This window comes from Mammaliicoccus sp. I-M35 (genome assembly GCF_022386455.1).
GTDB classification, from domain to species: Bacteria; Bacillota; Bacilli; order Staphylococcales; family Staphylococcaceae; genus Mammaliicoccus; species Mammaliicoccus sciuri_A.
Map to the genome: position 1 here is coordinate 1 of NZ_JAJNIL010000017.1, position 41,891 is coordinate 41,891.

General features: G+C 32.5%; 41 protein-coding genes. 31 read left to right on the forward strand and 10 right to left on the reverse strand.

Going from position 1 to position 41,891, the window contains the following annotated elements; all coding sequences use genetic code 11:
* The 5 genes from LQ679_RS13965 to LQ679_RS13985 form a co-directional block, all read left to right on the forward strand.
* The coding region (locus LQ679_RS13965) for an LPXTG cell wall anchor domain-containing protein (protein ID WP_239763410.1) at nt 1-789 on the forward strand (789 nt) is incomplete at its 5' end.
* Nucleotides 790-933: 144 nt separating this feature from the next.
* Complete coding sequence (locus LQ679_RS13970) at nt 934-2,547, forward strand: poly(glycerol-phosphate) alpha-glucosyltransferase (RefSeq protein WP_239763423.1); 1,614 nt, start codon at nt 934-936, stop codon at nt 2,545-2,547.
* Between the two features lie 86 nt (nt 2,548-2,633).
* Nucleotides 2,634-3,029: an acyl-CoA thioesterase gene (locus LQ679_RS13975; protein WP_239763424.1), complete on the forward strand. Its 396-nt coding sequence runs from the start codon at nt 2,634-2,636 to the stop codon at nt 3,027-3,029.
* Nucleotides 3,030-3,044: 15 nt separating this feature from the next.
* Nucleotides 3,045-3,851: a glutamate racemase gene (locus LQ679_RS13980; RefSeq protein ID WP_239763426.1), complete on the forward strand. Its 807-nt coding sequence runs from the start codon at nt 3,045-3,047 to the stop codon at nt 3,849-3,851.
* A gap of 68 nt (nt 3,852-3,919) precedes the next feature.
* On the forward strand, nt 3,920-4,546 hold the full coding sequence (locus tag LQ679_RS13985; protein ID WP_239763428.1) for a LysE family translocator: 627 nt from the start codon (nt 3,920-3,922) through the stop codon (nt 4,544-4,546).
* A 995-nt stretch (nt 4,547-5,541) separates the two neighbouring features.
* Here LQ679_RS13985 and LQ679_RS13990 read toward each other — a convergent pair.
* Nucleotides 5,542-6,684, reverse strand: a complete 1,143-nt coding sequence (locus LQ679_RS13990; protein ID WP_037589358.1) for an aminotransferase class I/II-fold pyridoxal phosphate-dependent enzyme — start codon at nt 6,682-6,684, stop codon at nt 5,542-5,544.
* On the reverse strand, nt 6,677-7,582 hold the full coding sequence (locus LQ679_RS13995) for a PLP-dependent cysteine synthase family protein (RefSeq protein ID WP_126477825.1): 906 nt from the start codon (nt 7,580-7,582) through the stop codon (nt 6,677-6,679). The genes LQ679_RS13990 and LQ679_RS13995 overlap by 8 nt, the downstream gene beginning before the upstream one ends.
* A gap of 218 nt (nt 7,583-7,800) precedes the next feature.
* Here LQ679_RS13995 and LQ679_RS14000 point away from each other — a divergent pair, with 218 nt between their 5' ends.
* The 5 genes from LQ679_RS14000 (at nt 7,801) to LQ679_RS14020 (ending at nt 11,686) form a co-directional block, all read left to right on the forward strand.
* Entirely contained in the window at nt 7,801-8,232 is a 432-nt protein-coding gene (locus LQ679_RS14000) for a MarR family winged helix-turn-helix transcriptional regulator (RefSeq protein WP_058611422.1), read from the forward strand.
* A gap of 72 nt (nt 8,233-8,304) precedes the next feature.
* A complete protein-coding gene (gene mhqE / locus LQ679_RS14005; RefSeq protein ID WP_037559987.1) occupies nt 8,305-9,267 on the forward strand; it encodes a ring-cleaving dioxygenase MhqE in 963 nt (320 codons plus the stop codon).
* Nucleotides 9,268-9,287: 20 nt separating this feature from the next.
* The gene (locus tag LQ679_RS14010; RefSeq protein ID WP_239763430.1) at nt 9,288-9,893 is read left to right on the forward strand and encodes a flavin reductase family protein; all 606 of its coding nucleotides are present in this window, start codon (nt 9,288-9,290) and stop codon (nt 9,891-9,893) included.
* 20 nt (nt 9,894-9,913) lie between these two features.
* A complete protein-coding gene (mhqD, locus tag LQ679_RS14015; protein WP_126477827.1) occupies nt 9,914-10,504 on the forward strand; it encodes a methylhydroquinone degradation carboxylesterase MhqD in 591 nt (196 codons plus the stop codon).
* Between the two features lie 714 nt (nt 10,505-11,218).
* A complete protein-coding gene (locus LQ679_RS14020; RefSeq protein ID WP_126477828.1) occupies nt 11,219-11,686 on the forward strand; it encodes a YehR family lipoprotein in 468 nt (155 codons plus the stop codon).
* Between the two features lie 57 nt (nt 11,687-11,743).
* Here the strand turns inward: LQ679_RS14020 and LQ679_RS14025 are convergent, their stop codons facing one another.
* Entirely contained in the window at nt 11,744-13,039 is a 1,296-nt protein-coding gene (locus LQ679_RS14025; RefSeq protein ID WP_239763432.1) for a YhgE/Pip domain-containing protein, read from the reverse strand.
* Nucleotides 13,040-13,198: 159 nt separating this feature from the next.
* Between LQ679_RS14025 and LQ679_RS14030 the strand changes: the two genes are divergently transcribed.
* The gene (locus LQ679_RS14030; RefSeq protein WP_126477830.1) at nt 13,199-13,813 is read left to right on the forward strand and encodes a TetR/AcrR family transcriptional regulator; all 615 of its coding nucleotides are present in this window, start codon (nt 13,199-13,201) and stop codon (nt 13,811-13,813) included.
* Between the two features lie 228 nt (nt 13,814-14,041).
* Here the strand turns inward: LQ679_RS14030 and LQ679_RS14035 are convergent, their stop codons facing one another.
* Together LQ679_RS14035 and merA are read right to left on the reverse strand one after the other, a co-directional pair.
* Nucleotides 14,042-14,608, reverse strand: coding sequence for an ATP-dependent Clp protease proteolytic subunit (locus LQ679_RS14035; RefSeq protein WP_107572830.1), 567 nt, complete (start codon nt 14,606-14,608; stop codon nt 14,042-14,044).
* Between the two features lie 83 nt (nt 14,609-14,691).
* Nucleotides 14,692-16,014 carry a hypothiocyanous acid reductase MerA gene (gene merA / locus LQ679_RS14040; protein ID WP_239763450.1) on the reverse strand — a complete coding sequence of 441 codons (1,323 nt, stop codon included), beginning with the start codon at nt 16,012-16,014 and terminating at the stop codon, nt 14,692-14,694.
* A 197-nt stretch (nt 16,015-16,211) separates the two neighbouring features.
* Between merA and LQ679_RS14045 the strand changes: the two genes are divergently transcribed.
* The 7 genes from LQ679_RS14045 to LQ679_RS14075 all read left to right on the forward strand — a co-directional run bounded on the left by LQ679_RS14045 (nt 16,212) and on the right by LQ679_RS14075 (nt 22,976).
* Nucleotides 16,212-17,009: an SDR family oxidoreductase gene (locus LQ679_RS14045; protein WP_037589348.1), complete on the forward strand. Its 798-nt coding sequence runs from the start codon at nt 16,212-16,214 to the stop codon at nt 17,007-17,009.
* A 27-nt stretch (nt 17,010-17,036) separates the two neighbouring features.
* Entirely contained in the window at nt 17,037-18,920 is a 1,884-nt protein-coding gene (locus LQ679_RS14050) for a BglG family transcription antiterminator (RefSeq protein WP_204189461.1), read from the forward strand.
* A gap of 2 nt (nt 18,921-18,922) precedes the next feature.
* Complete coding sequence (locus LQ679_RS14055) at nt 18,923-19,393, forward strand: transcriptional regulator GutM (protein WP_037589346.1); 471 nt, start codon at nt 18,923-18,925, stop codon at nt 19,391-19,393.
* Nucleotides 19,381-19,932, forward strand: a complete 552-nt coding sequence (gene srlA / locus LQ679_RS14060; protein ID WP_025905738.1) for a PTS glucitol/sorbitol transporter subunit IIC — start codon at nt 19,381-19,383, stop codon at nt 19,930-19,932. The genes LQ679_RS14055 and srlA overlap by 13 nt, the downstream gene beginning before the upstream one ends.
* A gap of 11 nt (nt 19,933-19,943) precedes the next feature.
* The gene (gene srlE, locus LQ679_RS14065) at nt 19,944-20,954 is read left to right on the forward strand and encodes a PTS glucitol/sorbitol transporter subunit IIB (protein WP_037589345.1); all 1,011 of its coding nucleotides are present in this window, start codon (nt 19,944-19,946) and stop codon (nt 20,952-20,954) included.
* A gap of 18 nt (nt 20,955-20,972) precedes the next feature.
* Nucleotides 20,973-21,323 (forward strand): PTS glucitol/sorbitol transporter subunit IIA, encoded by a 351-nt coding sequence (locus LQ679_RS14070; protein ID WP_037589344.1) that lies wholly within the window; start codon nt 20,973-20,975, stop codon nt 21,321-21,323.
* A 234-nt stretch (nt 21,324-21,557) separates the two neighbouring features.
* Nucleotides 21,558-22,976 (forward strand): MFS transporter, encoded by a 1,419-nt coding sequence (locus LQ679_RS14075; RefSeq protein WP_037589343.1) that lies wholly within the window; start codon nt 21,558-21,560, stop codon nt 22,974-22,976.
* Nucleotides 22,977-23,055: 79 nt separating this feature from the next.
* Here LQ679_RS14075 and LQ679_RS14080 read toward each other — a convergent pair whose 3' ends face one another.
* The gene (locus LQ679_RS14080) at nt 23,056-23,841 is read right to left on the reverse strand and encodes an arylamine N-acetyltransferase family protein (protein WP_239763434.1); all 786 of its coding nucleotides are present in this window, start codon (nt 23,839-23,841) and stop codon (nt 23,056-23,058) included.
* Nucleotides 23,842-23,951: 110 nt separating this feature from the next.
* Between LQ679_RS14080 and LQ679_RS14085 the strand changes: the two genes are divergently transcribed.
* Together LQ679_RS14085 and LQ679_RS14090 are read left to right on the forward strand one after the other, a co-directional pair.
* Nucleotides 23,952-24,767 carry a metallophosphoesterase gene (locus LQ679_RS14085; RefSeq protein WP_049319910.1) on the forward strand — a complete coding sequence of 272 codons (816 nt, stop codon included), beginning with the start codon at nt 23,952-23,954 and terminating at the stop codon, nt 24,765-24,767.
* 43 nt (nt 24,768-24,810) lie between these two features.
* Nucleotides 24,811-25,245: a DUF3995 domain-containing protein gene (locus tag LQ679_RS14090; RefSeq protein WP_159315919.1), complete on the forward strand. Its 435-nt coding sequence runs from the start codon at nt 24,811-24,813 to the stop codon at nt 25,243-25,245.
* 212 nt (nt 25,246-25,457) lie between these two features.
* On the opposite strand, the gene LQ679_RS14095 is transcribed toward LQ679_RS14090, so the two are convergent.
* Together LQ679_RS14095 and LQ679_RS14100 are read right to left on the reverse strand one after the other, a co-directional pair.
* Nucleotides 25,458-26,486 carry a siderophore ABC transporter substrate-binding protein gene (locus LQ679_RS14095; RefSeq protein WP_239763436.1) on the reverse strand — a complete coding sequence of 343 codons (1,029 nt, stop codon included), beginning with the start codon at nt 26,484-26,486 and terminating at the stop codon, nt 25,458-25,460.
* Between the two features lie 13 nt (nt 26,487-26,499).
* The gene (locus tag LQ679_RS14100) at nt 26,500-27,204 is read right to left on the reverse strand and encodes a DUF5694 domain-containing protein (protein WP_159315917.1); all 705 of its coding nucleotides are present in this window, start codon (nt 27,202-27,204) and stop codon (nt 26,500-26,502) included.
* A gap of 143 nt (nt 27,205-27,347) precedes the next feature.
* Here LQ679_RS14100 and LQ679_RS14105 point away from each other — a divergent pair, with 143 nt between their 5' ends.
* Together LQ679_RS14105 and LQ679_RS14110 are read left to right on the forward strand one after the other, a co-directional pair.
* A complete protein-coding gene (locus LQ679_RS14105; protein ID WP_227531897.1) occupies nt 27,348-28,397 on the forward strand; it encodes an ABC transporter permease in 1,050 nt (349 codons plus the stop codon).
* A gap of 11 nt (nt 28,398-28,408) precedes the next feature.
* Nucleotides 28,409-29,074 carry an ABC transporter ATP-binding protein gene (locus tag LQ679_RS14110; protein WP_239763438.1) on the forward strand — a complete coding sequence of 222 codons (666 nt, stop codon included), beginning with the start codon at nt 28,409-28,411 and terminating at the stop codon, nt 29,072-29,074.
* A gap of 629 nt (nt 29,075-29,703) precedes the next feature.
* Here LQ679_RS14110 and LQ679_RS14115 read toward each other — a convergent pair.
* Nucleotides 29,704-30,645 (reverse strand): nucleoside hydrolase, encoded by a 942-nt coding sequence (locus LQ679_RS14115; protein ID WP_239763444.1) that lies wholly within the window; start codon nt 30,643-30,645, stop codon nt 29,704-29,706.
* A gap of 175 nt (nt 30,646-30,820) precedes the next feature.
* Here LQ679_RS14115 and adcA point away from each other — a divergent pair, with 175 nt between their 5' ends.
* Both adcA and LQ679_RS14125 read left to right on the forward strand, forming a co-directional pair.
* A complete protein-coding gene (gene adcA / locus LQ679_RS14120; protein WP_159315847.1) occupies nt 30,821-32,413 on the forward strand; it encodes a zinc ABC transporter substrate-binding lipoprotein AdcA in 1,593 nt (530 codons plus the stop codon).
* A gap of 87 nt (nt 32,414-32,500) precedes the next feature.
* The gene (locus LQ679_RS14125) at nt 32,501-33,232 is read left to right on the forward strand and encodes a class I SAM-dependent DNA methyltransferase (protein ID WP_239763446.1); all 732 of its coding nucleotides are present in this window, start codon (nt 32,501-32,503) and stop codon (nt 33,230-33,232) included.
* Nucleotides 33,233-33,336: 104 nt separating this feature from the next.
* Here the strand turns inward: LQ679_RS14125 and LQ679_RS14130 are convergent, their stop codons facing one another.
* Complete coding sequence (locus LQ679_RS14130) at nt 33,337-34,260, reverse strand: ABC transporter substrate-binding protein (protein ID WP_159315845.1); 924 nt, start codon at nt 34,258-34,260, stop codon at nt 33,337-33,339.
* A 157-nt stretch (nt 34,261-34,417) separates the two neighbouring features.
* On the opposite strand from LQ679_RS14130, the gene LQ679_RS14135 reads away from it, so the two are divergent.
* The 7 genes from LQ679_RS14135 (at nt 34,418) to celB (ending at nt 41,660) form a co-directional block, all read left to right on the forward strand.
* On the forward strand, nt 34,418-35,332 hold the full coding sequence (locus tag LQ679_RS14135) for a DUF7916 family protein (RefSeq protein WP_204255822.1): 915 nt from the start codon (nt 34,418-34,420) through the stop codon (nt 35,330-35,332).
* 306 nt (nt 35,333-35,638) lie between these two features.
* The gene (locus LQ679_RS14140) at nt 35,639-37,069 is read left to right on the forward strand and encodes a 6-phospho-beta-glucosidase (protein ID WP_204189427.1); all 1,431 of its coding nucleotides are present in this window, start codon (nt 35,639-35,641) and stop codon (nt 37,067-37,069) included.
* 18 nt (nt 37,070-37,087) lie between these two features.
* The gene (locus tag LQ679_RS14145; RefSeq protein WP_103361768.1) at nt 37,088-37,405 is read left to right on the forward strand and encodes a PTS cellobiose transporter subunit IIB; all 318 of its coding nucleotides are present in this window, start codon (nt 37,088-37,090) and stop codon (nt 37,403-37,405) included.
* A 35-nt stretch (nt 37,406-37,440) separates the two neighbouring features.
* Nucleotides 37,441-39,429, forward strand: coding sequence for a BglG family transcription antiterminator (locus tag LQ679_RS14150; RefSeq protein ID WP_239763448.1), 1,989 nt, complete (start codon nt 37,441-37,443; stop codon nt 39,427-39,429).
* Nucleotides 39,430-39,442: 13 nt separating this feature from the next.
* The gene (locus LQ679_RS14155) at nt 39,443-39,766 is read left to right on the forward strand and encodes a PTS cellobiose transporter subunit IIA (protein ID WP_037589328.1); all 324 of its coding nucleotides are present in this window, start codon (nt 39,443-39,445) and stop codon (nt 39,764-39,766) included.
* A gap of 13 nt (nt 39,767-39,779) precedes the next feature.
* The gene (locus LQ679_RS14160) at nt 39,780-40,283 is read left to right on the forward strand and encodes a hypothetical protein (protein WP_103361770.1); all 504 of its coding nucleotides are present in this window, start codon (nt 39,780-39,782) and stop codon (nt 40,281-40,283) included.
* A 21-nt stretch (nt 40,284-40,304) separates the two neighbouring features.
* Nucleotides 40,305-41,660, forward strand: a complete 1,356-nt coding sequence (gene celB, locus LQ679_RS14165; protein WP_037589326.1) for a PTS cellobiose transporter subunit IIC — start codon at nt 40,305-40,307, stop codon at nt 41,658-41,660.
* Nucleotides 41,661-41,891: the final 231 nt, after the last annotated feature.

The window sequence follows — 41,891 nt, forward strand, 5'->3', positions numbered from 1 at the left end:
CCCGCACCCCGCGCCCCCCACGCGGTACCCGACACCGCTCCACCCGCCGAGGCAGATGCTGACTCAGATGCAGATGCTGACTCAGATGCAGACTCTGACTCAGACGCAGACAGTGACTCAGACGCAGACTCAGATGCAGACAGTGACTCAGACGCGGATGCTGATTCAGATGCAGATAGCGACTCAGATGCAGATAGCGACTCAGATGCAGATGCTGATTCAGACGCAGATTCAGACTCAGACGCGGACGCTGATTCAGATTCAGATTCTGATTCAGATGCAGATTCAGACTCAGATGCGGACAGCGATTCAGACGCAGATTCAGACGCAGATGCAGATTCTGATTCAGATGCAGACGCAGACGCTGACTCAGACGCAGACAGTGACTCAGACGCGGATGCTGACTCAGACGCAGACAGTGACTCAGACGCGGATAGCGATTCAGACTCAGATGCGGATGCTGACTCAGATGCGGATGCTGACTCAGATGCGGATGCAGATTCAGACTCAGACAGCGATTCAGATTCAGATAGCGATTCAGATGCGGACGCAGATTCAGACTCAGATATGGGAATGGGATCAACTGATTCAAGCAATAATGATGGAAACAAAGATACTAAAGCAACAAATATGAATAATAACAACAATAAAGATAATCATCATAAATATTTACCAGATACTGGTGAAATGACTTCAATTAACGGTGCTTTATTCGGTGGATTATTTGCTGGTGCAGGTTCATTATTATTACTTGGTCGTCGTAAAAGAGACAACAAAGATAGTAAGTAAAAACAACTAGAATAAAATAATGCTAGATTTTGGCCGGGACATTTATATGTCCTGGCCTCTATAATTTTTCAAAAAATGGTATAATATGTATAATTAGAGTGAATTTTTGTGTTATATAAATTAATAAAGAAAGGAATGTTATACATGGTTATAACTAATCAATTCAAAGATTTATTAAATAGTCATTCAAATGTAGAAAGAATATTTGTTAGTGTTGGTCATCCTTCTCAAAAAGCTTTAGTTAAAATGTTTAAATCACATAATGCTGACCGAAATATTAAAAAATATATAGAAGCATTTCGAAAAAATACTGGTAAAAAAGCTGAATGGGTTAAAATAGATTTCGTTACTTCAATAGAAGAAATAAAGTATGAACAATTGAAGCATGATTTAATCAATACACGTAGAAATTATGTTGAATATGGTTTTGCTTTAGATGAGAACTGGGACTTAGCGTTCTTACCAGAAGAAATTAATGCCAATGCATTTATTAGACCTAAAAAAGGTACTAAAGAATTTATCATGTCTGAGAAAAATATTAATAACTACATAAATAAATATAAAAAATTAAGAAAATACTTCACACATAGCAATTATGAAAATGAATCTGTTTATAAGTTCTACACAAAAAGTTACTTCTTTGAAGAAAATCAACTTATTGAATTAGAAGAAAAGGGATATCGTAAAGGTTTGAGAAGAATTGATAATCTTAATGAAGAAATAGATCGATTAATTAAAACAAGTACTCACTTTTTGAAAGATCAAATTCAAGATAACGGAAAGTATATTTACGGTTATTTTCCACATTTTGATAATGAAATAGGCTTCTATAACAACTTACGTCATTCATCTTCGACATATGCATTAATAGAAGGTCTGAGTTATTTAAATGAAGATGTCACAATTGTAGAAAAGGCGATTGATTATTTAATTAAACATTATTTATATGAAGTTGATGGCGCAGGATATATATTTGATGATACAGAAGGTATGAATGAAATAAAATTAGGTCAAAACGCTGCATTTATTTTTGCGATTTGTGAGTATTTAAAACATGTACCTGATAATGTTCGATATTTAGAAGCTGCTCAGAAAGTTGCTAAAGGGATATTGTCGATGATTGATGATCAACAACAAACGATACACGTATTAAATTATCCTGATTTAACGATAAAAGAACAATTCAGAATTGTATATTATGATGGTGAAGCTGCTTTAGCGTTATTAAGACTTTACCAAATTGATCATAATGAAGAATGGTTGAATACTGTCAAAATGTTATTTGAAATGTTTATAGAGAAAAAATATTGGAAATACCATGATCACTGGTTAGGATATTGTACAAATGAATTAGTACAAATTGACCCACAAGAGAAATATTATAAATTTGGCATTCAGAACGTATCGAGTTATTTAGATTATATGCAACAAAGGGAAACGACATTCCCAACATTTTTAGAAATGTTAATGGCGACTTATCACTTAGTCGAAAAAGCTAAGAAGACTGGCTATGCTGATCTTGTTGAAACTTATTTAGATGAAGAAAAATTCATTAAGACAATACATATAAGAGCTGATTATGAAAGAACAGGCTACTTTTATCCTGAAATTGCAATGTACTTTAAAAATCCAGCACGTATTGTGAATTCATTCTTTATTAAACATCATGGCTATAGAGTAAGAATAGATGATATTGAACACTATTTATCAGGCTATGTTCAATACCAAAAAGTATTTAAAGATTCTAGTATTGCTTAAGGTTGATTTAATGAATGACTTTAAGTGATAATATGTATAAAGTTATTTTGAAATAATAAAAAATGATGTACGAAGGAGTCTTTTTAATGCAAGAGAGAAAATTAGTCGCTGAAAAAGAAATCGAAGTTAATGTTTATGATATTGATGCTATGGGCATTGTGAGTAATATTGTGTATGTAAGATGGTTTGAAGATTTAAGAACTGCTTTTATTAACCAATATATGACTTACTCAGAAATGATGAAACTTAATATATCACCAATATTGATGAGAACTGAGGCAGACTACAAAGTACCATTGACGATTCATGATAAACCAGTTGGTAGATGTTGGTTAGTTAAAGTGAGTAGAATGAAGTGGGAACTTGAATTCGAAATTGCTACAGAAGACAAAGTGCATTGTACGGGATATCAAAAAGGTGGATTTTATAACGTGGTAGATGAGAAAATAGCACAAACACCGAAAGTATTTTTAGAAATTTAAGTTAGGGTGGCATATATGACAAATAATCAAGACACGTTATTGAAACCTATTGCTGTTTTTGATGCGGGAATTGGTAGTTATTCAATTGTAGAATTGTTAAAAAAGACATACCCAAATCAAGACATAATATATCTGGCAGATCGCAATCAGTTTCCTTATGGTCAAAAATCTATCCATGAATTAGAAACTGTAATTAAGGAAACCATTCATTATTTAGGGAAGTGGAATCCTCGTTTGATTATCGTGGCATCTAATGTACCAACGATTACTATTTTGGATAACATGAAAGATAACTTTGATACTGAAATCGTAGGTGTTTATCCACCGGTGAAAGAAGCATTAGAGAAATCTTCTAGTAAACAAATAGGTATTTTAGGTGTTCAATCCCTAATTGAAAGTGATGCATTAAATGAATTTATAAACAATGAAGTTTCTTCAAGTCACGTATATCAATTTAATGCTTCTTCATTAGTTGAATTAGTTGAAGACGGTTCATTTATATCCGATAAATATCGTACTTTAATGACTGTGAAGAATTTTATGGATGATATTATAGACCAACATGAAGAAATCGATATATTTACATTATCTTCTACACATTTACCGTGGTTGTATAGTTATTTTAAAGAGTTATATCCGCATATCATGTTTATTGATCCTGCTCAAACTGTTATTGAACAAGCAGAATCATACACTTCCAACGGTCATGGGACGATTAAGACATTAGTAACTGAAAATGAGGACTATACTATAGAAGGTTTTGAATCTATACTTGAAAAGTTAAATATAAACTTAGACATTGAAAAGGTCGAGATAAATTAAAATTTTCATTTTACAACTTTAGATTATATGTTAGTATATCTTAACGATTAATTTAAAGGGGGTAAATGATGTTTGATATCGTATCTTTTCAACTGTTTTTAATCACAGTGCTTATCATCTGTATCACACCTGGTATTGATATGATGTTTATACTAAATAGAAGTATTTCACAAGGTAGAGATGCAGGTATATATTCAGCATTAGGTGTATCGGTTGGTGCAGTTGTTCATACTGTACTATCAGGATTAGGGTTGTCCATTATTTTACAAACTTCCGTGGTCTTATTCACAATTATTAAAATTGTCGGAGCAGTATATTTAATTTATTTAGGTATACAAATGTTTATAAGTAAACAATCGTCAATTTCAATAAAGAAGACTGTGTATCAATCTCGTAGAAAACTATTTGTACAAGGCGTGATCACGAACGTTACCAATCCAAAGGTAGCACTATTCTTTATTTCTTTTATTCCACAGTTTATTTCAGTGGATAATCAGTACGGTCCAATACCATTTTTAATATTGGGCAGTATTTTCGCAGTAATGGGTGCGATCACATCATTTATCATTGCGATCTTTTCAAGTAGTTTAACAACAAAATTAAGAGATAATATCGTAGCAGAAAAAATTATCAATAAAATAAGTGGCGCAGTATTTGTCATATTAGGAATAAGTCTATTCGGTACAAAATCATAAAGAAGTGAAAATGGCGCGGAACATTGAATAATGTCCCGGCCATTTTTTATATTGAGGAATAATAGAGTGAAGGGCGTTGTATTTATCAAGACTGAGCAAACAAGATAAATAGAGGCGTTGTATTTATCAAGATTGATCAAACAAGATAAATAGAAACGTTGTATTTATCAAGATAAATAGAGGCGTTGAATTTATCAAGACTGACCAAACAAGATAAATAGGAGCGTTGTATTTATCAAGACAGGCAAAACAAGATAAATAGGAGCGTTGTATTTATCAAGACTGGTAAAACAAGATAAATAGGAGCGTTGTATTTATCAAGACTGAGCAAACAAGATAAATAGGAGCGTTGAATTTATCAAGACTGACCAAACAAGATAAATAGAGGCGTTGTATTTATCAAGATTGACCAAACAAGATAAATAGGAGCGTTGAATTTATCAAGAGTGACTAAACAAGATAAATAGAGGCGTTGTATTTATCAAGACAGGCAAAACAAGATAAATAAGAACCTCGCACATTGCAAGTGGAGCGTGACTAGCAACATTGGAGCCGTGAATATTGCAAGTGGGACGTGACTAGCAACATTGGAGCCGTGAATATTGCAAGACGACCCAAACAAGCAACATAGCTCGCCCGTATGTTGCAAGACGACCCAAACAAGCAACATAGAGCAGCCGTATGTTGCAAGACGACCCAAACAAGCAACATAGCTCGCCCGTATGTTGCAAGACGACCCAAACAAGCAACATAGCTCGCTCGTATATTGCAAGACAGCCCAAACAAGCAACATAGAGCGACCGTATGTTGCAAGACGACTCAAACAAGCAACATAGCTCGCTCGTATGTTGCAAGACGACCCAAACAAGCAACATACGCATCTCACACACCTCACAAACCGCCATCCCACACTAAATACACCCATCCACCACACCTCAAATATGAAAAAAGGCTGAGGAAGCGGTCAAATTCCGCTGTCTCAGCCTTTCTTTTTATTATATTTGGTTTAATGCTTGGTTTAAGTCTTCTACTAAGTCTTCTGTATCTTCTATACCGATAGATAAACGTATCATGCCGTCTGCGATACCTTCTTTATGACGAATTTCTGCTGGTATTGATGCATGTGTCATAAGACTTGGTACTGAAATTAAGCTTTCTACCGCGCCTAAACTTTCTGCTAATGTGAATAATTTTGTATGTTTAATGACTTCTTTTGCTTTTTCTACATCAGCGACTTCAAATGAAATGATACCTGGGTATCCTGAAGCTTGTTCGAAGTGAATATCGCGATTCACATGGTCTTCGTTTAATGGATGAATTGTTTTAACAACATTTTCATGTTTGTTTAGTAATGCTACGACTTCTTTAACGTTTCTATTGATTTGTTCTACTCTTAAACCTAATGTTTTGATACCACGTGTTAGTAAATAACTATCTTGAGGTCCTAAAATACCACCAGTTGAATTTTGGATGAAGCCAATTCTTTCTCCAAGACTTTCGTTAGCTGTTACAACTAAACCTGATACAACATCACTATGTCCACCTAAGTATTTAGTAGCTGAGTGAAGTACAATATCAGCACCTAGGTCTAATGGATTTTGGTAATAAGGTGTCATAAATGTATTATCTACAACAGTTAACATGTCATGTTTTTTAGCAATGTCACTTGCTGCTTTAATATCTGTTACTTGAAGTAACGGATTTGATGGTGTTTCAATAAATAACATTTTAGTTGTATCTTTAATAGAAGATTCGATATTGCTTACATCAGTTGTATTGATAAAATCAAATTCAATACCGAAGCGAGAGAATACTTTTGTTAATGCACGGTAAGTACCACCGTATACATCTGAATTAATTAAAATATGGTCACCTTTGTCTAATAACATGATGACTGCTGAGATTGCTGCCATACCTGAACCGAACGCATAACCATTTGTACCGTGTTCTAAATCCGCGATTAATGTTTCTAATGCTGTACGAGTAGGGTTAGCTGTTCTAGAGTATTCATAACCTTGTCTTAAATTTCCGATTCCGTCTTGTTCATAAGTACTTGTTTGATAAATTGGTGTTGTTACCGCACCTGTATATGCATCTGTTGTTTTACCGCCATGGATGAGTAATGTTTTTTTATTCATAATCTTTTCCTCCATAATTAAATATATTTTTAGACATATATCTATCACTGCCATCAGGGAAAATGACAACAATATGTCCTTGTTCGATTTGTTTTGAAACGTCTATTGCTGCTTGTAATGCTGCGCCTGATGAACTACCAGCAAGAATACCTTCATTTAATGCAAGACCTGATACATTTGTAAATGCATCTTGATCCGAAATGACTTTAATATCGTCGATTAAATCTCGCTTTAGAAATGGTGGCCACTTTTCAACGCCAATACCTTCAGTATCGTGAGCATGCGCTTCGCCACCAGCAAGAATGCTTCCTTCAGGTTCTACAATGATATTACGTACTTGATGTTCTTTCATGACTGAAGCTATTCCTGTAAAAGTTCCGCCAGAACCAGCACCAGCAATCAAATGTGTGATGTCTGGACATTGTTCAAGAATTTCTGTCGCTAAAGTATGAACATATGCTTGTGGATTCTCATCATTTTCAAATTGATTGATGTAATAAGCGCCGTATTCTTCAGAGTAGGTCTGTGCTTGTTGACGCGCACCTAACATACCTTCTGAACGTGGTGTTCTTCTTACTTCAGCCCCTAAAGCTTTCATGATGTTCATTTTTTCTTCCGAGAATCCTTCAGGTGCAAAGATAACGCAGTTCATATTGTAATGGTTCGCTACGATAGCAAGTCCAATACCTGTGTTTCCGGCAGTGGCTTCAACTATTGTATCTCCAGAACGAATATTACCTTCAGCTAGTGCATGTTCTATTAGATGCTTGCCTAGTCGATCTTTAATGCTGCCACCTAAGTTATAACTTTCTAATTTCGCAAATATTTTCACGTTGTCTGTACTGTAATGTTCCAATAAGACAAGTGGCGTATTCCCGATTAAATCAAATGCTTTCATCCCATTACCCCAATATAAAATTAATAAATACCTTAGTTTTTCAATAAGAATTATAGGTTAAACATTATTAAAAATCAACTAAATTAAATTTGTTAGAATATTGAAAATATAATAAAAACAAAGTTAGTATATTTTTTATACTCAAAACTGTTGACATTTATTAGTGAGGGCGTTACAATTATCTCGAAATCGAAATAATATTTGAATAGGTGATGAACATGGATAGAACGAAAGAATCATTAAAAGCGCTAGTAGGTATAAAACGTACAAATGATACGTTAGATCGTATTGTTAAACAAGATATGAAGAACTACGGTTTAAATATTACTGAATTTGCTGTAATGGAACTTTTGTATCATAAAGGTGATCAACCTATTCAAAAAGTAAAACAACGCATCTTAATTGCAAGCAGTAGTACAACTTACGTCATCGATCAACTTGTTAAGAAAGGATATGTAACACGTCGACAAGATGAGCAAGATAAACGCATTACGTATGCTGTTCTAACCGAAAGTGGTCATGAATTGATGGAACGTATTTTTCCACAACATGCCGAAACAATTGAAAAAGCATTTTCTATATTAGATGACGAAGAGCTTGCGATTTTTCGTAGAGCACTTAAAAAAATAAGCGCAAATTCTACTGAGTAGTGGATAGCGCAAATTTTTTTACAACTTATTATTTCGAATTCGAAATAAAAATAAAGAAAGAAGGAAACTATAATGAGTAATCCAGAACTTATCGGTATCCATCACGTAACTGCAATGACAAATGATGCAGTAAGAAACTATGAATTTTTCACACAAGTACTAGGTATGCGTTTAGTTAAGAAAACAGTAAACCAAGATGATATATATACGTACCATACATTTTTCGCAGATGATCAAGGGTCTCCAGGTACAGACATGACATTCTTTGATTTTCCAAATAACCCGAAAGGTAGTCGTGGTACAAATTCAATTAGCCGTGCAGCATTTAGAGTGCCAAACGATGCAGCGCTTGAATATTATTTAAATCGCTTTGAAGAATTTGGCGTTAAACATGACGGTATCCAAGATTTATTCGGTAAAAAGGTATTACCTTTTGAAGAAGAAGACGGTCAAAGATATCAATTAATTTCAGATGAATTAAATGAAGGTGTTAAACCAGGTATTCCTTGGAAAAATGGTCCAGTACCTGAAGATAAAGCGATTTATGGATTGGGACCAATTGAAATTACAGTGAGCTATTATGAAGACTTCAAATCTGTATTGAAACAAGTTTACGGTATGAAACCAATTATTGAAGAAGAAAACGTAACATTGTTAGAAGTTGGAGAAGGCGGTAACGGTGGTCAAGTTATTTTGAGAAAAGACGACCAAGGTCCTGAAGCAAGACAAGGTTACGGTGAAGTACATCACGTATCATTCAGATTAAAAGACCATGAAGCGATTAAAGCGTGGGAAGAAAAATATAACGAACTTCGAATTGGTAACTCAGGTAATGTTGATAGATATTATTTTGAAGCGCTATACGCAAGAATTGGTCATATTCTTATAGAAGTATCTACTGATGGACCAGGATTTATGGGAGATGAACCTTATGAAACATTAGGTGAAAGTCTTGCATTACCACCATTCTTAGAAGCAAAACGCGACTACATTGAATCTGAAATTAAAGCTTTTGATACAAGTAGAGAACATTAATGAGAAAAGGTGTGGTTAAGATGAAGGAGATACGACCAGAAGTCTTATCGCAGAAAGAAAACTATAAATTGTTAATAGGATCTATTATTCCTAGACCAATTGCATTAGTCACAACAGAATCAGATGATAACGTACTGAATATAGCACCGTTTAGCTTTTTCAATGTTGTATCTTCAGACCCACCGATTCTTTCTATCGCAGTACAAAGAGTGAATGGTGAAATGAAAGATACTGCACGAAATATCATTCAGAATAAAGAAGCGGTCGTGCATATTGTAGATACAAATAATGTGCGTGATGCGAATCAAACAGCAGCTATGTTAAGTCATGAAGAAAGTGAACTCGAACGTACGAATTTTGAAATAGTAGATTCAGTTGAAGTATCTGTGAAAGGCTTGAAGCAAAGTAAAGTTCGATTTGAAGCGGTGCTATATGATGATATTGTAATTGAAAAAGATGGACAACCTATTTCAGATTTATTACTGCTAGAGGTGAAGTATTATCATTTTGATGAGCGTATTTATGATGATGGCTATATTAATAAAGAAGAGCTTAATGCGGTAAGCAGACTTGCCGGGAATGATTATGCTGAAATTGGACACACATTCACAATCGAAAGACCATAATATGATGGGAGATAGTAAATATGAAACATATATTTAAACAAGGTGCACAAGGTAAACCAGTATTTCTATTACTTCACGGAACAGGTGGAGATGAAAGAGATTTATTACCATTAGCAGAAATGCTTGATCCGACTTATAGTATTTTGAGTGTTAAAGGAGAAGTATCTGAGAATGGTATGGCTAGATATTTCAAAAGACTCGGAGAAGGGCAATATGACTTAGAAGATTTAGAATATAGAGGACAAGAACTGTATCAATTTATAGAAGAATCATCTAAAGAATATGGTTTTAAATTAGAAGATGTTATTCCAGTAGGATTCTCTAATGGTTCTAATATGGCGATTAACCTCATATTAAGAGAACAAACACCATTTCAAAAAGCATTACTCTTTGCACCACTTTATCCATTAGATTTAGAAAATAATCATAAAGATTTATCTCATTTTAATGTCTTTTTATCAATGGGTGCAAGAGATCCAATCGTTACAAACGCACAAAGCGAGCGCGTGATAGAAATATTTAAAGAACGTAACGCAACAGTGACAGAAGCATGGGTTAACAGTCATGAAATTACGCAAGAAGCGGTACTTAAAGCTAAAGAAATATTATAAAAAGAAGACCAGCTCGGGTGAGCTGGTCTTTTCTTGTGTGAGAGGGAGTATGGGTTGGAGTAGGAGTGGCTAACGATCAAGAATCGAAAACAAGATCGTTAGAAATTCTAACGTTCAAGAAAACGAAACAAGATCGTTAGCGCACCAAATCGCAGGTGGAAAAGAGTATAAATACACAAAATGAGCTGTCTAACGATCAAGAATGGAAAACAAGATCGTTAGAAATTCTAACGATCAAGAAAACGAAACAAGATCGTTAGCGCACCAAATCGCAGGTGGAAATGAGTAATAATACACAAAGTGAGCTGTCTAACAATCAAGAATGGAAAACAAGATCGTTAGAAATTCTAACGATCAAGAAAACGAAACAAGATCGTTAGCGCACCAAATCGCAGGAGAAAATGAGTGAAAATACACAAAATGAGCTGTCTAACGATCAAGAGTGGAAAACAAGATCGTTAGAAATTCTAACGTTCAAGAAAACGAAACAAGATCGTTAGCTAGCGAAATTGACCTAGAATTTGAAAAAATATAAGGAAACCTGAGTGCAAACGTCCAAGAACCAATACAAAAATTTCGTAAAATTAAATATAATAATTATAATACTGACATTTTTCAAATTATTTTTTCTCGGAAAATTGAGATAAATAAACTATATAGTGATATATTAGATTATAGAAATATAACTAAAGGATATGGAAGGTGACGAAGCAAATGAAAATATCTATGAAATTAATGGTTGGTTCTTTATTATGCACGATGATGTTAGTCTTATTATCAGCTTGTGGTAAGGAAGAAACTAAAACTTTTACTGGTGAGCAAAACAGAGCAGATGTTGAAATGACGTATACATATAAAGGGGACAAAGTGTTAAAACAAACATCTAAAATCACAATTGATTACAAAGATTTTAATATTACTGAAGATAGCCAGAAAGAAGAATTAAAGAAACAGCTTGAGACTGAAAGTAAAAAATTCCAAGATATTAAAGGTGTTAAGGAATCTGTAAAAAGTAACGATAATCAATTAATCGAAAATGTTGAAGTTGATTATGAAAAAGCTGATTTCAAAGAATTAAGAGATAATAATGTTGTTGATATTATTGGAGATACTGATAAAGGCGTAAGCATGAAAAAATCAGAAAAATTTATTAAAGAACAAGGATTCAAAGAGAAAAAATAACATAATAAAAAATCTCATGTGGCACTGAATGATTCAGTCACATGAGATTTTTTTATTTTATGATGGTACTTCTGTTCTTTTTTCGCTATGTTTTCTAAGGATAGCTGCTGATATAGCTGATACACCACCGAAGATGATAAAGCCTATAAACATCCACATTGTACTATTAAGTTCGATATCGTGGTGTAAATACAATAGTCCTCGTAATGTTTCTGCATAATGTCTAAATGGATTCCATCCGATCATATAGTCTTGATAAAATTGTGGCAACATTTGTTTTGGTAACATGATGAGTTGCATACTGAAGAATAACAATACCATAAATAATGGAATAGCTTTGACACCTAACCATGTCATAAATCCTAAGATGAGACTGATGAATGCAAGAATCGCGATTGAAATATATAAACCGATTTTAGTTGGTTCGTTAATTGTTACATCTAATACGTGCGTCATAAAGTAAATATATCCGAATCCACCGATTAATGCTGTAACGATCGCACCCCCTAATTGGCCAAGTGAAGCGATAATACGGTCTTTAATTGTGATATTATTACTTGTTCTGAATGAGAAGAATAGAACAACTGAGCCAACTAATGATGCTAACCATACTGGTGTGAACATTAGGAATGGTAAGTTTCCGTTACCTTGATGTGATTTAACAGCGTTCATGTTTGTTTTATCCACTTTAATTGGATTTGTGATACCTTGAATATCTGAAGCTGAAACGTCGACATCCATTTTATCTAAAGTTTGGATACCTTGTTTAGAAATTTGTGTATTCAGTTGATCACCGATAGTCGTTAACATTGTATTCGCGAGTTGTGCACCTTGCATGCTTGCACCTTCGTTAACGATAATTTCAACTTGTCCTTGTTTAACTTTAACAGGTTCAACTTTGTTTTGTTCTTGCATTTTTTTAGCTTGTTCAGGTGGAATTTGTCCACTTTCGATTTTTTCTTTCATTTGGGACTGCATTTCATTAATTTTTGCGTCTTGAACTGTCTTTTGAACTTTACTCATAGAATCTTTTGAAAGATTTTCATCTAAAATTAATGCACCATAATATTTGTTGTCTTTGAAGCCTTGTTTTAAATCTTTCTTGCTATCTACATCTACCCATTCAACTTTGTCTGATAAATCTTTATTGTCTTTAATTTTATCTGCAAAAGTTTTCCCGATATTGACGTCTTTGTCTTGCATTGTTGTACCTTTATCTTGATTCACAATCGCAATTGGGACTGATTTTGGTTCTGGATTATATGCTGGAATAAAAGCAATCGCTAATAATAGAAGTATGACGATTACTAGAATAGGTGTCATCCAAAAAAGTTTCTTTTTGAAAATATTCATATTTTTTCCTCCTTGATTAATGAACATTGTGTTGATTATTAATAACATTGTTTATTATAATAGAAATTAAGATAGATACAATCGTCAATTACTTACGATACGTTTATTAATCAACAAATATATGTAAATTGTTCATTAAAATAAGGAGAATGGTTAAAAATGGCAGAAGATCGACGCGTAAGAAAAAGTAAAAGAGCAATTAAACAAGCATTTATCCAGTTATTAAAAGAAAATAACCTTGATCGTATTACGATACAACAAATTTCAGATTTAGCAGATGTTAATAGAGGAACCTTTTATTTAAATTATGAAGATAAATATGCTTTGTTAGATGAAATGGAAAATGAACAAATAGAGAAAATTAAAGGATTTGTAGATATTAGAAAGATGGATTTATCCACTAAGACGAGTGATCGTTTTATTGAAGACTTTGCGAATAAAATTATTAAAAATGTCATTACACATATTGAGCATAATATTGAATTTTATCAAGTGATTCTAAACTTAGAACGTAAAAGTCAAATCGAAGAACAATTAGCAGATATTGTGAGAAGTAATATTAAACATTTAATAGGTAATAAGGATAATGTATTTGGCATTCCAGAAAATTATTACTTAAGTTATGTAGTAGGTTCAATGATGTCGATGATCAAATATTGGGTATCAGATGAAAATCGCGTATCCGTAGAAGAACTCGTAAATTATGTCTCAACAATCGCATCAACAGGACCATTGTCTATTATGAAACGTATGGTAGATGAGAATATTAAGTAATATAGAAGAAAATAATCATGATATGAATATAAATGGTAGATGGTAGAGAATGTACGGGCTTGTGCGCACGAAGACTAAAAAATATCGTGCGATAAGGTACAAAATGGAGGCATAACGCACGAAGACTAAGAGATATCGTGCAGTTATCCACCCAATACAATCCGTTCACATTATATAAATATAGAAAAGGCAGAGGCAACTATCGCAGCCCCTGCCTTTCATATTTCTTTATTTTATTTCATCACGTGTTTTAATGATTTTGTTAATAAATCCGTAGTCTTTAGCTTCTTGTGTGCTTAACCAGTAGTCACGGCCAGTATCTTTTTCTACTTTTTCAATATCTTGGCCAGTTTCTCTTGCGATTAATTCATTAATTTTTTGTCTTGTACGAATAATTTCTTTAGCTGTGATTTCCATTTCAACAGATTGACCTTGTACACCGCCAGAAGGCTGATGAATCATGAATCTTGTATTAGGTAAACTGTAGCGGTTTTCTTTTTTACCAGCTAAATAAATAATAACGCCTGCACTTACTACCCAACCAGAACCGATAATATTAACTTCTGGTTTAATGAAATTAATCATATCATGAATGTAATAACCTGAATCTACATGACCACCTTGGCTTGAAATGAATAAATTGATAGGTTCATCGCTCATTGCTTCTAATAGTAATAGTTGATTACCGACTTCTTTTGCCACTTTATCATTGATTTCCCCGGTAATAATAACCGTACGTGTTTCTAATAACTTTTCAGTAAGTATATCTTTTTCGTTATGTTTTTCTTCAGACATGAAATCACTCCTATAATGATTGATACTACTATTGTGAACGAGTGCGATTTTGATTTCAAATAATTTGACCTACTTTGACTAAATTAAATATTAAATAAATCGTTAAATGATTCAGCCATCGTAGGGTGGGTATATATGTTATCTCTTAAAACGGTATATGGAATTTGTTGATCCATTGCAAGTTTTAGAATGTTAATCAATTCTTCAGATTCTTTGCCATAAAGACTTGCACCTAGAATAAGTTTACTATCTACATCTACAACAACTTTGAATAAGCCTCTGTCATCATGATTGATTTTGTGACGCGGGATATTCTTCACTTCAATTTGACCTTCTAAAATATTGTGACCATTTTTCTTAGCTTTACTTGCAGTGTAGCCAATTCTTGAAAGTGGAGGATCTAGAAATACAGTATAAGGCACATAACCTCTGTTTTCCGTTGTGCGGTGCTGTTTACCAACTAAATGATCTTTAACAATACGGTAATCGTCTAATGAAATGTAAGTAAATTGAGGACCACCTTTAACATCTCCGACTGCATAAATATGGTCTACAGAAGTTTGTAGATGTTCATTGACTTTAATTTCACCTTTATCTCCAAGTTCGATATCTGTATTTTCTAAAGCTAAATCGGTATTAGGCACACGACCAGTCGCAAGTAATACCGCATCACCTGTTATATCACCTTGAGAAGTATGCACGATGGGACGATTATTTTCAGTAGAGAATGCTGTTACTTCAGCTTCATCAATAAATTCAATATCCTGACTAATGATTTCATCATAAATAAGAGAAGCAATATCTTTATCTTCAGTTACTAATACATGCTTACGAGGATGTACGATTTTAATTTTACTACCTAATTTTGAAAAGATTGTCGCGAATTCTAAAGCAATATAACCAGCGCCAATAATGACAAGCGTTTCAGGTAAGTGATCTAATGCCATAATCCCTTTAGAATCATAAATATTTTCGGTAGTCTCAATTCCTTCTATATCAGGAATATTTGAACGCGTACCCGTATTAATCACAATCTTATCCGCTTGAATCGTTTCAACCGTTTCATTTTGGTCATTTAAAAGCAACACTGTTTGGTTATCTTTAAAATGCGCTTTATAAGTGTACACTTCGATATTGTCATCAGAATTAAGATTGTTGAAATTCTTCTTATTTAAAGCAGCAACAACATCTTTTTTACGATCCATTGCTTCAGAGAATGAATGATGTTCTAGACTTTCGTGGAGCAATGTCTTACTAGGAATACAACCTACATTTATACAAGTACCTCCATACATTTTTGAATCTTGTTCAATAACCGCGACCTTTTGACCTTGCCCTGCAAAATCTTTAGCAAGCGTCTTACCAGCCTTACCAAAACCAATAATCAAAATATCAAATCGTTTCATTAATAAAACCTCCAATTGTGATGATTTATATTTAGTATAACGCTTTTGAAGATGTAAATCTGTGTAGGATGCTTCAATATCATTTAGCAAGTTTTCTATTATTTTACCGTTTTCAAGTTTATGCATAAAAATCTAAATTAATTATGAAAGCGTTTAATACTATAATGAATTTACAAATTACATAGGAGGCAATAGATATGTCTAATAATTGGTTAGAGATAGAACGTAAAGTAATAATTGTTACAGGTGGAACATCTGGAATTGGTAGACAGATTGTGAATTCTCTATTAGAAAATGGTGCAATTGTATATAATGTAGATTTAAAAGATAATCCAATTGATAATGAACATTATCATTTTATTCAAACGGATGTTACAGATGAAGAAGCGGTTCAAAGTACAGTTAGTCAAATTTTAGAAGAGCAATCTCAAATTGATGTACTTGTTAATAATGCAGGTATAAATTTACCTAGATTATTAGTGGATGTTAAAGGTGAAAAACCAGAATATGAAATAAATATGAAAGATTTAGATTTAATGTTTGGCGTGAATTTAAAAGGACCTATATTATTTAGCCAAGAAGTAAGTAGACAATTCGTCAAAAATAATAAAGGTATTATTGTTAATATTGCGAGTGAAGCTGGTCAAGAAGGCTCAGAAGGTCAAAGTATATATTCTGCTACAAAAGCTGCATTAATCGGATTTACAAGAAGTTGGGCTAAAGAATTAGGTAAATATAATATTAAAGTTGTAGCAATTGCTCCAGGAATATTAGAAGAAACTGGATTACGTACAAAACAATATGAGGAAGCATTAGCTTATAGTAGAAATACAACTGTCGATAAACTTAATGGTGATTATTCAAAATCTATACCATTAGGAAGAGTAGGAGAGTTAAAAGAAGTAGCTGATTTAGTTTGTTATTTAAGCTCAGACAAATCAAGCTATATTACGGGGACAACAATTAACATTTCTGGTGGTAAATCAAGAGGTTAAATTAAGAGATAGAAAGGTGGGGAAGTTATGTTATTGAATAAAAAACATTTATTAATAATAGAAGTATTGCAGAAAGAACACATATCAACTGATAAACTTGCCCACCAACTTTCTATATCTCAAAGAACGTTATCTAACTATATTAATCAACTACTTACACATTTTGGTGGTTCAATCAGTATTATTAAAGATCATCATGAAATATCGATGATTGTATTAGATGAATCAGTATTCTTTAATATTTTACAAAAACTGAAAAATAATATAAGTAAAAGCATTCATGAAGTCGAAGCTAGAGAAGAAAGTGTCTTTTACTATTTATTGAATAATGGTGTTTGTACAATCGATGACATTGCTGAAGAACTATATATAAGTAAAAGTATCGTTAATAATACGTTGATAGAAATAAAAAACATATTAAAAAATTACAAAGTTGAAATTAAAGGTACTCAAAACGTTGGTCTCAGAATCGAAGGTAGTGAAATTGAAGTAAGGAAAGTATTGATTGAATGTTTTCCGAATCAATATAAAAGTGCTATATTACCGGACCACATAAATGAAACTTTAAAAAATATTCAAGATAAGTTTAACTTAGATGCTACTAGTTATAGAAGATTAAGACTTTCTACACAAGTTATATTAACAAGGTTGGATGAAGGATTTAATATTCAACAAAATGTTCAAATAGACGAGAGAGTGTATGAATCGGAAGACTTCAAAGTTGTCAGTGGCATTAAGGATTATATTAAGAAACATTATGAAGTTGTATTTCCTAACTTAGAAATTCTATTAATCGTCTTTCAAATTATTGGTAGGAGAGCTTCGATTATAGATGAAATGATAAATGAACAAGATCAGACAATACTTAATAGTATTATTGAGAATACTATTAAAGACATTAACTTTTACTACACTATAAAAATAGATGAGCAACTGTTCAGTAATGATATAAAACTTCATATCAAATATCTCATAAATAGACTCATATTCGAGATTAATATTCATAATGATTTAATAGATGAGGTTAAAAAGAGATACCCATTTGCTTATGAATTATCAAAGGTACTTGCAGAAAATATTGAAAAAGAATTAGATATAGAAGTTCCTTTAAATGAACTTGGATTTTTATCTATATATTTTAGTGTTTACTTGCAGCAATTAGAACAAAAGTTAAAAGAAATAAAGTCGATTGCGTTTATAACAGATCAGGGATTAAGTAGTGGAAAATTGGTCACAGTGCAGTTAGAAAGAATTTTTGGTAAAGATGTTCAAGTGAAAGTAATAAATGAAAATCAAATTGAATTGAATGATATAGATCAATTTGATTTAGTAGTTTCAACAATAAAAAGTAATAGATTATTTAATAAAATTATTTATGTAGATAATATTTTAGATGAACAAGCTTTGAAGCTTAAAATAGAGCAGTTTCTAATATATAAAGATGTTAATAATCGCCAATTATTTAATAATAGTATTTTAGTTGATTTTATCAACGAGTCTGATGTTTATCATATTAGTAAAAGAATGAATTACAAAGATGTCATAAAGTATTTATCACTTGAAATGATTGATGAAGAGAAAGTAGATTCTGGCTTTTCGAATAGAATACTAGAAAGAGAAGATAATAAATCTACCATAACTGGTTTATTAGGCTTCCCTCATACTAGCCACAGTCTAAATGATATATGGGTGAAGTTTTGTATATTAGATGAACCTCTATTAGATTATGAAAATGTAAAAATTATTGTAATGGTAGCAACACCAGAAAATGAAGGTAATGAAGCGGTACTAATTCGATTATATGAAGAAATATTAGCAATTACAGCTAACAGTTATATCATTGAAAAAATCAATCGTGATACGGATTATATATCGCTTGCACATATACTAAATAAAGAAATCGGAGGTTAGTTATGTTTTTTATTATATTGATTATCATGTTAGCTGTTGGATTTGTAATTCAGTATTTATTAGGACTACTTCAAATTAAAAATTTTACAAAGCATTATACGAGCATGCGTGAAAATGGTCGTGTAGCAATAGGGAGAAGACCAGCAATTTTTAAAGCTGGGACACTCGTTTTACTACAAATAAATAATCGGAATGAAATCGAAGATGCAAGATATATGCAAGGGGTAACCGTATTTTCGAAATTTAAAAAATTAAAAGGTTTAGATGGTTATAAAATCAATAAATTAAGAGATACAGATTTGAAAAAATATAACAAATTGTTAATTAAAGCAATATTGGACGCACAACATACATTTAACGTCATTCAATCAGGTGGAGAAATTGAGAAGATTCCATCTCCAATGATGAAGGCAGTTAAAAAAATAAATGGAATGTTTAAAAAAGAAGGGAGTAAATCATCATGGACTTCATAGTTAAGTTAGCTGAAGGATTTATTAAGTTATTTCAAACAGGTGCAGATACATTTATAGACTGGATGACAACAATTGTACCACTCGTTTTAATGTTATTAATTGCAATGAATACTTTAATTCAATTAATAGGGGAACACCGTATTAATATTATTGCTCAAAAATCATCCAAAAACCCATTATTAAGATATTTAGTATTACCATTCTTAGGATCGTTTATGTTAGCAAATCCAATGGTACATTCGCTCGGTAGATTTATGCCTGAAAAATATAAACCAAGTTATTTTGCATCAGCTGCACAATTTGCACATACAAGTAATGGTATTTTCCCACATATAAACCCAGCAGAGTTATTTATTTTTATGGGTATTGCAAATGGTATTCAACAGTTGGGATTACCAATGACAGATTTAGCAGTTAGATATTTACTAGTTGGTCTTGTTATGAACTTTATTGGTGGATGGGTAACAGACTTTACAACAAGTTATGTTGAGAAACAACAAAAAGTTAAATTAAGTACTGAAGTTAAACTTGAAGGGTGAGGTGACATAAAATGAGTCAAAAAGCTAAAATTGTAAAAGGTTCAGGTGGATTTGGTGGACCATTAGAAATAGGTATTGAAGGTAAAAAAGATAAAGTTATGTATGTTACTGGTGGTCATAAACCAGATATCGTTGATAAAATTTGTGAAATAACTGGAGGAACACCAGTTAATGGTTTTGAAACATCAGTACCTGAAGATGAAATCATGGTTGCTGTTATTGATTGTGGTGGAACTTTGAGATGTGGTATATATCCTCAAAAAGGTATCCCTACAATAAATATAATGGCAACTGGTAAAAGTGGTCCATTAAGACAATATATTACTGAAGAAATTTATGTTTCTAATGTGGATGTTGATCAAGTGACAGTAGCTGGAGAAAATAATTCTACTGGTAATGATACTGACTCTAACAATTCTGCAGATACTTCAGAAGAAAAAACGACTTATTCTAAGAATAAAAAAATTATGGAAACAAGAGCAGAGCAAGAGAATAAATCACTTTTAACTAAAATAGGTTTGGGTGCAGGTAAAGTAATCAATACTTTCTACCAAGCTGCTCGTGATGCAGTAGAAACGATGTTGCATACAATCATTCCATTTATGGGATTTGTTGCATTACTAATTGGTATTATTCAAGGATCAGGAATTGGTGATTTATTTGCTAAATTTATGTCACCATTAGCAGGTAATATTTGGGGATTATTAGCTATTGGGCTTATATGTTCATTACCATTCTTAAGTCCATTATTAGGACCTGGTGGCGTTATCGGCCAAGTATTAGGAACACTTATTGGTGTTGAAATTGGTAAAGGTAACATCCCACCTCATTTAGCATTACCAGCATTATTTGCAATAAATACACAAAATGCTGCAGACTTTATTCCGGTTGGATTAGGTTTAGCAGAAGCAGAAACTAAAACGATTGAAGTTGGTGTGCCATCTGTTCTATATTCACGGTTCTTAAACGGTGTGCCTAGGGTATTCGTCGCCTGGTTAGCAAGCTTCGGTCTATATAAATAATTAAGGAGAGTAAATGACATGTATCAAACAGAGATTAAAAAAATAGGAAAAGATGCTAATGCATTTGAAGCAGAAAAGATGATTATATTATTTGGTGATAACGCACCAAATGAATTAGTAGATTTTTGTTACATTATTGATATTAATCCGGTTGAAAATGAAATTACTGAATCAAATAAATTATTCATTGATGGAACAGAATATGAAATTACAAAAGTAGGATCTGCAGTAAATAAAAATTTAAATGATTTAGGTCATATTACTTTAAAATTTGATGGAAGTACAAATGCAGAACAATCTGGATCATTATATTTAGAAGACAAAGAAATCGTGACACTTCAAGAAGGTTCAAAGATTGAAATAATTTAAAATAATTAGAACAGAAAAAAGCTTTGAAAGAGCTTTTTTCTGTTTTTTTATAAAATTATCCAAGAAATATAAGTAATATTACAATATTGGTCGACCACTTATGAGGCTAATAAGCTTATATGCTTGTGGTGTTTTTCACAAAAGTGGATGCTTAACAAAGTGTAAAATTACAGTTGTGCTTATTTTTCAATATGGTAATATACATAACTATATTGAAAGGGTGTTTATAAAAACATGAAATTCAACAAGAATAAAATAAATGTTGTAGATATGAAACAAACTAAAAAAAGTGTTTATGCTACAGGTATTGGTAATGCTATGGAATGGTTTGACTTTGGTCTTTATTCTTATTTAGCAATTATCATTAGTAAGAATTTCTTTACATCAGTTGAAAATGATGAACTGAAATTAGTATTTACTTTCGCTACATTTGCGATTGCGTTCTTAATGAGACCACTTGGTGGTATTATATTTGGTAAAATCGGCGATAAACTTGGCCGAAAAACCGTTCTTACAACTACTATCGTATTGATGGCAGCTTCAACGTTATTAATTGGATTATTGCCTACTTATGATCAAATAGGTATTTGGGCACCAGTCTTATTATTACTAGCGAGAATTATTCAAGGGTTCTCAACTGGTGGGGAATATGCAGGTGCAATGGTATATATTGCAGAATCTTCTCCAGACAACAGAAGAAGTGCTTTAGGTAGTGGATTAGAAATTGGTACTTTAGGTGGCTATATTTTAGCTTCGTTATTAGCAAGTGGATTATTTATTGGTTTATCAGATGCACAAATGCAAGCATGGGGTTGGAGAATTCCATTCATTCTAGGTGCACCACTTGGTTTAGTTGGACTTTATTTAAGAAGACATTTAGATGAAACACCAATTTTTGAAAATGATATTTCTGAGAATGATGAAAAACCAGAACCATTCATTTCAATTATTCAAAATCACAAAAAAGATATTATTGTTTGCTTTATAGCAGTTGCGTTCTTTAATATTACAAACTATATGTTACTTTCATATATGCCGTCATACTTAGACGAAGTAATTGGTATTTCAACTACAGTTAGTACGGTATTGATTACAAGTGTAATGGTTATTATGGTGCCATTAGCATTTATATTCGGTCGTTTAAGTGACAAAATTGGTAACAAAAAAGTTGTGTTATTCGGTACATTTGGTTTAACAGCATTTTCAATGCTAGCGTTCTATTTCATAGGACTTAACCAATTAATGTTTATATCATTAGGTATCTTTATTCTTGGCTTCTTCTTATCAACATATGAAGGTGCAATGCCAAGTTTATTACCAAGTATTTTCTATACAGATGTTCGTTACCGTACATTAGCGGTTACATTTAACGTATCTGTTTCAATATTTGGTGGTACAACTCCATTAGTTTCAACATGGTTAGTACATGTCACACAAAATCCATTAGCACCAGCTTATTATTTAACAGCTGTAAGTGTTATAGGATTTGTAACAATACTATTCCTATTTGAAACAACATCAGGAAAAGCATTAAAAGGATCATATCCAACAGTATCTTCTAAAAAAGATTTCGAACATGCCGTTAAAAATCCTGAAGATGCACTATGGTGGACAGAACAAGAATTACAAAAAGGTAAAGTAAAAACAGATTAATATATATGAAGAAAGCCGAAGACGTTTGTGACGTCTCCGGCTTATTTTATTAGAGTAATGGAAGAAGAGAGAGCTTTCCTCAACTTTCCAATGTATGAATTGTTTCATCTATACCGAAATATTTTTTTAATATGGCTTTATATTGATCATGTTTGAAGCTTTCTTTTTGTTTATGATTTTTAGACGTAATGGTTAAATGATCATAAGACATGCTTACTCTACCATATTCTTTAGCCATTGTAATAATTAGTTTCTGAACGAATATTGAATCAGGATGATGTTCATTATAATCTAAATGTTCTATAAAGAAGTCCCACGGTCTACAAATTTCATTTGTTAAATAAGATGTGAGCCATGATTGGTCATCTAACTGTTTTTGAAGGTGAATGACACGATCTTCGTCTAAAATAGCACGATAATGACCGTTAACATCATCAATAACTACAATATTATCTGGGTCAGAGATTGGAATAGCTTTTGTTGGTAAATCTCCAAATCCTACGTCTGCAATATAAGGTTGATCTAAATGTACGATTGTCGACATATGTGAACCGTCTCTACTCCAATTGTCATCTGGCGTATGAATCGTTCCTGATACACGTTCGACGTGAAATCCTTTTTCTTTTAAATAATATTGAAAAATCGTATTTAATTCAGAACAAAATCCACCACGATGGCGATGAACAATTTTGTTAAATAAATCATCAATGTTCACTGAAATCGGTTCTTTATTTTGAACGCTAATATTTTCAAAAGGCACAGTGTACATGAATCTTTCGATATAGTGGTTCAAAGTGCGCAAATCTACTTGATTAAAAGATTCTGTATCTATTTTTAAGTACTCTTCAAATTGTAAAATATTCAACTCAAAACCTCCTATTTAAATCTTAATTCTATTATAAAGGATACAAGGATAGAATATGTTAATATAAAATTGATATACAACGTTATTTTAAAGAAAGCTAGGTCATGCATATGAGAATTGGTACCATTTCAGATTTGCATATAGATAGAAGTAAAGATTACTATCCTCAAGATTTTGAATATATTTTAGCGCAAGAAATTACACATTTGAATTTAGACCTTTTATTAATAGCAGGTGATGTTTCAAATCATTATTTACAAACGATGCAGTTTGTTCAAAATGTTAAGCGTCATTCTAAAGTTGAAGTGTTGTTTATACCTGGCAATCATGATTATTGGAAAAAAGATCAAGAAGAAAAAAGTTCGTATGAAATTTTTGAATATTATAAAGCGCAACCTGAAAGTATTATAGCAAGTCCATATATTGTGAATGAAGATTGGGCGATTGTCGGGCATAGTGGATGGTATGATTATAGCTTTGCAGATCAAAACAAATTTAGTATGGAAAGGTTAGAACGTAGAAAATATTACGGCTCTACATGGTTGGATAAAGAACATATCGATTGGGGTAAGTCAGACTTAGAAATGTCGCGATTAGCTGCAGAATCCGTGAAAAATGATTTAGAACAGGTGAAAGATAAAAATATTATATTAATGACGCATATTGTGACCAATCGTAAATTTGCAGTTCCAATGCCACATAGAATATTTGATTACTTTAATGCATTTATAGGTACATCAGACTTTGACAAGTTCTATGAAGCATATCCAATCAAATACAGCATTATGGGGCATGTTCATTTCCGTAATATAATAGAAGAAAGTGGTATTCAATATATATGTCCATGTCTCGGTTATCAAAGAGAGTGGCGAACGACTGATTTAGCAACTGAAATTAAAAATACAATACAAGTTATCGAAATATAAAAAAATATATCGCAGAAAATTTATGATTATAATAGGTGATTGAATGAAAAAGTATATATCATTATTTATCATAGCAGGAAGTGTGCATGCACTATTTTCATTGTATTGGGGACTTGGTGGAGAAGCGGGTCTCATAACAGTTGGCTCATGGGTCTTCACGTTAAGTGCACAGTTTGGAATATGGATTAATATCGCGCTGTTATTAATAGGGGTGTTTAAATTTTTAGCGACCATCGTGCCATTAACATTAACCAATCATTTTGATAAGAAAATATATATCATATCTTTAATAGGCAGTATTTTTCTAATGATATATGGCGGATTAAACATGATAATTGGCATATTAAAAATGTGTAAAATAATCGAAAACCATAACTATTTTACAGCCTTCGGACAAGCATACGTGTGGGATCCACTATTTTTATTATGGGGAATCGGATTGTTCGGATATATTATGAAAGTGAAACAGAATAGATAAAGGAAAACGCCACTGGCAGGAGCCTGTGGCGTTTTTGTCGTATAAGATGACGAAGTTTGTATGCTGTAAGGGACAGAATTCCGAGAAATGTCCGTAAGAGAGCGTCCATCTAATTACCAGAATTCAGAATAATGGAAGATACAGCCGTTCTAATTACCAGAATTCCGAATAGTGATAGTTAGCCACAACCTCAACACCACCATCCACACTTATTATTTCTGTTCTTGTAATTTTTTCGCGATTTGTTGTATTTCTTGTATTTGTTTCGTAGTGGATTTAATGCCACCTGATGAGAAGTACCATGATTTTGCATCTAAGTTAATGATGTTATTATTTTTTATGGCATCTACGTCTTTAAGTACGTCGTTTCCTAGTACTTTCTTACTTGTTCCTTTTCCGTCTGTTGCTTCGTCTCTATCCATTGCGAATATGACTTCTGGATCTTTTGAAGCGACGTATTCAAAGCTGACGGGTTGGCCGTGTGGATTTGGTTTAACTTTTTTATCTGCTGGTTTAAATCCAAGTTGATCATAAAGTAGGCCACCGAATCTTCCGCCTGGTCCGTAAGTTGATAATTCGCCTTGGCTTGTAAGTAGCAGCATGACACTGTTATCTATATTTTTAACTGATTTCTTAGCTTTTTGTTCTTCATTTTTAAGTTGATCTGTAAGTTCTTTAGCTTTCTTTTCTTCTCCAAAAATCTTTCCGAGTTTCGTCGTGTTATCTGAAACTGATTTTACGACGGCATTATCATCTGAACCTATATAAAGAAGTGATGCGTTAGGGGCAGCTTTTTTAAATTCTTTTAATGTTTCGCTGCTTGCTGTACGATTTGAAAAGATAATCAAATCTGGATCAAGTTCAGCTATTTTTTCAAAATTTGGTTTTCCTAATTCACCGACATTTGTATATTTATCTTTCGTAAAAGATTTTAATTCTTTAGGTAGCATAGAGTCGCTTGAACCAATTGAAATACCGGCTACATTATTTTCTTTACCAAGTGCTTTAATGATATCTGTTGCACCATAATCAAATGTGACGACTTTTTTTGGATCTTTCGTGATTTTGACTTTTTCATCTTTCTGTTCTGCATCTCTTCCATCTTTATATTTACCACGTAATTCATATTTTTGATTAACTGTAACTGTTTCTTTCTTGCTGTCTGAATCACTTGTTTCTTTTGATTGACCACATGCTGCTAATAAAAGTGTGATGACCATTAATACAAGTAACTTTTTCATTATGTATGCTCCTTTATTTTAATATATTTATTGATGGAACGACTTTAAATAAACCTGTTGATTCTATCATGAATTTTAAAATTCTGACATGACTCATACCTGTAAAGACAACTGTTCTATCATGATTGAGTGCATTTTTCATGATGTTGTTGGCCATAAATTGATTACGTTCTAACCATTCAAGTGAAAAGGCGATACCTGGACTATCTGCAAGTGAACGAATAGCAAAAACTTGTTCTAAAGGAATGACTGTATCCTGATATTCCGTTAATTGTTCATATAATGATAAATCTTGTCCTTTTTTATTTTGATGACTTTGTTTTGCTTCGTTTAAATGTTGGTATAGTATAGGGTTATCATTTTCAAGGTATTCATCTGCAAATGCTGCACGAATCTTACGTGTTTGCATTTGATTGTTGTCGATTGGTATAACAGTTGGTAAATTTAATTTCAATGCGAGTGGTATCGCTAAAAAATGATGTTCGTTGAGTTGAAGCGGTAAATGTTTACGGGATAATTGGTTAAAGTCTTTATCTAATTGATTTTTATTTTTAATATCCCATTCAATTGCGATTAAATCTGGATTGTATTGCTGTAATTTATTCAAAATGACGTCAGCGTCTTCTAAGTATCGTTGATAAGTTTCTAAAAAATATTGATTGCTTTGGTCTAACCGAATATGTGGCGTACCAATGATGCAAATTTCTTTTTGTGCCAATTTGACACCTCCTTAATTGATAATCGTTATCAATTATACATGAACGTTTTTATAAATACAATGCTGCTATTATTTTAAGATAATTAAATAATAATGTTATAATTAAATAATAGAAAATTTAGATTCAGGAAAGGGCTGGAAGTATGTTTTTAGCTTGGAATGAAATGAGACGAAATAAGACGAAGTTTGGTCTAATTATTGGCGTATTAGTTATGATTAGCTATCTTTTATTCTTATTATCAGGGTTAGCAAATGGATTGATGAATATGAATAGAGAAGCAGTCGATTTATGGAAAGCAGATGCGATTGTATTGAATAAAGATGCCAATCAAACAGTTGCACAATCATCTATTAATACAGATGATGTTAAGGGCAAATTTGATAAAAGTGAAGGCTTAAAGCAAACGGCTGTTATTGCTTCAGACGGTAAAAACAAAGAGAATGCGACGGTCTTTGGTATCGATGGAGAAGGTTTCTTAATGCCTAAAATAGAAGACGGCAAACTGTTTGAGAAAGATAATGAAGTCGTTGCAGATCATACTTTAAAAACAAAAGGATTTAAAATCGGGGACACATTAACACTTTCAAATAGTGATGAAGAATTAAAAATTGTCGGTTTCTCAGTAAGTTCTAAATTTAATGCATCACCTGTTTTATTTACAAATAATGAAACGATTGGGAAATTAAATCCGATGTTAAAAGGCGATAAGATTAATGCGCTTGTCGTTAAAGATAAAAATTGGAAAGATGTTGAATTGAATAAAGATTTAGAAGTAGATGACATTGAATCATTTATTACGAAATTACCAGGCTATCAAGCGCAAAATTTAACACTAAACTTTATGATTGTATTCTTATTTGCGATTTCAGCAATGGTTATTGGTATATTCTTATACATTATTACGTTACAAAAGAGAAATTTATTTGGTGTCTTAAAAGCGCAAGGATTAACGAATGGCTTTTTAGCGCGTTCAGTTATGAGCCAAACGATTATTATCGCTTTAATCGGTACATTGATTGGCTTTGGATTAACGGTGTTAACAGGTTCATTCTTACCAGAAGCAGTGCCTATTAAATTTGATTATTTAACAATGTTGTTATACGGTATCGTGCTTATTATCGTCGCAATTTTAGGTAGTTTATTCTCAGTATTAAGTATACGAAAAGTAGAACCATTGAAAGTCATTAGTTAGGAGGCGGAAACATGTTAGCATTTGAGAATGTCACAAAGTCATTTAAAGACGGTAATAGAACGATAGAAGCAGTAAAATCAACCAACTTTAAATTAGAAAAAGGCGAACTAGTCGCCATTATTGGACCATCAGGATCAGGGAAAAGTACGCTATTAACAATGGCAGGTGCCTTGCAATTACCATCAGAAGGTACTGTGTCTTTAAATGGTCAAAATATCAATCAATATAATGAAAAACAATTATCTAAACTTCGATTAAAAGAAATCGGCTTTATACTACAAACGAGTAATTTAATACCATTTTTAACCGTGCAACAACAATTTGAATTACTTAAAAAAGTGAAAAAAGACGTGATGAATGAAGAAGAACATACAAGGTTATTAAAACAACTCGGTTTGGATAAAATCTTAACCCAATTACCAAGTGAAATATCAGGCGGTCAAAAACAAAGAGTGGCTATCGCTAAAGCACTTTACACAAATCCATCGGTTATACTAGCAGACGAACCAACCGCATCATTAGATACAGAAAATGCAATAGAAGTTATGGAAATATTGAGAAGAGAAACAAAAGAATTAAATAAATTATGTATTATCGTAACGCACGATCAAAGACTGACATCATACTGTGATAAAGTATTTAAAATGGTAGACGGTGAGTTGAAAGAAGAAGCATAACGTGGTTGATTAAATAGAAGAATATAGAAGTAAGGATGATAAACAATGTTATAAGGTTTATCATCCTTTTTTTATTTAAAAATATGTAATGAGAAATAAAATTAATGAAAATACTAATAAAAGAATAGATATAAGTAAATTGAATTTTTCTTTTTCCCAAATATCAGCTAAGAAAAATAGAGATAACGATAGTAAAATTAATGATGTGAAAAATTTACTATTTAAATTAGCAAACGCAACTATTAATAATAAGAAGCCCAACAATACACTGATCCAAAATGATATTCTTGTTTTTAAAAAGTTAATTGGTAACACGCTCCTTTATTGTTAAATTCTAATTATAATCTATTAATATCATTAATTTACAAAAAAAGGAAGGTGTACTTGTATAAATAGATTGTATTCATATAATGCTATAAAAGAGAAGGTATTTTATAACGATTTTGTGAAGTGCGGACGCCTGAGGGAATCGTATGCGTGAGAGACTACAGGCTCGAACCATACCCTAGGCAAGCATGCACGAACAAAATCGTAGATTATAAAAATAACAACTCACTTTTACTGAATAAATCAGTCGAATGAGTTGTTATTTATTTTGAGTTAGTATTGATATCCTAGCCTTTTATTTTTTATTCATAACTTTTTAATGCTTTTTCCATGATGTCCCATGCTAAGTCTACGTTCACTTCTGTAGCGAAATAGGCGTTAGGTTCTTGTTTATAAGTATTATGCAAATCTACAGACATTGTGCCATATGTGAGGTCGCTTTGATGTTCAATTTGGATAAATGTTTTTTGTAACGTGAATATTTCAGGATGCAGCAAATAGAGAATTGTACAAGCATCATGAATAGGACCACCATCCATATCGAATTGTGATTTATATGTAGATTTAAAGAACTTTAAGAGCTCAACTACGAAATGAGAAATTGGATTATTGATTTGATGAAATCTTTCAATTACAGCATCATCTGCTAATAATTGATGCGTCACATCTAATCCGAATACTACAACTGGGATGCCACTTTCAAATACTTTTTTCGCTGCTTCTGCATCAACCCAAATATTAAACTCCGAAGTTGGGGTCCAATTTCCAAACGTTCCACCCCCCATAATGACGATTTCTTCTATATTATGAGCGATTTTAGGTTCTTGGATAAGTGCCATCGCAACATTTGTTAACGGTCCTGTTGCTACGAGTGTTATAGGTTCGTTACTATTTAAGACTTCTTCAATTATGACATTTACACCATGCTGGTTTGTAGGCTTTAAGTTTGGAACTTTTGGTAATTCAGGACCATCTAAGCCACTTTCACCATGAATACTTTCAGCAAATGCAGCTTTCTTAATTAAAGGTCTGTCCGCACCGACTGAAACAGGAATGTCGCCTCTATTCATAATATCTAATACGTTTAAAGCGTTTGTTGTATTCTTATCTACTGATTGATTCCCCGCAACTGTTGTCACTGCTAAGATATTTAATGGACTAGATTGAGCACCAGCCAATATTAATGCGATAGCATCGTCGTGCCCAGGATCACAATCCATGATGATTTTTCTATTTTGTAACATTTAAACACGTCCTCTTAATTAATGTATGTCTTGATGTCATTATACTAAAGCGTTTTCAACTAAACAAAATAAACAGACTATAAAAAATTATTCTAAATAAGGTCTTGTTTTTTAACAAATATACGTATATAATTTTAAATCGTAAACGTTACTATTTGTATAAGGAGTGTACGAGATGAAAAAATGGATTGGGGTACTAACAGTTGTTTTTGCAATTTGTATGGTATTAGCTGGCTGTAATCAAACAGATAGCAAAAATAATGATTCTGATAAATTAAAGATTAAGACGACAGTTTACCCATTGAAATCTTTTATAGAACAAATTGGCGGTAAGCATGTAGAAGTAGAATCAATTTATCCTGCAGGAACAGATTTACATAGTTATGAACCAACGCAAAAAGATATTTTAAACGCGAGTAAAGCAGATTTATTTGTTTATACAGGAGATGATTTAGATCCAGTAGCAAAGAAAATTGCCTCAACTATTAAAAAAGATGATAAAAAATTATCACTTCAAAATAGTATGGATCAATCAGAACTTTTAACAGATCAACATGAACATGGTCACGAGCACGGGGAAGATCATGATGACGAAGATGAACATCATGAACATGGAGAAGACCATGAAGAGCATGAACACGAACATGAACATCATCACCACGGTGGATTTGATCCTCATGTATGGTTAGATCCTAAAATCGACCAAGAAATGATCAAAGGAATTAAAGATGAATTAATTAAGAAAGACCCAGACCATAAAGCAGATTATGAGAAAAATTATAAAAAATTAAATAATGAATTATCGGATATCGATCAATCATTAAAAGATGCTACTAAAGGTCATGAAGGCCATACAGTATTTATCTCTCATGAATCTTTAGGTTACTTAGCAAATCGTTATGGATTTGTTCAAAAAGGTGTTCAAAGTATGAATGCTGAAGATCCATCACAAAAAGAATTAACTGAAATTGTTAAAGAAATTAAAGATACAGATGCGAAATACATCTTATATGAAAGCAATATTTCATCAAAAATTACAGACACAATTCGTAAAGAAACAGATGCTAAGCCATTAACGTTTAATAATATGGAATCTTTAACGAAAGAACAATTAAAAGAAAAAGACCTTTCATATCAGTCATTAATGAAAGAAAATATTAAAAATATCGAAAAATCATTAAACGACAAGATTACAACAAAAGATGATAAGAAAGCTGCATCACATGATAAAGCAATTGAAAAAGGGTATTTCAAAGATTCACAAGTAAAAGACCGTAAACTATCTGATTATGAAGGTGACTGGCAATCAGTATATCCATATTTAAAAGATGGCACACTTGATGAAGTCTTCGAACATAAAGCTGAAGAAGATGGCAAAATGTCTGAAAAAGAATATAAAGCTTATTATGATAAAGGCTATAAAACAGATGTCGAAAACATCAAAATCGATGGCAATAAAATCAGTTTTACTAAAGAAGGCAAAACAACAACTGGAGAATATGAGTACGATGGCTATGATATCTTAAAATATGAAAAAGGTAATAGAGGCGTAAGATACACATTTAAATTAAAAGGTGAATCAAACGATAACTTACCGAAATATGTACAATTTAGCGATCACAATATTTATCCTAAAAAAGCTGCACATTTCCATATATTCACGGGCAATGATAAAGATAAAGTCTTAAAAGAATTAGATAACTGGCCAACTTATTATCCAGCTAAATTATCTAAAGACGAAGTTAAAGAAGAAATGTTAGCACATTAAAGTAAAGAACCTGAGACCACGGTGGTCTCAGGTTCTTTTTTATATAAATGATTGCTATACTAAATTTAATAAAAGGGAGATGTTAAAATGACAAATATTTATGATCAAGATGATTTCTTTGAAGGCTATAAACAAAAAAGAAATCATGCATTAAGTTATAATGAAGTCGTTGAAATGCCTGAGATGAAGCGGTTAATGCCAGATTTAAATGGCAAAACAGTACTTGATATTGGCTGTGGTATGGGGCATTTAATTGCGCATATGTTGAAATTACATCCTAAACATATTACAGGAATAGATGAGTCACTCAATATGATTAACGCAAGTCGCGAAAAATTTAATACTAACAATGTCACGTTATATCATGAATCATTTATGGGTTTTGAGACGAATGAAACGTATGATGTAATCGTATCTTCTCTTGTGTTTCATTATATTGAAGATTTTAAGAGATGCACCGATAAGTTGAATCAGCTATTAAATAATGGTGGCACGTTACTCTTTACAATGGAACATCCTATACAAACAGCCACTAAAGAACCCGAAGTTGCACTAGAAGATGACAAAGGTATATTTTTACGAATGGAACATTATTTTGATGAGTCATCTCGTTCAGCAAATTGGCTAGGTGCGGATGTTTATAAATATCATCATACAATTGAGACAATCTTCAATAATTTAATAGAAAATGACTTTGAAATTCAATGTGTAAAAGACCTCGGGCAGTCTGAGGAAGTATTTAAAATGTATGATCAAGCACGTATCAATAAGTTGAAACAATTCCCGCCATTTCTATTAGTAAAAGCAAAGAAAAAGTAGAAGAGTAAAAGAGCTTCAATAAGTTAATATTTATAAAAAGACACACGTATAATTGAAAAGTTTTCAACTTTATACGTGTGCTTAACATGTTGATCAGTATAATTTTATTTCATTTCTTTTAGTTGTTTTAAAATGATTTCTCTTTGTTTTTCTAGAGAAATTGGATCATTATATTGCGTTTGTTGTAAATCTAATTCGATAACATGGTTGTTTTTAACTGCATCAAGGTTTTTCCAGTTAGTTGTTTGTGTGAATTGTGGTGTTTCTCCCATTGTTGCTAGGATAATATAATCACCTGTATAATCAGAAAGTTCTTCTTCAGATGGTGTTGCCATATAAGCATTCTTTGTTTCTTTTTCTAATTTTTCAGGTTGTGTCATTCCGTATCCACCATAAACAATTTCTGTACCACGTCCATAGTTTTTACCGAAAGCTGTTAAACCTTTTGGTGTTGATTGTAGGACTGTAATAGTTTTCCCGTCTACTTTATCACCTAAAGATTTTTTATCTTTTTCAAGTTTTTCTTCCCAATCTTTTATCCATTTTTCTGCTTTGTCTTGTTCATTTACAATTTCCCCGAGTTCTTTAGTAGCAGCTTTGTAGTCTGATTTCATAGCATCCATTTGGACAGTTGGTGCAATTTTTTTGAGTTTATTAATGTTTTTATCTTCTTTAGTAGTAATGATTAAATCCGGCTTTGTTTTAGCAATATCTTCAACATTATTTTGACCTAACATTTTTGCACCTTTAGTAGCATCAGATAAAGTTTTATTTTGTTTCACAAAATCGATGACGCCAACAGGTTTATGGCCAAATTCAACTAATGCACCTATGTATGTCGGATGTAATACGACAATTCTTTTCGGATCTTTAGGTATTTTGATTTTTTCACCATCATCTTGTTTAAATACTTTAGTATCAGATGAAGAATCCGATTTTGTTTCTGACGACTTTTCTTTAGTATCTGAGCTATTACAAGCTGCCAAGAAAAATAATAAGCATAAGCAAAAAACTAATAATCTTTTCATAAATTAAACCCTCCAAAAATATGATAATGATAATCAATATCATTTAAATTATAGCAATCAACATTAATTATTCAATACTTTATTTTTAAATTAATTTGACTTTGTTATTTTTTAAATATATCTTTGGTTTGTGTTAGTAAAAGAAGGGGTGAATATTTTGGTTAAACGATTAATTAGTGCAAATACGTCTGATATTTTGAGCTTTACATCAGAGGAATTGAAGCAAAGTATTAAGGCGAGTGAAGGTAGAACGGTACTTAGTGAGAATGTTGTCGTACATACGCCTGCTTTAGTTCAAGATATTACAAATGCGGAAATGGCCACTGCTTTTGGAGCGGATATGATTTTACTGAATGCTTTAGATGTCAATGAACCAGAAATTAAAGGTCTATACCATGAAGCTTATCAAGGGACTGGCAATGCTGTTCAAGACTTAAAGAAACTTGTCGGTAGACCTATTGGCGTAAATTTAGAACCAGTTGATGATCAAGCGAATATGGCAGAAGTGAAACTGGATATTTCTGCAGGTAGAAAAGCAACTAAAGAAACTTTTATACAAGCTGAAAAATTAGGTTTTGATTTTGTATGTTTAACTGGGAATCCAGCAACTGGTGTTACAAACAATCATATTTTAGAAGCGATTAAAGTAGGGAAATCTCATTTTAATGGGCTGATTATTGCTGGTAAGATGCACGGTTCAGGTGTAGATGAGCCTGTCGTTAATTTAGAAGCGATAACGAATTTTGTAGAAGCTGGAGCAGATATTATATTAGTGCCGGCAGTAGGAACAGTTTGGGGTGTCAGTGAAGAAGAAGTGAGAGAAGCTGTTCAAGTTGCACATAAACAGGGCGCACTAGTGATGAGTGCGATCGGTACATCACAAGAAGGTTCGGATGAGGCGACAATTAGAGAAATAGCTATCAAAAATAAAACATTAGGCGTAGATATTCAACATATAGGTGATGCAGGATATGGTGGATTAGCACCAGTTGAGAATATATATGCATTAAGTAAAGCCATTAGAGGACAACGCCATACAGTATCTAGAATAGCAAGATCAATCAATAGATAAATAAGAATGAAGAGAGGATGAGACAGTGTAGGCTGTCTCATCCTCTCTTCATATTTGTTTGGAAAGTTAGTATCGGTCCAGAAACGGGAAATATGGACCGATAAATAAAAATATCGACCCGAAAACCTCACCTCATTTTAATCTGCTGCCCAAATTACCACAATAAATCATCCAAAACTGCATAAAATCTACCTATTATAAAAGACTTCCGTAATACTACGGAACTTTTCGATATGCTATTCGTTTATGAAAACGTTTACAATAAAATTGTATTAAGAAATGTTTGATTAAAGGAGGAAGGATACAATGTCAAAACTACCAGAGGATTTTTTATGGGGAGGTGCTGTTGCGGCGCATCAACTTGAAGGTGCTTGGCAAGAAGATGGTAAAGGAATCAGTGTTGCAGATGTTATGACTGCAGCTTCTCACGGGAAACATCGAGAAATTACAGATGGCGTTATTGAAGGTAAATATTATCCAAACCATGAAGCGATTGATTTTTATCATCGATATAAAGAAGATATTCAATTATTTAGTGAAATGGGCTTTAAATGTTTCAGAACTTCGATCGCATGGTCAAGAATTTTTCCGAATGGTGATGATCAAGAACCTAATGAACAAGGTTTAGCATTCTATGATGACTTGTTTGATGAGTGTTTGAAGTATGGGATTGAACCTGTTGTAACATTGTCTCACTTTGAATTACCTTATCACCTTGTAACTGAGTATGGTGGCTTCCGAAATAGGAAAGTGATTGATTTCTTCGTTCGATTTGCAACAGTTTGTTTTGAAAGATATAAAGACAAAGTTAAATATTGGATGACGTTCAATGAGATTAATAACCAATCTAACTTTGATGAAGATTTTGCGCCATTTACGAACTCAGGCGTGAAATATCAACCTGGTGAAAATCGTGAACAAATTATGTATCAAGCAGCACATTATGAATTGGTTGCGAGCGCTCAAGCAACAAAAATTGGTCATGACATTAATCCAGACTTTGAAATAGGATGTATGATAGCAATGTGTCCGGTATATCCAGCAACTTGTAATCCGAAAGATATCTTAATGGCTCAAAAAGCGATGCAAAAGAGATATTACTTTACGGATGTCCATGTTCATGGTGCATATCCAGGATATATGACACAGTATTTCAAAGATAAATCGTTCAATTTAGATATTACAGATCAAGATATTGAAGATTTGAAACAGGGCACAGTTGATTACATTGGCTTTAGTTATTACATGTCATTCGCAATTTCACATGAAAAATCTAACGATAAATATGATTATGTTGAAACACGTGATTTAGTAAAAAATGACTATGTACAAGCTTCAGATTGGGGATGGCAAATTGATCCTGAAGGCTTAAGGTATGCGATGAACTGGTTTACAGATATGTATCATTTACCATTGTTTATTGTTGAAAATGGCTTCGGCGCTATTGATGAACTTGGTGAAGACGGCATTGTCCATGATGATTATAGAATTGAATATTTAAAAACTCACATCGAACAATTTATTAAAGCTGTCGATGAAGATGGTGTCGATTTAATGGGATATACACCATGGGGTTGTATAGATTTAGTATCTGCCGGAACTGGCGAAATGAAAAAGAGATACGGCTTTATTTATGTAGATAAAGATAACGAAGGTCATGGTACCTTAGACCGTTCTAAAAAAGATTCATTCTATTGGTACAAAAAAGTTATTGCAAGTAATGGAGAACAATTATAACATTTGGAGGTTTTTATTATGAAAAAAGCGTTAATTATATGTGCAGCAGGTATGTCATCATCACTAATGGCTAAAAAAACAACGAGTTATTTACAAGAACAAGGACATGACATTGAAGTTGATGCCGTTTCAGCAAATGAAGGCGGAAAAATGATTGAAAAACAATCTTTCGATTTATATTTAGTGAGTCCACAAACTAAAATGTATTTTAAAAAATTAAAAGAAGCTGGCGATAGAGTTAATAAACCAGTTGTGAATATCCCACCACAAGCATATGTTCCGATTCCAATGGGCATTGAAAAATTGGCGAGTGTAATTTTGCAAGACATAGAATAATCAGTATAATATTCTCTATGAAATGAGGGAAGCTTATGCTTAGTCAAAGAGAAATAGATATACTCAGTTATTTATCACAGCGACGTAATGAATTTGTCAAAAGCTCAGAAATTGCAACGATCTTGCAACTCTCAGATAGAACGATTCGAAAATATATCAAAACCCTTAAACCTGAAATTGAAAAAAATGGAGCAACTTTAATTGCTAAACAAGGGTATGGTTATCAACTCAAAATCAATTTAATGATTGAATTTGAAAATTTTTTAAAAAGATATTTGAGCACTAAATCTGTGAATCAAGAAAGTATTAATGATTCAAAAGATAGACAATATTATATTTTGAATTTATTACTTTTTAATAAGACAGCTATTACGATTGAGCAATTAAGCGAACAATTATTTATCTCGAGATCCACAATATCTCACGATATCGCAAATATAAAAAAGATGATTGCGCAATATGATTTAGAACTTGTAAGCAAACAGCAACATGGTATCGGAATTGATGGAGATGAACGAGATAAACGCCATTTTATCATGGATTATTTCTTAGGAAATAGTTTCTTTCATTCTATTAATAAATATTTTCAAGATACGCCACTTTTGCAGCAAATTAATATGGAAGAGTTGGCAATTATTGTTGTAGATGAAACGAGAGAATCTAAAGTATATTTATCAGATTATATACTCCAAAATCTTGTACTACATTTAGGACTGATGATAAGAAGACTGTTAGATGGGCATTGTTTAAAAACAATTGCTTCAAATGAAGAGGTATTAACAGAAAATGAATTGTCAGTCGCGAGAAAAATTTTAAACCGTGTTGAACGTATTTATCAAATATCGTTTCCAGAAGAAGAAGCGAAGTATATTAGTTTGCATATTATGAGCAAAGGTTCAAAACAACAAGAAAGCGATGAAGAGAGTGATTTATCTCATCGCGTATCTCAAATATTAGGAATAATAGAAGCGGATTTTGGATTTCCAATGTCGTCAGACAGTCAATTATTGTATGGACTAGTGACTCACTTACAGCCGTTGATTAAACGAATTCGCAATAATATTCACTTGGAAAATCCAATTTTGAATGACATTAAATCACAAAATGAAGCTTCACTTACGATGACTAAAAATTATTTTGGTGAATTAGAAGAGTTAAAAGACCAAGATGTCAGTGAAGGAGAATGGGCGTATTTAACATTACATTTACTTGCAGCTATTGAAAAATATTACCAAAGAGAAAAGTTAAATGTCCTCGTTATTTGTGCAACGGGTTATGGTAGTGCACAGATGTTAAAGGTTCGAGTAGAAAGAGAATTTTGTATACAGATGAATATCATTGATGTGATTAGCTACTATGAAATAACAGACGAAAAATTAGAAAATATTGATTTGATTATTTCATCTATTGATTTATCAACCATCGTATTTAAAGTGCCTGTCATACAAGTGAATGTATTACTCAATGATCAAGATATTAAGAAAATTAATACATTTATTCATCATCATGATTCAAAATTTTCATATAACCATGTGTTAGAAGAGAATATGGCACTTGAACAATATAGTTCTTTCTTTAGTCAATATTGCAGTGAACATGCATTTAATTATATTGAAGAACCAATCACTAAACATCAGCTGTATCAGCTTTTGATCAAGCAATTAAGTATTAAAGAAGAACCGTGTTTTGAAGAGAAGTTGAAACGACAACTTCGGTATAGAGAAGAGTTGAGTACAGTTGTATTCAGTGATGAAGTAGCTGTTCCACATACAGCACAACCAGTTGGAGATTATTCAAGTATAGCGGTAGCACTTGTGCCTGGCGGGGTGTATTGGAACGAACAGTTTCCGAATATTAAGCTAATCATTATGTTATCACCTTCAAAATATAACGACAATGAGCTCAAAACGATCATCGATATTATCGTGAACCTCATAGATTCAGATGACAAAATTTCTGAACTGATGAATTGTAAGGATTATAACAGCTTTAAAAATTATATGATTGGTCAATATCACAAGTAAAGGGAGTTAGTCTATGGAACAAGAAGAAATTCAAGTTGTTGCTTTTGAAATTATTTTACATAGTGGTACAGCGCGTACAAATATACATGATGCTTTTAAAAAGATGCGTGAAAACAACTATGAAGAAGCGGAACAACTATTAGATGAAGCAAACCAAGAGATAACGTTAGCGCATCAATCTCAAACGGATTTACTACAAAAATATGCATCAGGTGAGTCTATTAATATGGAAATTATTATGGTTCATGCACAAGATCATCTCATGACAACGATGACGTTAAAAGAAGTCGCAATTGAGATGTTGCATTTGTATCAAAAAGTAAATGATGCAGTATAAATGAGGGATAAAAATGGATCAAGAAACGAAAAATAAAATTGAAAAAAATAGAAGAGAAACAAGTCTCAAAGCTATGTATTTTAATCGATTTTTATTAGTGAGATATATGTCTGCTTTGTTCTTCTTTTCTAATTTATATTGGTTTTTTACACTTGTGATGAGTCGCTCTTTAGCATTGATACTGCCACTTGTGTTGATGATTGTGATTTTGATCAGTGTTGCAGAACAAGTCAGAATGTATGGTAATCATTCGAATCAAGCGAAGTATACTTATTACTGCTTTTTAAGTATAAGCACAATCAATCTATTGCTTATACCCATTATATTATTCACACCTTTATTCCAATATTTATATCCATTTATTGTGGATCAATCAGCGTCTCGACTTTTCGTAGTTGGCATACTGGTATGTGGCTTATGCATCAGCGGATTCATCTTATTTAGATTACACAATATTCGACACGATAAAGATTGGCATTATAAACGACTACAAAGATTTGAAAATGCAATGAACTAATCAAAGAAAAGGGGTCTTGAAATGGGATCAGAAAACAAAGTTTTTGCTTTTTTAGAGAAGTATTTAATGGGTCCAATGGGGAAAATTGCTTCATTTAGAATTGTAAGAGCGATTATGGCAGCTGGTATGGCGTGTATACCTTTTACAATTGTAGGATCAATGTTTTTAGTGTTAAACGTTATTCCACAGACTTTTACGTTTTTAGAAGGATTTTGGAATAGTACATTTTTAAAAATTGGTGATTTGTACATGTTAGCCAATAAAGCAACGATGGGGATACTAGCCTTGTATTTCTGTTTAGTCATTGGTTATGAATATACTAAAATTTATGCAGAGGAAGAAGACTTAGATGTTAACCCACTTAACGGTGCATTATTATCTATGTTTGCTTACTTTATGGCCATTCCACAATTAGTAATGGATGATGGTAAAATGGTCTTAGTTAATATCATGAAAAAAGATGTCAATATTTTTAATGGTTGGGAAATGTCTGGTGATGGTGTCAGTAGGCTAGGTACGACCGGGATATTCACTGCAATTATCATGTCTATCATAGCCGTTCAATTATATAGACTGTGTGTAAAACGTCAATGGATTATAAAAATGCCAGAAGCGGTACCAGAAGGGGTTTCAAGATCATTTACAGCATTAATTCCAGCATTCTTAGTTGCTTTCGTTATACTGGCATTTACAGGAATATTAGTAGCTTTTGATACGGATATTTTCAAAATTATTGCTGTGCCATTTGGATTTGTTGTTAACTTAACAAGTAGTTGGATTGGTATACTCGTGATTTACTTCTTAATTCATGCACTTTGGATTGTAGGTATACATGGCGCAAATATTATCAGTGCTTTTATTACACCAATTGTTTTATCAAACATGCAATTAAATATTGAAGGGGCAAATATTCCATTTGCTGGTGAATTCCAGAACTCATTCGTTGTTATGGGTGGATCAGGTGCGACATTAGGACTATGTGTGTTTATCGCATTTTTAGCAAAATCAGAGCAACTACGTGTATTAGGAAAAGCATCATTAGCACCAGGATTATTTAACATTAATGAACCACTTGTATTTGGATTACCAATTGTTTATAACCCATTCTTAGCCATTCCATTTTTCCTAGCACCAATGGTATCAGCTTCAATAGGGTATTGGACAATTAAATTAGAACTCGTGAAACCAATTATTGCACAAGTACCATGGCCATCACCAATTGGATTTGGGGCATTTATTGGAACAGCAGGAAGTCTTATGGCAGTACTTGTTTCATTAATTTGTGGATTTGTAGCATTCTTAATCTGGTTCCCATTTATTAAGATATATGATAAAAAATTAGTAGAACAAGAAAAAGGAAACGACGCATTAATATAGAAGTTTGAGATGTAGAGGCAACGCTATGGTGGCGTTGCCTCTTTCCTTTTTGTATTGGGTAATTTCTGGACCGATAAAAAAATTTACCGGTCCATAAACGAGAAATATGGACCGATAAAATAAATTATCGACCCGAAAACAGGATTTACAGGCCGATAAATAAAAATATCGACCCGAAAATGGGATTTACAGGCCGATAAAAAAATTTATCGACCCGAAAACAGGATTTGC

Excerpts from the sequence above, each read along its gene's own strand:
- LQ679_RS13980 (WP_239763426.1), top strand. The coding sequence starts at position 3,045 with ATGACAAATAATCAAGACACGTTATTGAAACCTATTGCTGTTTTTGAT.
- LQ679_RS14045 (WP_037589348.1), top strand. The coding sequence starts at position 16,212 with ATGTCTAATAATTGGTTAGAGATAGAACGTAAAGTAATAATTGTTACA.
- LQ679_RS14035 (WP_107572830.1), bottom strand. The coding sequence starts at position 14,608 with ATGTCTGAAGAAAAACATAACGAAAAAGATATACTTACTGAAAAGTTA.
- LQ679_RS14095 (WP_239763436.1), bottom strand. The coding sequence starts at position 26,486 with ATGAAAAAGTTACTTGTATTAATGGTCATCACACTTTTATTAGCAGCA.
- LQ679_RS14140 (WP_204189427.1), top strand. The coding sequence starts at position 35,639 with ATGTCAAAACTACCAGAGGATTTTTTATGGGGAGGTGCTGTTGCGGCG.
- LQ679_RS13990 (WP_037589358.1), bottom strand. The coding sequence starts at position 6,684 with ATGAATAAAAAAACATTACTCATCCATGGCGGTAAAACAACAGATGCA.
- LQ679_RS14070 (WP_037589344.1), top strand. The coding sequence starts at position 20,973 with ATGTATCAAACAGAGATTAAAAAAATAGGAAAAGATGCTAATGCATTT.
- mhqD (WP_126477827.1), top strand. The coding sequence starts at position 9,914 with ATGAAACATATATTTAAACAAGGTGCACAAGGTAAACCAGTATTTCTA.
- LQ679_RS14050 (WP_204189461.1), top strand. The coding sequence starts at position 17,037 with ATGTTATTGAATAAAAAACATTTATTAATAATAGAAGTATTGCAGAAA.
- LQ679_RS14150 (WP_239763448.1), top strand. The coding sequence starts at position 37,441 with ATGCTTAGTCAAAGAGAAATAGATATACTCAGTTATTTATCACAGCGA.
- mhqE (WP_037559987.1), top strand. The coding sequence starts at position 8,305 with ATGAGTAATCCAGAACTTATCGGTATCCATCACGTAACTGCAATGACA.
- srlA (WP_025905738.1), top strand. The coding sequence starts at position 19,381 with ATGGACTTCATAGTTAAGTTAGCTGAAGGATTTATTAAGTTATTTCAA.
- LQ679_RS13975 (WP_239763424.1), top strand. The coding sequence starts at position 2,634 with ATGCAAGAGAGAAAATTAGTCGCTGAAAAAGAAATCGAAGTTAATGTT.
- LQ679_RS14115 (WP_239763444.1), bottom strand. The coding sequence starts at position 30,645 with ATGTTACAAAATAGAAAAATCATCATGGATTGTGATCCTGGGCACGAC.
- adcA (WP_159315847.1), top strand. The coding sequence starts at position 30,821 with ATGAAAAAATGGATTGGGGTACTAACAGTTGTTTTTGCAATTTGTATG.
- LQ679_RS14085 (WP_049319910.1), top strand. The coding sequence starts at position 23,952 with ATGAGAATTGGTACCATTTCAGATTTGCATATAGATAGAAGTAAAGAT.
- LQ679_RS14125 (WP_239763446.1), top strand. The coding sequence starts at position 32,501 with ATGACAAATATTTATGATCAAGATGATTTCTTTGAAGGCTATAAACAA.
- celB (WP_037589326.1), top strand. The coding sequence starts at position 40,305 with ATGGGATCAGAAAACAAAGTTTTTGCTTTTTTAGAGAAGTATTTAATG.
- srlE (WP_037589345.1), top strand. The coding sequence starts at position 19,944 with ATGAGTCAAAAAGCTAAAATTGTAAAAGGTTCAGGTGGATTTGGTGGA.
- LQ679_RS13985 (WP_239763428.1), top strand. The coding sequence starts at position 3,920 with ATGTTTGATATCGTATCTTTTCAACTGTTTTTAATCACAGTGCTTATC.
- LQ679_RS14000 (WP_058611422.1), top strand. The coding sequence starts at position 7,801 with ATGGATAGAACGAAAGAATCATTAAAAGCGCTAGTAGGTATAAAACGT.
- LQ679_RS14155 (WP_037589328.1), top strand. The coding sequence starts at position 39,443 with ATGGAACAAGAAGAAATTCAAGTTGTTGCTTTTGAAATTATTTTACAT.
- LQ679_RS13995 (WP_126477825.1), bottom strand. The coding sequence starts at position 7,582 with ATGAAAGCATTTGATTTAATCGGGAATACGCCACTTGTCTTATTGGAA.
- LQ679_RS14025 (WP_239763432.1), bottom strand. The coding sequence starts at position 13,039 with ATGAATATTTTCAAAAAGAAACTTTTTTGGATGACACCTATTCTAGTA.
- LQ679_RS14010 (WP_239763430.1), top strand. The coding sequence starts at position 9,288 with ATGAAGGAGATACGACCAGAAGTCTTATCGCAGAAAGAAAACTATAAA.
- LQ679_RS14105 (WP_227531897.1), top strand. The coding sequence starts at position 27,348 with ATGTTTTTAGCTTGGAATGAAATGAGACGAAATAAGACGAAGTTTGGT.
- LQ679_RS14160 (WP_103361770.1), top strand. The coding sequence starts at position 39,780 with ATGGATCAAGAAACGAAAAATAAAATTGAAAAAAATAGAAGAGAAACA.
- merA (WP_239763450.1), bottom strand. The coding sequence starts at position 16,014 with ATGAAACGATTTGATATTTTGATTATTGGTTTTGGTAAGGCTGGTAAG.
- LQ679_RS14020 (WP_126477828.1), top strand. The coding sequence starts at position 11,219 with ATGAAAATATCTATGAAATTAATGGTTGGTTCTTTATTATGCACGATG.
- LQ679_RS14130 (WP_159315845.1), bottom strand. The coding sequence starts at position 34,260 with ATGAAAAGATTATTAGTTTTTTGCTTATGCTTATTATTTTTCTTGGCA.
- LQ679_RS14090 (WP_159315919.1), top strand. The coding sequence starts at position 24,811 with ATGAAAAAGTATATATCATTATTTATCATAGCAGGAAGTGTGCATGCA.
- LQ679_RS14110 (WP_239763438.1), top strand. The coding sequence starts at position 28,409 with ATGTTAGCATTTGAGAATGTCACAAAGTCATTTAAAGACGGTAATAGA.
- LQ679_RS14075 (WP_037589343.1), top strand. The coding sequence starts at position 21,558 with ATGAAATTCAACAAGAATAAAATAAATGTTGTAGATATGAAACAAACT.
- LQ679_RS14145 (WP_103361768.1), top strand. The coding sequence starts at position 37,088 with ATGAAAAAAGCGTTAATTATATGTGCAGCAGGTATGTCATCATCACTA.
- LQ679_RS14055 (WP_037589346.1), top strand. The coding sequence starts at position 18,923 with ATGTTTTTTATTATATTGATTATCATGTTAGCTGTTGGATTTGTAATT.
- LQ679_RS13970 (WP_239763423.1), top strand. The coding sequence starts at position 934 with ATGGTTATAACTAATCAATTCAAAGATTTATTAAATAGTCATTCAAAT.
- LQ679_RS14030 (WP_126477830.1), top strand. The coding sequence starts at position 13,199 with ATGGCAGAAGATCGACGCGTAAGAAAAAGTAAAAGAGCAATTAAACAA.